This window comes from Halomonas sp. A29 (genome assembly GCF_046723295.1).
Lineage (GTDB): Bacteria > Pseudomonadota > Gammaproteobacteria > Pseudomonadales > Halomonadaceae > Halomonas.
This window is the reverse complement of record NZ_JAXQPR010000005.1, coordinates 285,471-342,381: the sequence shown is the minus strand read 5'-3', so window position 1 is coordinate 342,381 and position 56,911 is coordinate 285,471. Positions and strand designations below refer to the sequence as shown.

General features: G+C 65.1%; 46 protein-coding genes and 5 tRNA genes (1 of these 51 running past the window's edge). 32 read left to right on the top strand and 19 right to left on the bottom strand.

The window, feature by feature from the left end:
* The 5 genes from cobN to cobJ form a co-directional block, all read left to right on the top strand.
* Positions 1 to 2,809 carry the 3' portion of a cobaltochelatase subunit CobN gene (cobN, locus tag SPH52_RS11980; RefSeq protein ID WP_411795246.1) on the top strand. It extends 1,088 nt beyond the left edge of the window, so only the last 2,809 of its 3,897 coding nucleotides appear in the window; its start codon lies off the left edge, out of view; the stop codon is at positions 2,807 to 2,809.
* Entirely contained in the window at positions 2,806 to 3,987 is a 1,182-nt protein-coding gene (locus tag SPH52_RS11975) for a cobalamin biosynthesis protein CobG (RefSeq protein ID WP_411795245.1), read from the top strand. The genes cobN and SPH52_RS11975 overlap by 4 nt, the downstream gene beginning before the upstream one ends.
* Positions 3,988 to 4,134: 147 nt before the next feature.
* Positions 4,135 to 4,764, top strand: coding sequence for a precorrin-8X methylmutase (locus tag SPH52_RS11970; protein ID WP_411795244.1), 630 nt, complete (start codon positions 4,135 to 4,137; stop codon positions 4,762 to 4,764).
* A gap of 11 nt (positions 4,765 to 4,775) precedes the next feature.
* The gene (gene cobI / locus SPH52_RS11965; protein WP_411795243.1) at positions 4,776 to 5,501 is read left to right on the top strand and encodes a precorrin-2 C(20)-methyltransferase; all 726 of its coding nucleotides are present in this window, start codon (positions 4,776 to 4,778) and stop codon (positions 5,499 to 5,501) included.
* The gene (gene cobJ, locus SPH52_RS11960) at positions 5,498 to 6,319 is read left to right on the top strand and encodes a precorrin-3B C(17)-methyltransferase (RefSeq protein WP_411795242.1); all 822 of its coding nucleotides are present in this window, start codon (positions 5,498 to 5,500) and stop codon (positions 6,317 to 6,319) included. The genes cobI and cobJ overlap by 4 nt, the downstream gene beginning before the upstream one ends.
* Here cobJ and SPH52_RS11955 read toward each other — a convergent pair.
* Positions 6,283 to 7,041, bottom strand: a complete 759-nt coding sequence (locus SPH52_RS11955; protein ID WP_411795241.1) for a cobalt-precorrin-6A reductase — start codon at positions 7,039 to 7,041, stop codon at positions 6,283 to 6,285. The two genes, cobJ and SPH52_RS11955, sit on opposite strands and share 37 nt — an antisense overlap.
* A 13-nt stretch (positions 7,042 to 7,054) precedes the next feature.
* Here SPH52_RS11955 and cbiE point away from each other — a divergent pair, with 13 nt between their 5' ends.
* Genes cbiE through SPH52_RS11920 form a run of 7 tightly spaced genes read left to right on the top strand, consistent with a single transcriptional unit; the run spans position 7,055 to position 13,044 of the window.
* Positions 7,055 to 8,272: a precorrin-6y C5,15-methyltransferase (decarboxylating) subunit CbiE gene (cbiE, locus tag SPH52_RS11950; RefSeq protein WP_411795240.1), complete on the top strand. Its 1,218-nt coding sequence runs from the start codon at positions 7,055 to 7,057 to the stop codon at positions 8,270 to 8,272.
* Positions 8,269 to 8,655, top strand: coding sequence for a cobalamin biosynthesis protein (locus SPH52_RS11945; protein WP_411795239.1), 387 nt, complete (start codon positions 8,269 to 8,271; stop codon positions 8,653 to 8,655). The genes cbiE and SPH52_RS11945 overlap by 4 nt, the downstream gene beginning before the upstream one ends.
* Entirely contained in the window at positions 8,652 to 9,470 is an 819-nt protein-coding gene (gene cobM / locus SPH52_RS11940) for a precorrin-4 C(11)-methyltransferase (protein WP_411795238.1), read from the top strand. The genes SPH52_RS11945 and cobM overlap by 4 nt, the downstream gene beginning before the upstream one ends.
* Positions 9,467 to 10,270 (top strand): precorrin-6A synthase (deacetylating), encoded by an 804-nt coding sequence (cobF, locus tag SPH52_RS11935; RefSeq protein ID WP_411795237.1) that lies wholly within the window; start codon positions 9,467 to 9,469, stop codon positions 10,268 to 10,270. Before cobM ends, cobF begins: the two co-directional genes overlap by 4 nt.
* A gap of 1 nt (position 10,271) precedes the next feature.
* Positions 10,272 to 10,877 carry a cob(I)yrinic acid a,c-diamide adenosyltransferase gene (gene cobO, locus SPH52_RS11930; RefSeq protein WP_411795236.1) on the top strand — a complete coding sequence of 202 codons (606 nt, stop codon included), beginning with the start codon at positions 10,272 to 10,274 and terminating at the stop codon, positions 10,875 to 10,877.
* Complete coding sequence (bluB, locus tag SPH52_RS11925) at positions 10,874 to 11,581, top strand: 5,6-dimethylbenzimidazole synthase (protein ID WP_411795235.1); 708 nt, start codon at positions 10,874 to 10,876, stop codon at positions 11,579 to 11,581. The genes cobO and bluB overlap by 4 nt, the downstream gene beginning before the upstream one ends.
* On the top strand, positions 11,578 to 13,044 hold the full coding sequence (locus SPH52_RS11920) for a cobyric acid synthase (protein ID WP_411795234.1): 1,467 nt from the start codon (positions 11,578 to 11,580) through the stop codon (positions 13,042 to 13,044). Before bluB ends, SPH52_RS11920 begins: the two co-directional genes overlap by 4 nt.
* A 66-nt stretch (positions 13,045 to 13,110) precedes the next feature.
* Here the strand turns inward: SPH52_RS11920 and nadE are convergent, their stop codons facing one another.
* On the bottom strand, positions 13,111 to 14,451 hold the full coding sequence (gene nadE / locus SPH52_RS11915; RefSeq protein ID WP_411795233.1) for an ammonia-dependent NAD(+) synthetase: 1,341 nt from the start codon (positions 14,449 to 14,451) through the stop codon (positions 13,111 to 13,113).
* A 162-nt stretch (positions 14,452 to 14,613) separates the two neighbouring features.
* Here nadE and glsA point away from each other — a divergent pair, with 162 nt between their 5' ends.
* Positions 14,614 to 15,546, top strand: coding sequence for a glutaminase A (gene glsA, locus SPH52_RS11910; RefSeq protein ID WP_411795232.1), 933 nt, complete (start codon positions 14,614 to 14,616; stop codon positions 15,544 to 15,546).
* Positions 15,547 to 15,564: 18 nt separating this feature from the next.
* Here glsA and SPH52_RS11905 read toward each other — a convergent pair whose 3' ends face one another.
* Positions 15,565 to 16,335, bottom strand: a complete 771-nt coding sequence (locus tag SPH52_RS11905; protein ID WP_411795231.1) for a glycerophosphoryl diester phosphodiesterase — start codon at positions 16,333 to 16,335, stop codon at positions 15,565 to 15,567.
* Between the two features lie 133 nt (positions 16,336 to 16,468).
* Between SPH52_RS11905 and SPH52_RS11900 the strand changes: the two genes are divergently transcribed.
* Positions 16,469 to 17,029 carry a hypothetical protein gene (locus tag SPH52_RS11900; protein WP_411795230.1) on the top strand — a complete coding sequence of 187 codons (561 nt, stop codon included), beginning with the start codon at positions 16,469 to 16,471 and terminating at the stop codon, positions 17,027 to 17,029.
* An 87-nt stretch (positions 17,030 to 17,116) separates the two neighbouring features.
* Entirely contained in the window at positions 17,117 to 18,094 is a 978-nt protein-coding gene (locus tag SPH52_RS11895; RefSeq protein ID WP_411795229.1) for an NADPH:quinone reductase, read from the top strand.
* 72 nt (positions 18,095 to 18,166) lie between these two features.
* On the opposite strand, the gene SPH52_RS11890 is transcribed toward SPH52_RS11895, so the two are convergent.
* A complete protein-coding gene (locus SPH52_RS11890; RefSeq protein WP_411795228.1) occupies positions 18,167 to 21,130 on the bottom strand; it encodes a LysM peptidoglycan-binding domain-containing protein in 2,964 nt (987 codons plus the stop codon).
* Between the two features lie 107 nt (positions 21,131 to 21,237).
* Positions 21,238 to 22,143 (bottom strand): MurR/RpiR family transcriptional regulator, encoded by a 906-nt coding sequence (locus SPH52_RS11885; protein WP_411795227.1) that lies wholly within the window; start codon positions 22,141 to 22,143, stop codon positions 21,238 to 21,240.
* Between the two features lie 146 nt (positions 22,144 to 22,289).
* Between SPH52_RS11885 and SPH52_RS11880 the strand changes: the two genes are divergently transcribed.
* The 3 genes from SPH52_RS11880 to SPH52_RS11870 all read left to right on the top strand — a co-directional run bounded on the left by SPH52_RS11880 (position 22,290) and on the right by SPH52_RS11870 (position 26,321).
* Complete coding sequence (locus SPH52_RS11880) at positions 22,290 to 23,618, top strand: aspartate aminotransferase family protein (protein WP_411795226.1); 1,329 nt, start codon at positions 22,290 to 22,292, stop codon at positions 23,616 to 23,618.
* A 9-nt stretch (positions 23,619 to 23,627) separates the two neighbouring features.
* On the top strand, positions 23,628 to 24,191 hold the full coding sequence (locus SPH52_RS11875) for a carboxymuconolactone decarboxylase family protein (protein WP_411795225.1): 564 nt from the start codon (positions 23,628 to 23,630) through the stop codon (positions 24,189 to 24,191).
* Between the two features lie 234 nt (positions 24,192 to 24,425).
* Positions 24,426 to 26,321: an SLC13 family permease gene (locus SPH52_RS11870; protein ID WP_411795224.1), complete on the top strand. Its 1,896-nt coding sequence runs from the start codon at positions 24,426 to 24,428 to the stop codon at positions 26,319 to 26,321.
* Between the two features lie 74 nt (positions 26,322 to 26,395).
* On the opposite strand, the gene SPH52_RS11865 is transcribed toward SPH52_RS11870, so the two are convergent.
* The 4 genes from SPH52_RS11865 to betI form a co-directional block, all read right to left on the bottom strand.
* Positions 26,396 to 28,840, bottom strand: coding sequence for an acyl-CoA dehydrogenase (locus tag SPH52_RS11865; RefSeq protein WP_411795223.1), 2,445 nt, complete (start codon positions 28,838 to 28,840; stop codon positions 26,396 to 26,398).
* 149 nt (positions 28,841 to 28,989) lie between these two features.
* Positions 28,990 to 30,681: a choline dehydrogenase gene (gene betA, locus SPH52_RS11860; RefSeq protein ID WP_411795222.1), complete on the bottom strand. Its 1,692-nt coding sequence runs from the start codon at positions 30,679 to 30,681 to the stop codon at positions 28,990 to 28,992.
* Positions 30,682 to 30,925: 244 nt separating this feature from the next.
* Positions 30,926 to 32,395, bottom strand: coding sequence for a betaine-aldehyde dehydrogenase (gene betB / locus SPH52_RS11855; RefSeq protein WP_411795221.1), 1,470 nt, complete (start codon positions 32,393 to 32,395; stop codon positions 30,926 to 30,928).
* Entirely contained in the window at positions 32,392 to 33,012 is a 621-nt protein-coding gene (gene betI / locus SPH52_RS11850) for a transcriptional regulator BetI (RefSeq protein WP_411795220.1), read from the bottom strand. Before betI ends, betB begins: the two co-directional genes overlap by 4 nt.
* Before the next feature lie 173 nt (positions 33,013 to 33,185).
* Between betI and SPH52_RS11845 the strand changes: the two genes are divergently transcribed.
* The 6 genes from SPH52_RS11845 to SPH52_RS11820 all read left to right on the top strand — a co-directional run bounded on the left by SPH52_RS11845 (position 33,186) and on the right by SPH52_RS11820 (position 36,719).
* A tRNA-Met gene (locus tag SPH52_RS11845) sits at positions 33,186 to 33,262 on the top strand.
* 145 nt (positions 33,263 to 33,407) lie between these two features.
* A tRNA-Asn gene (locus SPH52_RS11840) sits at positions 33,408 to 33,483 on the top strand.
* A gap of 30 nt (positions 33,484 to 33,513) precedes the next feature.
* Positions 33,514 to 33,589 (top strand) — tRNA-Asn (locus tag SPH52_RS11835).
* Between the two features lie 111 nt (positions 33,590 to 33,700).
* Positions 33,701 to 33,776: transfer RNA gene (locus SPH52_RS11830), tRNA-Asn, on the top strand.
* 120 nt (positions 33,777 to 33,896) lie between these two features.
* A complete protein-coding gene (locus SPH52_RS11825; protein WP_411795219.1) occupies positions 33,897 to 34,397 on the top strand; it encodes a molybdopterin-dependent oxidoreductase in 501 nt (166 codons plus the stop codon).
* Positions 34,398 to 34,415: 18 nt separating this feature from the next.
* The gene (locus tag SPH52_RS11820) at positions 34,416 to 36,719 is read left to right on the top strand and encodes an ATP-binding protein (RefSeq protein ID WP_411795218.1); all 2,304 of its coding nucleotides are present in this window, start codon (positions 34,416 to 34,418) and stop codon (positions 36,717 to 36,719) included.
* Between the two features lie 137 nt (positions 36,720 to 36,856).
* Here SPH52_RS11820 and SPH52_RS11815 read toward each other — a convergent pair whose 3' ends face one another.
* Complete coding sequence (locus SPH52_RS11815) at positions 36,857 to 38,926, bottom strand: carboxy terminal-processing peptidase (protein ID WP_411795217.1); 2,070 nt, start codon at positions 38,924 to 38,926, stop codon at positions 36,857 to 36,859.
* A gap of 125 nt (positions 38,927 to 39,051) precedes the next feature.
* On the opposite strand from SPH52_RS11815, the gene SPH52_RS11810 reads away from it, so the two are divergent.
* Positions 39,052 to 40,350 (top strand): M18 family aminopeptidase, encoded by a 1,299-nt coding sequence (locus SPH52_RS11810; protein WP_411795216.1) that lies wholly within the window; start codon positions 39,052 to 39,054, stop codon positions 40,348 to 40,350.
* A 53-nt stretch (positions 40,351 to 40,403) separates the two neighbouring features.
* Here the strand turns inward: SPH52_RS11810 and SPH52_RS11805 are convergent.
* From SPH52_RS11805 to SPH52_RS11765, 9 genes are all read right to left on the bottom strand, one after another.
* A tRNA-Met gene (locus SPH52_RS11805) sits at positions 40,404 to 40,480 on the bottom strand.
* 40 nt (positions 40,481 to 40,520) lie between these two features.
* The gene (locus SPH52_RS11800) at positions 40,521 to 41,744 is read right to left on the bottom strand and encodes a GGDEF domain-containing protein (RefSeq protein WP_411795215.1); all 1,224 of its coding nucleotides are present in this window, start codon (positions 41,742 to 41,744) and stop codon (positions 40,521 to 40,523) included.
* A gap of 213 nt (positions 41,745 to 41,957) precedes the next feature.
* Positions 41,958 to 43,049, bottom strand: coding sequence for a redox-regulated ATPase YchF (ychF, locus tag SPH52_RS11795; RefSeq protein WP_411795214.1), 1,092 nt, complete (start codon positions 43,047 to 43,049; stop codon positions 41,958 to 41,960).
* Between the two features lie 72 nt (positions 43,050 to 43,121).
* Positions 43,122 to 43,703, bottom strand: a complete 582-nt coding sequence (gene pth, locus SPH52_RS11790) for an aminoacyl-tRNA hydrolase (RefSeq protein ID WP_411795213.1) — start codon at positions 43,701 to 43,703, stop codon at positions 43,122 to 43,124.
* An 89-nt stretch (positions 43,704 to 43,792) separates the two neighbouring features.
* Positions 43,793 to 44,431: a 50S ribosomal protein L25/general stress protein Ctc gene (locus SPH52_RS11785; protein WP_411795212.1), complete on the bottom strand. Its 639-nt coding sequence runs from the start codon at positions 44,429 to 44,431 to the stop codon at positions 43,793 to 43,795.
* A 112-nt stretch (positions 44,432 to 44,543) separates the two neighbouring features.
* Positions 44,544 to 45,485, bottom strand: coding sequence for a ribose-phosphate pyrophosphokinase (locus SPH52_RS11780; protein WP_176342835.1), 942 nt, complete (start codon positions 45,483 to 45,485; stop codon positions 44,544 to 44,546).
* A 102-nt stretch (positions 45,486 to 45,587) separates the two neighbouring features.
* Complete coding sequence (ispE, locus tag SPH52_RS11775; RefSeq protein WP_411795211.1) at positions 45,588 to 46,448, bottom strand: 4-(cytidine 5'-diphospho)-2-C-methyl-D-erythritol kinase; 861 nt, start codon at positions 46,446 to 46,448, stop codon at positions 45,588 to 45,590.
* Between the two features lie 7 nt (positions 46,449 to 46,455).
* Complete coding sequence (gene lolB, locus SPH52_RS11770) at positions 46,456 to 47,076, bottom strand: lipoprotein insertase outer membrane protein LolB (RefSeq protein ID WP_411795210.1); 621 nt, start codon at positions 47,074 to 47,076, stop codon at positions 46,456 to 46,458.
* A 26-nt stretch (positions 47,077 to 47,102) separates the two neighbouring features.
* Positions 47,103 to 48,857, bottom strand: coding sequence for a tetratricopeptide repeat protein (locus SPH52_RS11765; RefSeq protein WP_411795209.1), 1,755 nt, complete (start codon positions 48,855 to 48,857; stop codon positions 47,103 to 47,105).
* Between the two features lie 233 nt (positions 48,858 to 49,090).
* On the opposite strand from SPH52_RS11765, the gene hemA reads away from it, so the two are divergent.
* The 7 genes from hemA (at position 49,091) to SPH52_RS11730 (ending at position 56,753) form a co-directional block, all read left to right on the top strand.
* A complete protein-coding gene (hemA, locus tag SPH52_RS11760; protein WP_411795208.1) occupies positions 49,091 to 50,356 on the top strand; it encodes a glutamyl-tRNA reductase in 1,266 nt (421 codons plus the stop codon).
* An 11-nt stretch (positions 50,357 to 50,367) separates the two neighbouring features.
* Positions 50,368 to 51,456: a peptide chain release factor 1 gene (gene prfA / locus SPH52_RS11755; protein WP_411795207.1), complete on the top strand. Its 1,089-nt coding sequence runs from the start codon at positions 50,368 to 50,370 to the stop codon at positions 51,454 to 51,456.
* The gene (gene prmC, locus SPH52_RS11750; protein ID WP_411795206.1) at positions 51,456 to 52,301 is read left to right on the top strand and encodes a peptide chain release factor N(5)-glutamine methyltransferase; all 846 of its coding nucleotides are present in this window, start codon (positions 51,456 to 51,458) and stop codon (positions 52,299 to 52,301) included. Before prfA ends, prmC begins: the two co-directional genes overlap by 1 nt.
* Before the next feature lie 180 nt (positions 52,302 to 52,481).
* A complete protein-coding gene (locus SPH52_RS11745; RefSeq protein ID WP_411795205.1) occupies positions 52,482 to 52,982 on the top strand; it encodes an Lrp/AsnC ligand binding domain-containing protein in 501 nt (166 codons plus the stop codon).
* A 5-nt stretch (positions 52,983 to 52,987) separates the two neighbouring features.
* On the top strand, positions 52,988 to 53,737 hold the full coding sequence (locus SPH52_RS11740) for a HesA/MoeB/ThiF family protein (RefSeq protein WP_411795342.1): 750 nt from the start codon (positions 52,988 to 52,990) through the stop codon (positions 53,735 to 53,737).
* Between the two features lie 344 nt (positions 53,738 to 54,081).
* The gene (locus tag SPH52_RS11735) at positions 54,082 to 55,368 is read left to right on the top strand and encodes an NAD(P)/FAD-dependent oxidoreductase (protein ID WP_411795204.1); all 1,287 of its coding nucleotides are present in this window, start codon (positions 54,082 to 54,084) and stop codon (positions 55,366 to 55,368) included.
* A gap of 38 nt (positions 55,369 to 55,406) precedes the next feature.
* On the top strand, positions 55,407 to 56,753 hold the full coding sequence (locus SPH52_RS11730; protein WP_411795203.1) for a glutamine synthetase family protein: 1,347 nt from the start codon (positions 55,407 to 55,409) through the stop codon (positions 56,751 to 56,753).
* The last annotated feature ends 158 nt before the right edge of the window (positions 56,754 to 56,911 follow it).

Below are 56,911 nucleotides of genomic sequence, written 5' to 3'. Positions count from 1 at the left end.
CGAGGCGCACTACAACGAGCGCTGCCAGCTGTCTGTTATCCGTCATGTGCTGCATCCCGAGCGTGCCGCCTTCGTGGCCCAACTGGCGCGGCGCTTCTGTCGTTTACGTCAGGCGCCCAATGCCGACAAGCGCCTGGCGCTGGTGCTGGCCAACTACCCCAACCGCGATGGGCGCATCGGCAACGGCGTCGGCCTGGATACGCCGGCCTCGACGCTACGCATCCTGCGGGCACTGGCCGAGGCGGGCTATCCGGTGAGCGATGTCCCGGACGACGGGGATGGCCTGATTCGGCTGCTGCAGGGCGGCGTCACCAATGACCGCGATGTGCTGGACCAGCGCGCCTGTTGGCAGAGCATCGGGCTCGACGACTACCTGGCGTGGTTCCAGACCCTGCCGGAAACGCTGCAGGAAGCAGTATGCACACGCTGGGGCGCGCCGTCGGAGGACCCCAAGTGCCGCCAGGGCCGGCTGATGATCGCCGGGGTTCGCCTCGGCGAGACCTTCGTCGGGATCCAGCCGGAGCGTGCTTTCACTCAAGGCCCCTGGCGCATCGACGACCCGGTCAAGAGCTACCACGACACCGAGCTGGTGCCGCCCCACAGCTACCTGGCGTTCTATCTCTGGCTACGCGAGCACTACCGGGTGGATGCGGTGGTGCACGTGGGCAAGCACGGCAACCTGGAGTGGCTGCCGGGCAAGAGCACTGCGCTCTGTGCCGAGTGCTGGCCGGACATCGCCCTGGGGCCATTGCCGCACTTCTATCCGTTTATCGTCAACGACCCGGGCGAGGGCGCCCAGGCCAAGCGCCGCAGCCAGGCGGTGATCATCGACCACCTGATGCCGCCGCTGGCCCGCGCCGAACTCTACGGCGCCATGGCGGAGCTTGAAGCCCTGACCGACGAGTATTATCAAGCGCTGGGCATGGATCCGCGGCGCGAGTCGCTGCTGCGCGAGCGGATCATCGAGCACCTGCGCCGCACCGGTATCGACCAGGAGCTGGCCCAGATCGGGAACAATAGCGCTGAGGGTACGGATGACGAGCGCCTGCTCAACGAGCTGGACACCTACCTGTGCGATATCAAGGAGGCCCAGATCCGCCATGGCCTGCACGTGTTGGGCAGCGTGCCGCCGCGGGACAAGCAGGCGGGAACCCTGGCGGCCATCCTGCGCTTGCCGCGGGGCGAGACGCCGGCCCAGCGCGGCCTGCTGCACAACCTGGCAAACGACCTGGGGCTGGCCGCAGACTTCGATCCGCTGATGGCCGGGGCCGAGCCCTGGCACGGCCTGCGGCCGCCGGCCCTGGCCGAGCAGGACAGCTCCGCCTGGCGCACCGCCGCCGATACCCGCGAGCGCCTGGAGCTGCTCGCCCACCGGCTGATCGACGCCTACGTGCTGGAACCGGGCTGCCTGGCCACCCTGGCCCGGGATTACCCGGCCACCGCCGAGCAGTGCCGCTATGCACGCGAGCGGCTGTGGGCCGCCATGCAGCGCGGCGCCGAGATGGAGATCCAGTCGCTGCTGGATGGCCTCGAGGGCTATTTCGTGCCGCCCGGGCCGAGTGGCGCCCCCAGCCGCGGGCGGCTGGACGTGCTGCCCACCGGGCGTAACTTCTACAGCGTCGATAACCGGGCGATACCCTCACCCGCGGCCTGGTCGCTGGGCGAGAAGTCGGCCCAGGCCTTCGTCGAGCGCTACCTGCAGGATCACGGCGACTACCCACGTCAGCTGGGGCTGTCGATCTGGGGCACCGCCACCATGCGCACCGGCGGCGACGATATCGCCCAGGCCTTCGCCCTGATGGGGGTGCGGCCTATCTGGTCGCTGGGCTCCCAGCGGGTGATCGACGTCGAGGTGATTCCCGCCATGCTGCTGGGCCGCCCCCGGGTGGACGTCACCCTGCGGGTCTCCGGCTTCTTTCGCGACGCCTTTGCCAACGTCATCCGCCTGTTCGACCGCGCGGTGCGGGCGGTGGCCGAATACGCCGAGCCCGGCGATGCCAACACCATTCGCACTGCGGTGCTGGCGCGCTGCCGGGAGCTCGAGGGCCAGGGGCTCGACCCGGATGCCGCCGCCCAGGAGGCCGCGTATCGTATCTTCGGCAGCAGGCCCGGCGAGTATGGCGCCGGCTTGAACCGCATGATCGACAGTCGCGCCTGGGACAGTGCCGACGACCTGGCCGAGGCCTATCTCGATGCCGGGGCCTACGCCTACGGCCAGTTCCCGGAGTCGGGGACCGCGGCGCGGCGGGCCTTCGAGGAACGGCTCAAGGGCCTGGACGCGGTAATGCACAACCAGGACAACCGCGAGCACGATATCCTCGATTCCAACGGCTACTACGAATTCCAGGGCGGCATGGCCAACGCCAGCCGGGCCCTCGGCGGGCAGGCGCCGACTATCTACCACGCCGATCACGCCAACCCGGCGCAGCCGCGCATGCGCACCCTCAAGGAGGAGCTGGCGCGGGTGATCCGCTCCCGGGTGCTCAATCCCAAGTGGATCGAGGCCATGCGCGAGCACGGCTACAAGGGCGCCTCCGAGATGGCCGCCACCGTCGACTACCTGTTCGCCTACGACGCCACCACCGACCTGGTCGCCGACTACCAGTACGCCCATGTCAGCGAGGCGCTGGTGCTGGATCCGCGCAACCAGCAGTTCCTGCGCGAACACAACCTGGCGGCGCTGGAGGAGATGGCGGAGCGGCTGCTGGAGGCCGTTCAGCGGGGCCTGTGGCAAGAGCCCGGTGAGCAGGGCCCGGCCCTGCAGGATCTGCTGCTCGAGATCGACGAGACTCGGGAGCTCGCGCCATGACGACCGGCCAGCGGGGTAAGCTGATTGCACCACGCATCAAGGGCTGGTGCCCTGGGGCGTGGCGACCCATGGCCAGCGGCGATGGGCTGCTGGTACGCGTGCGCCCTCCGCTGGGGCGACTCAGCCGCCACCAGATGCTGGCGCTGTGCGAGGCGGCCGAGACCTTCGGCAGCGGCCTGATCGAGCTCACCAGCCGCGCCAACCTGCAGCTACGCGGCGTATCCGAGGCCAGTTGGCCCGGCCTGATGGATTTCCTCGTCGAGCATGGGCTTGTCGACCCGGACCCCCACGTCGAACGCCGGCCGCCGCTAATGCTGGCCCCTGACTGGCAGACGGGCGATGCCACCTTTGAGGCGGCCCGGCTGCTGCTGGACCGCCTTGACGAATTACCGGCACTGCCGGCCAAGTGGGGCCTGGCCATCGATGCCGGTGCGGCGCCGCGTCTGAATGAGGCTTCCGCGGACCTGCGCATCGAGCGCGCGGCAGCGGGCAGCTTACTCGTCCGTACCGATGGGCGGGCGCTGGGCACCCCGGTGGATTCCCCCGCCGCCGCCGTCGAGCTGCTGCTGCGGCTGGCGCACTGGTTCGCCGAAAGCGGTGGGCGAGAAGCCGGGCGAATGCGCTGCCATACGGCGCCGCTGCCGGGCTGGGCGCCGGCAGTCATGCCCCCCGCCAAGCCTGGCCCCCGGCTGGCCTTGGGCCCCTATCTCGAAGGAAAGGGTGCGTGGGGCAGGGTGGTTGGCCTGCCGTTCGGGCGGGCACCGGCCGCGGCGCTGCGTGCCGCTGTCGATTCGGCAACGGTCATCGCCGTGCGGGTCACGCCCTGGCGGCGCCTGCTGATTGAGGGCGAGGCGCCGACATCCGTTCCCGGGCTGCTGGATGATGAACGGGACCCGCGCTTAGGCGTGGATGTGTGCCCGGGCGCTCCCTTCTGCGAACAGGCGAGTGTCGAGACCTTGGCGCTGGCGGAGCGGCTGAGTGGCCGGATCGAGGGCAGCGTGCATGTGTCCGGCTGTGGCAAGGGCTGTGCCCGCCAGGAACCGGCCGATTTATGCCTGAGCGGGCGGGACGGGCGCTTCGACCTGATCGTCGGCGGCCGTGCCGATGGGAGGCCGATTGCCACCGGCCTCGATGAGTCCGAGGCGCTGGAAATGGTTTCAAGACGGTGGGTTAGATGAGCGCCGGGGACAAGGCGGAGCGAGGGTCTTTTGCCAGGGAAGGCAAAAGTAGCGCCCAGGGATGGGTTTACAGCGCCCTCGTGAAGGCTTGTTGCCGGCAAAGCTCCCGGTTGAGAAAAACGCTGATGGTGTATCTGGAGAAAACGAATGCCCCACGTCTATGAAACGGATGGTCCGGCCATCTACCGGGAATCCTTTTCCATCATCCGGCGCGAGGCCGAATTGGCGCGCTTCGCGCCGGAGGAGGAGCCGGTGGCCGTGCGCATGATCCATGCCGCGGGCTTGGTGGAGCTCGCCGCACATATCCACTTTCGCGGCGACGCGGTGAACCGGGCCCGGGCGGCGCTGGAGCGGGGCGCGCCGATCCTGTGCGACGCGCGCATGGTCTCCGAGGGCATCACCCGCAAGCGCCTGCCGGCAGACAACGCCATCCTCTGCACCCTGCACGACGAGCGGGTGCTCGACCTGGCCCGGGAGCTGGGCAATACACGTTCAGCGGCGGCCGTGGAGCTGTGGCGGCCTCACCTGGAGGGAGCGGTGGTGGCAATCGGCAATGCGCCGACCGCCCTGTTCCACCTGTTGAACATGCTGGAAGACCCGGCCTGCCCCCGCCCGGCGGCCATCATCGGCTGCCCGGTGGGTTTCGTGGGCGCCGCCGAATCCAAGCAGGCCCTGTGGGAGAGCGCCGCGGCGCCCTGCGTCGTCGTCGAGGGGCGACTCGGCGGCAGTGCGGTCACGGTGGCCGCCATCAATGCCATGGCGGATCGCAGCGAATGAGTCTAGCCATCATGAAGCCAGGAACCATCCACGGGGTAGGCCTCGGGCCTGGCAGCCAGGACCTGATGAGCGTCAGGGCGGATCGGTTGATCCGCGGGGCGTCGCATGTCGCCTATTTTCGCAAGAGGGGCCGCACCGGCCATGCCCGTAGCATCGTGGAAGGCTTGATTGCGTCTGATGCCATCGAGCTGCCGATGGAGTACCCGGTCACCACCGAGATCCCCTTCGACGACCCCCGCTACAACGAGCTGCTGGCGGCCTTCTACGAACGCCACGTCGCCCAGCTGACCGAGATCGCTGAGGCCGGCCAGGATGTGGTGGTGCTGTGCGAGGGCGACCCGTTCTTCTACGGCTCCTTCATGCACCTCTATACCCGCCTGCAAGGGCGGGTGCCGGTGGCGGTGGTGCCGGGTATCACCGGCATGTCCGCCGCCTGGACCGCCACCGGGCGGCCGGTGACCTGGGGCGACGACATCCTGACCGTGCTGATGGGCACCCTGCCGGAGGCGATGCTGGTGGAGCGCATCGCCCAGACCGATGCCCTGGTGGTGATGAAGATCGGTCGCAACCTGGCCAAGCTGCAGCGCGCGCTGGCCGAGGCCGGCCGGGAGCAGGAGGCCTGGCTGGTCGAGTACGCCGCCATGCCGCAGCAGCGGATACGGCCGTTCCGCGAGGTCGGCGACAGCGTGCCCTACTTCTCCATCGTGGTGATCCATGGCAACGGGAGGCGGCCATGAGAGATCCTGAGTGGGGGGAGGAAGGGTGGCTGAAGGTGGTCGGTCTCGGTCCGGGCGATGCTGCGCTGATCACCCCGGAAGTCTCCGCCGCTCTGAGTGAGGCCACCGACGTGGTGGGCTACGTGCCCTATGTCGAGCGGGTGGCGCCGCGGCCGGGGCTGACGCGCCACGGCTCGGACAATCGTGAGGAGATCCGCCGCGCGGAGCAGGCGCTGCAGTTGGCCGCCAATGGCCATCGGGTGGTGGTGGTCTCGTCGGGCGACCCCGGCGTATTCGCCATGGCCGCGGCCCTCTTCGAGGCGCTGGAGGCGGGGGAGCCGGCGTGGCGTTCGCTGGATATCCAGGTGCTGCCGGGTATCTCCGCCATGCTGGCCGCCAGCGCGCGAGTGGGGGCGCCGCTGGGGCACGATTTCTGCTGTATCAACCTCTCCGACAACCTCAAGCCTTGGGCGGTGATCGAGAAGCGCCTGCGGCTGGCCGCCGAGGCCGACTTCGCCATGGCCTTCTACAACCCCCGCTCCCGGGCACGGCCGGAGGGGTTCGCCCGCGTCTTGGAAATACTACGAGAGGCTTGCGGGCGGGAGCGTTTGATCGTGTTCGCCCGGGCCGTCTCCACGCCGGAAGAGCAGCTGACGGTCACCACGCTGGGCGAGGCCACGGCGGAGATGGCCGATATGCGCACCCTGGTGATGGTGGGCTCCAGCCAGACGCGTCTCATCCAGCGCCATGCCGGAGGCGCCGAAAGTGACGAGAGCGCCGAGCGTCAGAGCACGCCCTGGGTTTATACGCCGCGCTCGGTTTCAGGGGCGGGCGCATGAGCGAGCCAGGCCAGCACTGCCTTGACGGAGTGCACCTCATGACGGGAAGGCAGCGCCGGCCGCTCGATCATCACCACCGGCAGCCCCAACTGGCGGGCCGCAGTGAGCTTGGCCACCGCGCCGTCGCCGCCGGAGTTCTTGCACACCAGGCGCTGGATGCCATGCTCCCGCAGCAGGGCCAGGTCGCCTTCCAGGGTAAAGGGGCCGCGGTCGATAACCACACTGTGATGCGGCAAGGGCAGCGACGCATCGGGCCGGTCGACAAGGCGCAGCAGATAGTGGTGCTGGGGCTGGGCCGCGAAGGCGGCGAGGTGCTGGCGCCCGATGGCCAGCAGGACTCGCTCGTGCGGGCCGGAAAGCGCCACCATCGCGGCCTCGATGCCGGCCACCCGCTGCCAGCGGTCGCCGGCCTGGGGCGCCCAGGGCGGCCGGGTCAGGGCGAGGCAAGGGATGCCGCTCTGTTTCGCCGCTGCGATGGCGTTGCGGCTCATTTGCTCGGCGAAGGGGTGGGTGGCATCGACCAGATGAGTGATGCGGTTATCTGCCAGAAAGGCGGCCAGGCCCTCCACGCCACCAAAGCCGCCAACCCGAGTCGGCAGCGGCTGCGCCTTGGGTATCGCCACCCGGCCGGCATAGCTGAACAGGGCGGGAATCCTACGCTCGGCCAGCGCGTTGGCCAGGGCACTGGCTTCGGTGGTGCCTCCCAGAATCAGGACGTTCATTGGGGCTTTCATAATGGCTGAGGAACACGCTCCCTGGCTGACTCTGCTCGGCTGGGGCGAGAGTGGCACAGCGGGCCTGACGGCGGCAAGCCGGCAAGCGCTGGACACCGCCGAAGTGGTGTTCGGCGCCCGACGCCATCTGCGCCTGCTGCCGCCCCTGGTCGCCGAGGTGCGCGAATGGCCAGTGCCCTTTGCCGATGGCATCCCCCAACTGCTGGCCGAGCGCGGCCGCCGGGTGGTGATGCTGGTCTCCGGCGACCCCTTCTGGTTCGGGGCCGGTACGACCCTGACGCGCCACCTTGCCCCCGGCGAATGGACGTCACTGCCGGCATCTTCCACCTTCAGCCTGGCGGTATCGCGACTGGGCTGGCCGCTGGAGGGCTGCGCCTGCCTAGGCCTGCATGCCCAACCCCTGACACGCATCCGGCCCGACCTGCAACGCGGTAGGCGCCTGCTGGTGCTGGTGCGTGACGGCGAAGCGGTGGCCGAGCTGGTGGAGCTGCTGCAGCGCTTCGGCTTCGCGGAGTCCCGGCTGCACATTCTGGAAGCGCTGGGCGGCGACCGCGAGCGCGTCCGTAGCGTGCAAGCTGGCGATGCCATGCCAGGCGATATCGCTCACCCGGTCGCCGTAGGATTGGAGATGGCCGGAGACGGGCCGGCTCTGCCGCTGACCCCTGGCTTGCCGGATGCGCTGTTCGAACACGATGGCCAGATCACCAAGCAGGCCGTGCGCGCCCTGACCCTGGCCGCCCTGGCCCCGAGGGCGGGGGAGCGGCTATGGGATATCGGCACGGGCTCGGGGTCGGTGGCCATCGAGTGGCTGCTGGCCCACCCGGATAACCACGCTGTGGCCTTCGAGCGTGACGCTGAGCGTGCGGCGCGGGCACGTCGCAATGCCCATGATCTCGGCGTCGACTGGCTCGAGGTAGTGGAGGGCAGCGCCCTCGACGTACTCAATGATCAAGCGCTGAGCGAACAGCCCCCCGATGCGGTCTTTATCGGCGGCGGGCTATCGCAACCCTTGCTGGAGGCGCTGTGGCAGCGGCTGCCGGCCGGCGCTCGCCTGGTGGCCAATGCGGTGACCCTGGAGTCCGAGGCCCTGCTGGCGCAATGGCAGCAGGTGGCCGGCGGTGAGTTGCTGCGCCTGGAGCTCGCGGCCGCCGCGCCCCTCGGCACGCGGCGGGGCTGGAAGGCCAGCTACCCCGTCGTGCAGTGGCGGGTAAGCCGATGATAGTGGTGAATGATTCGATAATGGTGGCGGGTTTAGGTTTTCGCCGCGAGGCGCGGCTGGCCTCGCTGATCGATGCGTTGGAGCAGCTCGAAGCGCAACATGGCAGCGTCGACCGGCTGGCCGCCACGCGCACGCTGTTGCCGCTGGTGCAGGAGTTGGGACGCGCCCGAGGCATTCCAGTGATCGGCGTGGAAGACGAGGCGCTGCCGTCGGCCGTTACCCTTTCGCGCTCCCGACATAGCTTGCGGGCGCGAGGAACGGGGAGCGTCGCCGAAGCCGTTGCCCTGTTGGCGGCGGGGTCCGGCGCGGAGTTGCTCGGGCCCCGGCTGATTTCGGCGGACCGACTGGCTACCGCGGCGGTGGCGAAAAGAGATATTCCATGACGATACACTTTATCGGCGCCGGCCCCGGCGCTCCGGACCTGCTGACGCTGCGGGGCCGGGACCTCATCGCCTCCTCTCCCGTGTGCCTCTATGCGGGTTCGCTGGTACCCGAGCAGCTGCTCGAGCACTGCCCGGCGGGCGCCCGTATCGTCAACACCGCGCCGCTATCGCTCGATGAGATCATCGCCGAAATGCGTAGCGCCCATGCCGCGGGCCTGAATGTGGCCCGGCTGCACTCCGGGGACCTCTCGGTGTGGTCCGCCATGGGCGAGCAGCTGCGCCGGCTGCGTGAGCTGGCGATTCCCTACACCATTACCCCAGGCGTGCCGTCCTTCGCCGCGGCGGCTGCCACCCTGGGGCAGGAGCTGACGCTGCCGGGGGAGGCGCAATCCCTCGTGCTGACTCGCACGCCGGGGCGGGCCAGCGCCATGCCGGACGGCGAGACCCTGGCCAACTTCGCCAGGACCGGCGCCACCCTGGCCATTCACCTTTCCATCCACAATCTGGCCCAGGTGGTGGAAGACCTGATGCCGTTCTACGGCGCCGATTGCCCGGTGGCCATCGTCTGGCGGGCCAGCTGGCCCGATGAGCGGGTGGTCCGGGGGCGCTTGTCGACGGTGGTCTCCCAGGTCGACGACGCCATGCAGCGCACGGCACTGATCCTGGTGGGGCCGGTGCTGGGCAGCGAGGACTTCCAGGAGAGTAGCCTCTATGCAGTCGGCTATGACCGTCGCTTTCGGCCCCAGTCGGCGGACTCGCCCTTTGCCGACACCGCACCCGGCGACAAGAGGGCCGATAAGAGGAATGAGCCATGATCCACCTCTCGCTGATCGGTATCGGCACGGGCAATCCCGAGCATGTCACCCTGGCCGCGGTGCGGGCGCTCAACGAGGCGGACCTGATCCTGCTGCCGCGCAAGGGGGAGGGCAAGTCTGACCTGGTCGACCTGCGCCGACTGCTGTGCCGAAATCTGCTGGAGGCGTCGTCACGCGCCCGAATCGTGGAGTTCGACCTGCCTCGCCGCGACTCCCGCGCCGATTACCTGGGCGCGGTGGACGACTGGCACGGAGCAATCGCTGAGGTTTGGGCGGCGCTGATGGCGACCCATCTACCCCAGGGTGGGCGAGTCGGCATGCTGATCTGGGGCGATCCCTCGCTGTATGACAGCAGCCTGCGAATCGCCGAGCGCCTGGGCGCCAAGGGGCAAGAGGTCGAGATACGTGTGGTGCCGGGCATTACCAGCCTGCAGGTCCTCACCGCCGAGCACCGCATCCCCCTCAACGTGCTGGCCGAACCGGTGCAGATCACCACTGGGCGGCGGCTGCGCGAGCGCGGCTGGCTCAGCGATGCCGAGAGCGTCGCGGTAATGCTCGACAGCGGCGGGGCCTTCGAGTCGCTGCCACCCGAAGGCCTTTACATCTGGTGGGGCGCCTACCTCGGCATGGAGAAACAGAGCCTGATCCACGGCTGGCTGGTGGACGTGGCCGCAGCGATCGTCGAGCACCGTGCCGCCCTGCGCGAGCGGCATGGCTGGATCATGGATGTCTACTTGTTGGCCCGCAAGCCGCTGACGCCGAGCCAATCGAACAGCCCTACCGATACCAAAGGAGTGTGAAATGAAGCACGTCGATCCGCAGCGTCATGCCGAGCGCATGGCCCACAAGCAGGCGATCATGAACGAGCGCATCGCCCGTGCCGACAAGGAACAGGGGGTGCTGCTGGTGCTCACCGGGCCCGGCAAGGGCAAGAGCAGCTCCGGCTTCGGCATGCTGGCGAGGGCCCTGGGCCACGGCATGAAGGTAGGCGTGGTGCAGTTCATCAAGGGCAAGTTCCAGACCGGCGAGGAGGCGTTCTTTCGCCGGCAACCTGGAGTGGAATACCACGTGATGGGCGAGGGCTACACTTGGGACACCCAGGACCGCGAGCGCGATGTCCAGGCCGCCGAGGCCGCCTGGGCCGAGGCCAGCCGGATGCTGGCCGACGCCAGCTTCGACCTGGTGCTGCTCGACGAGCTCAATATTGCCCTGCGCCATGAATATCTGAATCTAGACCGTGTACTCGACGACCTCCAGGCTCGCCCCGCGATGCAGCACGTGGTGGTCACCGGCCGCCACGCCCCGGAGGCGCTAGTCGAGCTGGCCGACACCGTCACCGAGATGCGCGTGGTCAAGCACGCCTTCAAGGAGCAGGGGATAAAGGCGCAGAAGGGTATTGAATTGTGATTCCAGATCACGCTTTCCCGGAGGCGCAACGGGCCGGCCTCTATCGCGCCATCTTTGAGCGTCGGGATGTGCGTGCCCAGTTCCTGCCGGACCCAATTCCGCACGAGGTGCTGGTACGCCTGCTGGAGGCTGCCCATCACGCGCCGTCGGTGGGCTTCATGCAGCCCTGGGACTTCCTGCTGATCGACAGCCTCGAGGTGCGGCGTGGGGTGCATGGCATCTTCGAGCGGGAGAACGCCAGAGCGGCCGAAAACCACGACGGTGAACGCGGGCAGTTGTATCGACGCCTCAAGCTTGAGGGCATCCTGGAGAGCCCCCTCAACCTGTGCATCACCTGCGACAGGGCACGAGGCGGCGAGCATGTGCTGGGGCGCAACAGCATCGTCGACACGGATCTGTTCAGCACCTGCCTGGCGATCCAGAACCTGTGGCTGGCGGCCCGCGCCGAGGGCATCGGGGTGGGTTGGGTCAGTATCCTCGACCAGGGAGAACTGGCGGAGGTGCTGGGCTTGCCGGAAAGGGTCTATCCCCTGGCGTACCTGTGCCTGGGCTATGTCAGCGAGTTCCTGGAGCAACCCGAGCTGGCACGTAAAGGTTGGCGTCAGCGCCTTCCCCTGGCGGAGCTGGTGCATGGCAATGGCTGGGGACACGCCCTGGTGGATGAAGCGCTACAAGAGGCACTGGGCGAGGTGGACCGGCCATGACCACCCTGATGATCCAGGGCACCACCTCGGATGCCGGCAAGAGCACGGTGGTGGCTGGGCTGTGCCGGGTATTGGCGCGGCGGGGCGTGTCGGTGGCGCCATTCAAGCCGCAGAACATGGCGCTGAACAGTGCGGTGACGGTGGACGGCGGCGAGATCGGTCGCTCTACGGCGCTGCAGGCGCTGGCGGCAGGTGTCGAGCCCCACAGCGACATGAACCCGGTGCTGCTCAAGCCGGAGAGCGACCGCGGCGCTCAGGTGATCTTGCGTGGCCGGGTGCACGGCCACATGGACGCGCTGGATTACCACGCCTACAAGCGCACCGCGCGGGAGAGCGTGCTGGCGGCCTGGCAGTCGCTGTCGTCGCGCTTCGATGTGATCATTGCCGAGGGGGCGGGCAGTCCTGCCGAGATCAACCTGCGCCAGAACGACATCGCCAACATGGGATTCGCCGAGATGGTGGATTGCCCGGTCGTGCTGGTGGGCGATATCGACCGCGGCGGCGTCTTCGCCCAGTTGGTCGGCACCCTGGAGTTGCTCAGCGAGAGCGAGCGCTCACGTACCCGTGGCTTCATCGTCAACCGCTTCCGCGGCGATATCGCCCTGCTCGAGCCGGGCCTCGAATGGCTGGTAGAGCGTACCGGTAAGCCGGTATATGGCACGCTGCCCTATCTGCAGGGATTATTGCTCGACGCCGAGGACAGCATCGGCCGCAGCGGCCGGGTGGGGCAGGGGGATACCCTCAAGGTGTTAGTGCCGGCGCTGCCGCGCATCAGCAATCACAACGACTTCGACCCGCTGCGCCTGCATCCACAGGTCGAGCTCAGCTTTATCGGGCCGAATCGGATTGGACCAGGCCAGTCGATTCCTCACGCCGACCTGATCATCCTGCCCGGCAGCAAGAGCACCCGCAGCGACCTCGCCTGGCTGCGTGCTCAGGGCTGGGAAGCGGTGATAAAGCGCCATTTGCGCTACGGCGGCAAGGTGCTGGGCATCTGCGGTGGCTTCCAGATGCTGGGGCGGGCGGTGCACGACCCGGATGGCCTCGAGGGACCTGCCGGCTCGACGCCGGGGCTCGGCCTGCTCGATGTCGAGACCCACATGATAGCGGGCAAGCAGCTGCGCAACGTGAGTGGGCGCTTGCTACCCGAAGGCGTGCCGATCAGCGGCTACGAGATTCATAACGGTGTGAGCGAGGGGGCTGCCCTGGAGCGCCCCTTGTGCGAGCTGGAGGGGAGGCCTGACGGCAGTGTTAGCCCCGATGGCCAGGTCATGGGCACCTACCTGCATGGCCTGTTCGACCGCCCCGAGGCGTGTGCGGCACTGTTGGCCAGCTGTGGACTCGACGTACAGGGTGCTGCGGTGGATTACCAGGCCCATCGGCAGCAGGAACTCGATCGGCTGGCCGACTGCCTGGAAGCGCACCTGGACATGCCGGCCATCGAACGGCTACTAGGGCTGTGAGCTGCTTGGCATACGGGCCGACACCTGAGTGTCGGCCCGTTTTTCTTTTGGGAATGAGGTAGATATTCAGTCTGGAGCAATTGGCAACTGGCGCTTGTGCTCGGTGCGACGGTAGGTGGTGAGGATGGTACCGAAAGCACGCTCGGACACGTCCCGGTTCTCCAGGAAGTCGTCGATCTCCTCGTAAGTGACACCAAGGGCCACCTCGTCGAGCTTCTGTGGTGCGAGCGATTCGAGATCGGCGGTGGGTGCCTTGTTCACCAGCTCTTCCGGGGCACCGAGATGTTGGCCAAGCAGGCGCACCTGGCGCTTGGTCAGGCCGGTCAGGGGTGCGACGTCACAGGCCCCATCGCCGTACTTGGTAAAAAAGCCCATCAACGCCTCGGCGGCCTGGTCGGTGCCGATGACCAGGCCACTGCGAGTACCGGCCACGGCGTACTGGGCCACCATGCGCTGGCGCGCCTTGACATTGCCCAGTACGAAGTCGCGCTGGCCGGCGTCTTCGAAGGTCAGGCCGCCGCTTTCCAGCGATTGCAGCAGCGCATCGCTGGCGCCCTGTATGTTCACATCGAGCACTTCGTCAGGCTGGATGAAGGCCAGCGCCTTGTCGGCATCGTCGGCGTCCTGCTGCACGCCGTAGGGCAGGCGCATGGCGATGAAGATGGCCTGCTCACCCTGTTTGCGCCGCTGCTCCACGGCCAGCTGGGCCAGGCGGCCGGCGACCGTGGAGTCGACGCCGCCGCTGATCCCCAGCACCAGCGTCGTCTGTCCGCTTTCCTGCATGACGTTGCAGAGAAAGTCGCGACGCCGTTCGATTTCATGCCGGGCTTCGATATCGGCCTTGGCCTGAAGCTGCACGCCGATGGCGCGCTGCATGGCCTGGCGTGAGCGTGTTTCTTCCGCCGCCTCCGTTGTGCTCTCGAGACACAATCGATGGTAATGGGGCAGGCGTTCCAGTGCGTAGTGGGCCGCGGCTAGGCGCACTTCATTGCGTTCGCCGTCGAAGCGGCGAGTTTCGCAGTAGTGATGATGGTCGCCGTTGTGGCGGAATGCCCAGGCGAAGCACACGGTGCCGATGGGCGTATCGTCGTCACCGGGGTTGGGGCCGGCAATGCCGGTATTGGCCAGAGCCACGTCGGCGTCGTTGTTGTTCAAGGCGCCAGCGGCCATCTCGGTGGCCACGGCTTCGCTGGTCAGTCCGTAGCGCTCTATGGTGTCGAAACTGACGCCGAGGTAACGGTTCTTGGACTGGGGCGAGTAGACGCCAAGACCACAGTCGATGCTCTGGCCGCTTCCCGGCACCCGCGCCAGTTCGGAAACGATGAGCCCGGCAGTACACGACTCGGCGGTGGCGAGCTTGAGTTCGTTGTCGATCAGATAGTCCGTAATGCGATCCAGCAGTTCCATTGCTTCATCTCCTGTGGGCCGACTAGCCTTGGTAACGAGTCCTCTCTAACCCTAGGCCATCAAGCAGCGCACTGGCGAGTGGGTAGAGATGTGCTGGGTATACCCCGAGGTCGCCCTAGGATAAGCCAAGACTAGAGTAAGCCAGGAAAGGCGAGGTCAATCATGGAAGGCATCGACAAGATGATGAGCGAGTACTTAAGCGAGACCTTGGCACGGGATCGAGAGTATCGCCATGAAAATGAAAGGCCCTCCTTTACCGAGGAGGGCGAAGCTGACCGGGAACGGGTCGGCATTGCCGTGATGGGTGCCGAGGGAAGCCTCGCTCAGGCCGGTTGTGTCGAGCAGAGGTTTCCGCTGGAGAGCGTTTCCAAGGCACTCACGCTCGCTCTGGCGCTGGAGGATGTCGGCGCCGAGGTGTTGTTCGAGCGCGTAGGCATGGAGCCTTCTGGTGATCCGTACCACTCCATGGCCACCCTGGAGGAGGGCGAGGTAGGCGTTCCTTCAAACCCAATGATCAATGCCGGCGCCATCGTCACTACCGCCATGATCAAAGGGCGTGACGGTGAGGAGCGTTTTGCCCGGCTGCGTGACTTCTTTCGCCGCCTGGCGGGCAATCCGTCGCTTGACTATGACCCAGCCATGTTCGAGGCAGAGGACCAGGACCTCAACCGTGCGCTGTTCTATTTCATGCGCAGTCACGACGTACTCGAAGGCTCCGAAGAGGACTTGCTCGTTCCTTACCTGAAACAAACGTCCATCGAGGTGAATTGCCTCGACCTGGCACGCATGGCCGCAGTGCTGGCCAATCGCGGCAAGGACCCCGAGAGTGGCGAGAGGCTTATCGGAGAGGAGACGGTAAGCCTCGTGCTGACGTTGATGTTCACCACCGGCATGTACGACCAGTCTGGGCGTTACGCCATCGAGGTGGGTGTACCATCGAAGAGCGGCGTATCCGGCGCGATCCTGGCCGTGGTTCCCGACCGCATGGGGCTCGGCGTGATTGGCCCGGCGCTGAACGAGCACGGCAATAGCGTTGCCGGGCTGCGTATATTGAAGCAGCTGTCGCAACAGTGGCGCCTCGGTATGTTTACCTGAATTGTGGCTGACTGCCGCTTACTGCTGGGCGGGTGGCGGAGCAATGCCGGTAAACAGGGCCGGGTCGTCGCTGATCGCACTGTCCACTCCCCAGGACCAGCGGTTGGCGAAGGCTGCCGGGTCGTTGGGGGTATAGCACAGCAGGCGATAGCCGGCGGCCTTGATCTCACGGGCACGGCGCGCAGTGAGCCGCGTCCAGTCGGTATGGATGCTGTAGGCATCCAGCGCCTCACAGCGGGTTCGCCACTTTTCCGGCACGCTCTCGGTCAGTATGCCGATGGGCAGCAAGGAAGCATCGGCCAGAGTGCGCGCGTGTCGCAGAGCGGGCTGGTCGAAGGAGGAGAGGATCAACCGTTCCGGTGGCAGGGCCTCGAGCAGGCGAGGGACCACCACTTCTGCCAGTTCGGTGCCGCTGCGCTTGCTGGTCACCTTGAGTTCCATGTTGACGCCCATGTCCAGCTTCACCAACAAGTCCAGCATTTCGCTCAGCGTGGCCATGCGCTCGCCGCGAAAACCGTCGCCGAACCAGGCGCCGACATCGAGCTTGCGCACCGTGGCGAGATCCAGCGTGGCGAGCCTGCCATGCCCATCGGAACAGCGCTTGAGCGTGGCATCGTGCCAGATCACCGGCGTGCCGTCGCCGAGCAACTGGACGTCGAGTTCCACCCACTGATAACCCGCCTCGTGCGCGGCTCTCACGGCCGTCAACGTATTTTCCGGGGCGTGGGCGGAGAGCCCGCGATGAGCGATCAGTCTGGGCAGTGCAATGGCTGGATGCGGTGAGGTCATGCGTGATCTCCAATCGAGTCTTGGCCAAATCTACCGGATGTCGATGACAAGATAGCGATCCGCTCGGGACGCGCATGGTATCGGGCGCGACTATGCTAGTCTTGCGCCTTTGAATAAAGCAATGAGGCAAGGCATGAAGGTGATGACCCCCGAGCGGGACGAGCAGCGTGATGCCTGGCTTGCCCGCCTGTGCGCCGACATCTATGGAAGGGAAGCGGGTCTATCGCCGTTGGTCACGTTTACCGGCACACGGCAGGTGCTGTTTTCCCAAGAGGCCGCGCGGCTCTGGGCGCTGGTGGACGACCAGGGCAGGCCCGGTGCGCTGGCGCTGCTGGCACTCGATTCGTCGGGCTCTGGCATGGTGCTGCGGCTGCATGCCTCGCCCGGTGGCGATCGCGAGAGCCTGCGCCGCTTGATTCGCGAGCTGGCCCAGAAGGCGCCGCTGAGGGTCGATGCAGTGGACCAGGACGAAGAAGCGTTCTTTCGCCGCTGCGGTATCGAGCGCTGGTTCGCGGCCCCCGGCGGGCAGCGCGTAGGTCTCTCGCCGCATCATCCGGCGCGTGGCGTGAACGAGCTGGAACCGCCGCTGGGCTTCGATGACGAGGCGGTGCTACGGCGCTTCAAGCACGATCCGCGCTTCTTCGAGCAGGAGAAGGCCCTTTTCGTCGACCGGCTGGCGGCGTTCCCCGGCTGAGCGCCGCTGGTGGTGCCACCCTTGACCGCATACGCGAACAGCGGTTGGATGGTGCACATCTATCGTTAGTGAACAAAGGAAAATGACATGGCCAAGCGCATCCAGTTTGCTCGTACCGGCGGCTCCGAGGTGCTTGAGTTCGTCGACGTGACGCCAGTCGATCCTGCTGCCGGCGAGGTTCGGGTCAGGAATGAGGCCGTCGGGCTCAACTTCATCGACATCTATTTCCGCACCGGCCTCTATCCCGCCCCTGGGCTACCGTCGGGGCTCGGCACCGAGGGGGCCGGCGTGGTCGACGCCGTCGGCGAAGGCGTGAAGCATCTGAAGGAGGGCGACCGGGTCGCCTATGCCCAGGGGCCGCTCGGCGCCTACGCCGAATATCATGTGCTGCCAGCGGACAAGGTCGTAGTGCTGCCTGACGGCATCGAGGCGGAAACCGCTGCGGCCAGCATGCTCAAAGGGCTGACTGTTCAGTACCTGCTGCGCCAGACCTGCCCGCTCGAGGGCGGCGAGACGATCCTGTGGCATGCCGCCGCCGGCGGGGTGGGCTCCATCGCCTGCCAGTGGGCCAAGGCGCTGGGCGTGAAGCTGATCGGCACCGTTAGCTCGGAGGAGAAGGCGACGCTGGCCAAGGCCAACGGCGCCTGGGAGACCATCGACTACACCCGCGAGAACGTGGTCGAGCGGGTGCGCGAGCTGACCAACGGCGAGATGTGCGACGTGGTCTACGACTCGGTGGGCAAGGACACCTGGATCACCTCGCTGGACTGCCTCAAGCCGCGTTCGCTGATGGTCAGCTTCGGCAACGCCTCGGGACCGGTCGATGGGGTCAATCTCGGCATCCTCAACCAGAAGGGCTCGCTATTCGTGACCCGTCCCAGCCTCAACGGCTATGCCGACACCCGCGAACGGCTGGAGATGATGTGCCGCGATCTGTTCGACCTGCTGGGCAGCGGCAAGGTCACGGTCGACATCGGTCAGCGCTTCGCCCTGGCCGACGCCGGCAAGGCTCAGGATGCCCTGGCCAGCCGCAAGACCACCGGCTCGACCATACTGTTGCCCTGAGAGCAGCACCGGCATGACACGACGCCCGCCTCATCGAGGCGGGCGTCGTCGTTGCCGTTCCGCTGTGCAAGACTAGGCGTACTCCAGGGGTGATTCGATATCGAGCTGCGGCAGGATGGCATCGAGTTCGAATTGCGAACGGGGCGTCAGGGAGCCGCTGCGAGATTCCCCAAGAGAGGGCGAGGCCAGCTCGAAGCCGTCTGCGTGTTCCTCGAACTGCAGAATATCTCCATCGAACTCGTCGAGCGTGTTGTGCAGGTTGTCGCGCAGCGCAGCGAGCATGGCCGTTCCGTTCTCGCCTTCGGCGATGGCATTGATCCACTCCACGGTCTGCTCGGGCGAGAGCCCGTGGAGTTCGCCATAGCGGATCAGCAGGGGCACTGCGCTGTGCCCCTCACCGCTCTGGTCGATCAATATCTGGGCTGCCTCCTCGCTGAAGCCGGCATGGGCGAGAAAGTCCGCCGTGGTCTGGGTTTCGAAACGGCTGTTGTGCTGTGCGTTCAGATAGGCGTCGCGGCCGAACTGGACTAGGGTGGCCAGGGTGGCAATGCCGAAGCCGACCGGACCTGCCAGCGACGAGCTGCCGAATACCGCATAGCCGACTCCGCCAGCCACTGCCGCGTTGAGCCCGGCACCGACGACATCGCCCTCGTTCAGGCGAACCAGCGCATCGACACCGGCCAGGCTGGCACCGAACAGGTGCACGAACTTGCCGCCCAGCTTGAGGCCTGGCGTGACCCGGGAGCCCTCGCCGCTGGTGAGCAGGGCATCGACCAATTGGGCGCCATCCACACCGACCCGCGCCGTCTCGATGGAAACCTGCAGGGCGCTGCGCAGCGAGGGATCGTCGCCGTAGGCGTCGATGGCGTTGGCCAGCCCCGAGCCGACGATGGAGAGGGCAGAGGCGCGGAAGGCGCGATTGTAGGGCGAATCGCGGAAGATCTCGTTGGTCTTGTCCAGGGTGTTGTTGAGGTTGCGCGCCACGTCGATGCCGTAGCGCTGCGGATCGAAATCGTCGGTGAACTCAGGTATCAGGGGTTCGAAGGCATCGGCGAGCTCGTCGAGTTCGTCGGCCGTGGTGCCGAGCAGTTCGGCGAGCCCCGGGTTGTTGCGCAGTGTCTCGTCAAGCCGAGTCCGGGCCTCATCCAGCGACTGGGCGTCACTGGGGTCGATGTCGCCGGCCGGCAGGATCACGTTCTCGCGCAGATAGGCGCCGGCCAGGCTCACCGCGAGGGGGTGGTCGCCAGTGATGCCCAGCTCGTTGAAGGTTTCGATCAGGGCGTCTCCCGACTCCCCCTTCACCAGTTCGGGTCTCTCCTGGAGGGCCGTCGAGACGGCCAACTGGGCGTTGGGATCGTCGAGTAGGGCGTCGATACGTGCCTGATGATCTGCCCGCACACCGTCGGGCAGCGCCTGCAGTTGCTCGATCTGTTCCAGCAGCCCGGCACCGCTGTCGGCCAGTTGTTCCTGCAACGCCTGGAATTCCGCTTCCCAGTCGGGATTCGAGGCGATGTAGTCGTCGATGGCCGCTTCGAGCTGTTCCTCAGTCATCGCCGCGCCGCCGTTGAGGATGAGGAAGCTCAATTCGTCGAGATGTTCGTGATAGTCATCGGCCTGCTCGGCGATGGTACGGTCGCGGAACTGATCTACCGCGCTGAAGACCTCGTCACGAAAGCCCTCCACGCCTTCCAGCGAGGCGATCGCCAAGGCCAGGCTGGGAATGGCCTCGCCAGAGGAGACCGCCTCGTTCATCTCGTTGCGCACCGTGTTCATGTCGACCGGGAGCTGCTCGGCGAGCCGGTTCACCGCGCGGTCGCCCGCTTCCGTCCCGGCGATGCGGTCAAGGATCTCCATCAGCATTGCGGTGCCGTTCGGCCCGGCCATCGCCCCGCCGTAAGCCTGCAGGTCGCCCTGGTTGGCCGCTTCGATCTCATCGACCAGGGCATCCACCACCTCGCTGGCAAGTTCGGCCCCCAGCCCCTCGGTCAGGGCGTCGAGGCGTTCGATCATTTCGAGCGTGCGCAGTTGCGGGGTATCGGTACCTTCCAGCTCTCCGTCAAGCGGCTCGGCTGCCCAGGCGGCGGCGTCATCGATGATCGTCTGGGCGTCACTGGAGCGGTCGAGTGCGTTCTGCACGCGGTCGGGGGCATCGGCCCGACCCGCTTCATAGGTGCGTAGCGCATCGGCCGGATCGTCCTCGGCGCGGGCGTCGGCGATGATCCCGGCTCCGGCTTCGGCGGCAATCTCCCGGGTGTCGCTGGAGCGATCCAGGGCCGCCCGTACCGCCGAAGAAGCGTCCTCATACCGCTCTTCGAGCACGTCGAGTGCCTCTTGCGGATCGCTGTGCTCGCGGGCTTCGGCAATGATCTCGCGGGCTGCCGCTTCCGCTTCCGGCTCGGTATGGCTACTCGGCTGAAGCGCCAGGCCGCTGTTCTGTGCGGCCTGCTCGATCGCCATCTGGGCGGGGCCGGCATCCACCCAGTCGTGATCGTAGATGCGCTGCAGGGCGGCCTGCCGCTCATCGGCCGGCAGTGCCGCCAGGTAGCGCTCGATGTCCTGGGAGATGGCATCGATCTCAGCGTCGTAATCGATTGCTGCCGGGTCGTCGGCATATTCGAGGTCGTTGCCTCGCTCGCGCAGGCCACCGATGAAATCGTCTTCGCCGATGGGAATGCCTTGGGTGTTGCGTGGCGACTGGGCTGCTTCCTCGGGGGAGGTGTGCGGAACGAACACGATGTCGCCGGGGTCGATCTTCGCCGGGTCGGAGATGTCGTCGCGCTCGTTCAGGGCGAGGAATTCGTCGAAGTCGAGATGGAGCTCTTCGGCGATCTCCCACAGGCTGTCACCCTCCTCGACGACGAAGACCCGCTCCGCCGTATCGTCGATTTCGCCTGGTCCACCTGCCGATGCGCGGGCACTGAGAGCCTCTTCGACGGCTTGTTCGAAGCGCCGCCGTTCCGCCTCGGTCATGGCCTTGGACGTCACGCCGTCGGCCTGGTAACGGCGCAACGATTCGATATCGATCCGGTATGACATGCTCCGCTCCTCCCTCCGTGAAGGCTTCACCATAAGGAGGAGAGAAGGCCTGGTGTCTTAAGCTTTGTTGAATTTTTTGTGGCACTTCTCATGGGAGACCGGCGAGATCACAGGGAGGCGCCGAGCTCGGCGATTATCGTCTCGCGGTGCTTGAGCGCCGCCAGCCCAGACTCGCCCAAAATACTGGCCACCTCACTCAGCAGGCCTTGGACAAGCAGCATGAAGGCACACATGCTATTGCTGTAGAACAGGCTGTGGTTGGGTACCGGAAAGCTGTGACGCGCGACCCGGGCCAGGGGAGAGCTCTCCGAATCTGTCAGGGCAATGACCTCGACTCCATGGCGGGCCGCGACCTCGGCCGTGGCCAGCACGCTCGGGGTGTAGGGGAAGCAGCTTGCCACCACCAGCACGTCGCCGGGGTCGAGCTGGGCCAGGGCATCGGCGACGCCTTGTCGCCCCGAGTCCAGGGGAGCAACGTCGGGGCGCAGCATCCCCAGGCCATAGGCCATGAACAGCACCAGGGAATGGAACTGGCGCATGCCGTGGACGCGCACCCGATGGGCCGTCGCCAGCAGTGTCACCGTCTGTTCGAAGGCAGCTGGATCGATCCGCTGCAGCAGGCTCGCCATGTTGGCACTCTCTTGTCGAGCCAGCCGGCTCATCCGGGCCAGATCCCCCGTGTCGCCGCTTGCTTCGAGTAGGCGGGAGGCCTGGTCGCTGTAGAAGCTCTGGCCTTCGGTGACTTCACGGCGGAAGACATCCTGCAACTGGCCGAATCCCCCATAGCCCAAGCGCTGGGCCAGGCGTGAGAGCGTCGAGGCATTGACGCCCAACTGGTCCGCCAACTCGGTGATGGTGGAGACCGCGGCCTGTTGCGGTGCCTCGATAAGCAGCGCAAGTGTGTGCCGGGAGCGCTTGCCCAGCCGGATGCCCGCCTCGCCGGCCTCGATGGCCTTGAGCCGTTGCTTGAGGCCGTTCAGCGTCTGCGGGGGTGTGGTGGGGGTGTCCGTCATTGCATCGATTCACTTCTCTCGGGGCGTCGGGGGAGCATTGTAGCCTTTGACCTCCTGGAGACGCTGGGTTGGAATTTTTTGCAAATATTAATTGCAAATTATAATAGAGCACTTATATTTTGCTTATTGTCACTTCGGAGGATTCCATGAGCCACGTCTTCCATCGCAGCCTGACGCAGGATTACCCCACGGCCGTCAAGGGCGAAGGCCCTTACCTGATCGACGATCAGGGGCGGCGTTACCTGGATGCCTGCGGTGGAGCCGCGGTCTCCTGCCTGGGGCATAGCGATGTCGCCGTCATCGAGGCCATTCGCGAGCAGGTGGGCAAGGTGGCCTACGCCCACACCGCTTTCTTCACCACCGAGCCGATGGAAACCCTGGCCGACTTCCTGATCGAGCGCGCACCCGCAGGGCTCGAGTCGGTCTACTTCGTCTCGGGCGGTTCCGAGGCGATGGAGGCGGCCCTGAAGCTGGCGCGCCAGTACTTCATCGAGATCGGCCAGCCGCAGCGTAGGCACTTGATTGCGCGCCGCCAGAGCTACCACGGCAATACGCTTGGGGCGCTCGCCACCGGGGGCAACGCCTGGCGGCGCCAGCAGTTCGAGCCGCTGCTGATCGACGTGAGCCATGTCAGCCCCTGCTATGCCTATCGTGGCCTGAAGGAGGATGAGACCCCCGAGGCCTATGCGGTGCGCCTGGCCGATGAGCTCGAGGGCGAGATCCTGCGACTCGGGCCGGAGAACGTGATGGCCTTCGTGGCCGAGCCGGTGGTGGGTGCCACCATGGGCGCGGTACCCGCGGTGCCGGGGTATTTCAAGCGGGTTCGCGAGGTGTGCGATCGCCATGGTGTGCTGCTGATCCTCGATGAAGTGATGTGTGGCATGGGGCGCACCGGCACCCTGTTCGCCGCCGAACAGGAGGGCATCACCGCCGACCTGATCACCATCGCCAAGGGGCTCGGGGCCGGCTATCAGCCGATCGGCGCCACCCTGGTCAGTGGGCATATCCGCGATGCCATCGCCAGTGGCTCGGGCTTCTTCCAGCACGGGCATACCTATATCGGCCATGCGACGGCTTGTGCTGCGGCGCTGGCGGTACAGACGACCATTCAGGAGCGCGACCTGCTGCCGAGGGTGCGTGAGTTGGGAGAGGGACTGCAGCGGCGCCTTACCGAGAGCTTCGGCGAGCATCCCCACATCGGCGATATACGTGGCCGGGGGCTCTTCCAGGGCTTGGAGCTGGTGGCGGATCGCACCACCAAGGCGGCATTCGATCCCGAGCGCAAGGTGCATGCACGCCTCAAGCAGGCCGCTATGCAGGCGGGGCTGATGTGCTACCCGATGGGCGGTACCATCGACGGTCGTCAGGGCGATCACATTCTGCTGGCGCCGCCCTTCATCCTCGCGGAAAGCCATCTGGATGAGATCGTCGACAAGCTCGATATCGCCCTGCGCAGTGTGCTGGGTAGCCGATAGGAGATACGCATGACCATCGAATCCCGCCTGACCCCACTCGACGAGGCGCGCCTGGACGCAGAGCAGCGCCGCGTACTGGAGGAGATCCTCAGCGGCCCACGCGGCAACCTGGACGGCCCCTTCCTGGCTTGGGTCCATAGCCCGGGCCTGGCCGATCACGCCCAGCGGCTGGGCGCCTTCTGCCGCTACGGCACGCGGCTGGAGCTGCGCCTGACCGAACTGGCGATCCTGGTCACCGCTGCCTGGTGGCGGTCCCAGGCCGAGTGGCAGATCCACGAGCCCATCGCCCGCGAGGCCGGGGTCAGCGACGCGGTGATCGAGGCGCTGCGCACGGATCAGGAGCCGGTCTTCGAACGGGATGATGAGCGCCTGATCTATCGCCTGGGCAGCACGCTCTATGCCACCCGGCGCGTCGACGCGGCGCTCTATGCCGAAGCCGTCGAGGCCTTCGGCGAACCCGCGGTGGTCGAGCTGGTGGGGGTGTTCGGCTACTACGCCCTGGTGGCCATGACGCTCAACGTCTTCGCGGTGCGCCGCGACACGGATGCTCCCCTGCCGTTCAGCGAGCCGTAAGGCCGGCGCGTCGTGTTTCAAGGCATTACCACTACGAACCGGAGCATCTCGAGGCGGTCAATGCCATGCTCGAAAGGATGGCGAAGTAAGCGTTCGGCAGAAATTCATCAGTACTACTGAACCCGGCCACGACCGGGTTTTTTCATGGTGTGGCCGAAGTTGCAGAAAAGGCTGGATTTTTTTGCGTGCGACTGTTGTGCTGAGGCCAAAGAGCCACAACAGGGAGCGGTTGGAATGGCCGATCATACGCTGGTATTCATCGTGCTGGGCCTGACGCTGGCCGCCTTCGTCTGGGGGCGCTTCCGCTATGATCTGGTGGCGCTGACGGCCCTGCTTGGGTCGGTTCTATTGGGCCTGGTGCCGGGTGACGAAGCGTTTCTGGGCTTTGGCCATCCTGCGGTGATCACTGTTGCCGCGGTACTGGTGCTGAGCCGTGGCTTCGAGCGTTCCGGGGTCGTGGACGTGATCGCCGAGCAGGTACTCAAGGTAGGCGACCGTTTCTTCCTGCAACTGGTGGCGCTGAGCGTTACCGTCGTAGTTCTCTCCGGCTTCATGAACAATGTCGGTGCCCTGGCGCTGCTGTTACCCGTGGCCATGCGTCTGGCGCGAGAGCACGACACCTCTCCCTCCCTGCTGTTGATGCCGCTGGCCTTTGGCTCACTGCTGGGTGGACTCACCACCCTGATCGGCACGCCGCCCAATATCATTATCGCCAGCTATCGTCGCTCGGTTTCTGGCGAGGCTTTCGGGTTGTTCTCCTTTTCACCGGTGGGTGTGGCGGTGGCCTTGGCCGGGCTGGCCTTCATTTTGCTGATCGGCTGGCGGCTGGTTCCCCAGCGCGCCGGCAAGGCATCCACCGAGGCGATGTTCGATACCGCCAACTACCTGGTCGAGCTCAAGGTCGGCGAGGACTCCAAGGCCAACGGGCTGACCCTGCGTGAGTTGCAGCGGGAGCTGGAAGAGACCATCCCGGTGCTGGCGGTAGTACGCGACGACAAGCGCCGCGCCGGCCACGCCTTCTTCGGCGTACTCAGGGAGGGCGATATTCTCATGCTGGAGGCGGGCCCCGAGGAAATGAAGCTGCTGGAGGACAAGGCTGGGCTGTCTCTCGGCGTTGAGCCGGAGGACCAGGCAGAAGCAGCCGATGATATTAGCGGGGAGCGTGTCGATCCTGTCCAGCATCAGCCGAGCGATGACAGCAACGACCAGCGGACGGAGAGGAAAGAGAAGAAAGATAAGGAGAAAAAGGAAAAGAAAAAGCGGGTCGATACCGAGGGGCTCGAACTGGTCGAGGCGGTGGTGCGAACCGACTCCATGATGGTTAATCGTACCGTGAGTCAGTTACGCCTGCACAACCAGTTCGGGTTGCACCTGGTGGCAGTAGCTCGGGACGGGGGCCGACTCAAGCAGCGCCTGCGTGATATCCGCTTTCGTGCTGGCGACGTCCTGCTGCTACAGGGTGGCGAGAGTGAGCTCTCCGAGAGCCTGGCGACGCTGGGGTGCCTGCCGCTGGCGAGCCGCAACCTGGCGCTGGGTCAGCCGCGCATGCTGCTGGTCTCGCTGGGCATCTTTGCGCTATCCATCCTGGCCATTCTGCTGGGAGCCCTGCCCGCGGCGGTAGCGCTAGCGGGTGCGGCCGTGGTCTCGCTGTTGGTGGGTGTGCTGCCGCTGCGTGACGGCTACCAGGCCATCGACGGCCCGGTGATCGTGCTGCTTGCCGCCATGATTCCGGTGGGGCAGGCGTTGGAGAGCAGTGGCGGCGCGGCGCTGATCGCAGAGGCGATGCTGGTATGGGGGGGGCAATGGCCCGCAGTGGTTACCCTGATAGTGCTCTTCGTAATCACCATGATGCTATCGGATATCATCAACAACGCAGCAGCGGCGGTGCTGATGGCGCCGATCGCCGTAAGCCTGGCCAACGGTTTCGATGCCTCCATCGATCCATTCCTGATGACGGTGGCCATTAGCGCCTCCTGCGCCTTCCTGACCCCCATCGGACACCAATCCAATACCCTGGTGATGGGGCCCGGTGGCTACCGGTTCGGTGACTACTGGAAGATGGGGCTGCCCTTGGAGCTGGTGGTACTGGCGGTAGCGATACCGATGATTCTAATTGTGTGGCCTCTATAAGAGAGGAAAAGAGAGGGAAACAAGAGCCCCGGCGCGAGGCCGGGGCGGTAGGGTTGCTGCAGTTGGGAGAGGTGTCAGGCTGCGTTGTGACGCAGAATGTTGGCCTTGTCGGTGGCGAATTCGTCGTACTCGAAGTCGTCGACGCTGAGCAGTTCCAGCACCTCGGCTTCGAAACGGCGCATGAACTCGGCATCCTCCTCGCTGACCAGCCCCTTCTCCCGCGCCGCCTCCAGGCGTGCCTCGGGGTGCAGCGCCTGGCGCGGCAGCTCGCCCTTGGCATAGGCCTTGTTGACCGTGCGGTAGAGCGCCTCGGCGCGGTCGTAGTCGACCAGTAGGGCGTTGTAGTGTGCCAGTGGATTGGCCTTGAGGCCGTCGTCGTTCTGCCAGGTCGCCTCGAGCAGTTTGGCGCGCAATGCGGTGTCGCGCGACACCGCCTGGGCGATCTCCCGGGTCAGATGGTCGGCAGGGCGCTTCCAGCGCCGGCCCAACGGCATCACCACCGCGCGCAGCACGCCGGCCAGTGCCCGGTTGGGCAGGTTGTCGAACAGCTCGTCGAAAGCCTGTTCGGCGCGCTGCAGCAGGTGGGTACAGCTGTAGTGGAGCAGGGCGGCTTCGCCCTCGACCTTGTCGCCCTCCTGCCAGTGCTTGAGCACCATCGAAGCGAGGTAGAGGTTGGAGAGCACGTCGCCCAGGCGCGCCGAGATCATCTCGCGCTGCTTGAGGGCGGCGCCGAGACTGGCCATGGCGGCATCGGCGCACAGGCTGAAGCCGGCCGACAGGCGCGCCATATCGCGGGCGTAGGGCGCGGCGACGGCATCGAAGGGTACGCTGGGCTTACCGATGCCGAGCCCCATGGTGAAGGCGCGGGCAGCGTTGCCGAAGACCAGCGCGGCGTGGCCGAAGAAGGCGCGATCGAAGGCCGGCAGGTCGTTGCTGTCCGAGGCGGCCAGTTCCTCCAGCACGAAGGGGTGGCAGCGGATGGCGCCCTGGCCGAAGATCATCAGGTTGCGGGTCATGATGTTGGCACCCTCGACCGTGATCGACACGGGGTTTGCGCTATAACCGATACCCAGGTAGTTGCGCGGCCCCAGGGTCACCGCCTTGCCGCCATGGATGTCCATGGCATCGGAGAGGACGATGCGCTGGAACTCGGTGAGCTGACTCTTGAGTATCGCCGAGGGTACCGCCGGCTTCTCGCCGCGGTCGATGGTGTTGGCGGTCTGGTAGACCGCGGCCTGGGCGATATAGCCCAGCGCGGCCATGCGGGCGAGCGGCTCCTGCACGCCTTCCATCTCCACCACCGGCACGTTGAACTGGCGGCGGATACGGGCGAAGCCGCCGGTCCATCCCAGCGCGTAGTGCGAGGTACCGCTGGCACCCGAGGGCAGGGTGATGCAGCGGCCAATGGAGAGGCACTCCACCAGCATGCGCCAGCCCTGGCCGATCATCTCGGTGCCGCCGATGATGGTGTCCAGCGGCACGAACACGTCCTTGCCCTTGATCGGGCCGTTGAGGAAGGGGCTACCGATGGGGTGATGGCGGCGGCCGATTTCCATTCCCGCAGTGTTGCGTGGCACCAGCGCCAGGGTAATGCCGCGATCCTCCTCCTCACCCAAGAGGTGGTCGGGGTCGAACAGGCGGAAGGCCAGCCCCACCACGGTGGCGATTGGTGCCAGGGTGATCCAGCGCTTCTCGAAGTTGAGGCGCAAGCCCAGCACCTCCTCGCCGTTGATCATCTTCTTGCACACGATGCCGGTGTCGGGCAGTGAGGTGGCGTCGGAGCCGGCGCGCGGGCCGGTGAGGCCGAAGCAGGGGATGTCGCGGCCGTCAGCCAGGCGCGGCAGGTAGTGATCCTTCTGCGCCTGGGTGCCGTACTTGAGCAGCAGCTCGCCCGGCCCCAGGGAGTTGGGTACGCCTACCGTGACCATCAGCGTCTCGCTGATCGAGAGCTTCTGCAGCACCAGCGACTGCGCCTTGGCCGAGAAGCCGAGACCACCGTACTCCTTGGGGATGATCATGCCGAAGAAGCCTTCCTTCTTCAGGTACTGCCACAGTTCCTCGGGCAGGTCGGCGCGCTCCTTGGCAATCTCCCAGGCGTTGCACATACCGGCGGCCACGCTGCACTGGTGCTCGATGAAGGCGCGCTCCTCCTCGCTCAGGCCATCATCGTGGTAGGCCATTAGCTTGTCCCACTGCGGGCGACCCGAGAAGAGTTCTCCATCCCAGGCCACGGTACCGGCTTCCAGCGCGGTGCGCTCGGTGTCGGACACCTTGGGCGAGACGCGCTTGAACATGGCGAACAGGCGCGGCGTGAGCCATTGGATACGCAGTGCCGGCAGGCCGGCCACGGCAACCGCCGCCGCACCGAGCAGCAGCAGTACGCCAAGCACGGGGGAGACCAGCAGACTCACCAGGCCTAGGCCGCCAAGCATTATCAGGATTGGCACGGCGCCAGCCTCGCGCCGCATTAACGCCAGCAGGCCAGCGACGGTGAGGATGAGGAGTATGAGGGTGAGCATTTCTTCAGCGCTCCCTTGGTTCATGTTTAGAACAGTTGTTTGAATGTGTCAGCCTAGCCCATCTCGCGACGAGTGGCCAGCCCAGCGACAGGTACGAACGAAGGCGCCCCGCTCGATGGCGGGGCGCAAGAGAGTAGCTGCGGCGAGGCTCAGGTCAGGCGGCGTTGGGGCTCGCGTCTGGCAGGGCTGTCGCTGGCGATGTAGTAGGGAGCATCGGAAGGGGGCAGCGGCTCTCGCCCACGGATACGGTCGGCGATCTTCTCGGCCAGCATGATGGTCGGCGCGTTGAGGTTACCGGTGGGTATCACCGGGAACAGTGAGGCGTCCACCACGCGCAGCCCTTCGAGCCCATGCACGCGGCCCTGGCCGTCAACCACCGCGTCGTCGCCCTCGCCCATGCGGCAACTGCCACAGGGGTGGTAGGCAGTCTCGGCATGCTCGCGTACGAAGGTGTCCAGCTCCTCGTCGCTCTGCACGTCCGGCCCCGGCGAGATCTCGCGGCCGCGGTAGGGATCCATGGCGGGCTGGGCGATGATCTCGCGGGTCAGGCGGATGCCATCGCGAAACTCCTGCCAGTCCTTCTCCTTGGACATGTAGTTGAACAGGATGCTGGGGGCCGCCTGCGGATCGCGCGAGGTCAGGCGGATGCGCCCGCGGCTCTCGGAGCGCATCGAGCCCACATGGGCCTGGAAGCCGTGCGCCTGCACCGCGCTCTTGCCATTGTAGCTGATCGCGATGGGCAGGAAGTGATACTGCAGGTTGGGCCAGGGCTCCTCGTCGTGTGTGCGGATGAAGGCGCACGACTCGAACTGGTTGCTGGCGCCGATGCCGCTGCCACGCAGCAGCCATTCGGCGCCGATCTTCGGCTGGTTGAACCACTTCAGCGCCGGGTAGAGCGTGATCGGCTGCTTGCACTCGTACTGGATGTACATCTCCAGGTGATCCTGCAGGTTCTCGCCGACACCGGGCAGTTCATGCACCACGGGGACGTCGAACTCGCGCAGGTGTTCGGGGTTGCCCACGCCCGAGCGCAGCAGGATCTGAGGGGAGGAAATGGCACCGGCGCACAGCAGTACCTCGCGGCGGGCGCGGACCTGGTGGGTTTGGCCATGGCGCAGGTAGCGCACGCCCACGGCGCGCTTGCCCTCGAACTCGATCACGTCGGTGGTGGCGTGGGTCTCGATGGTGAGGTTGTCGCGCTGCTTGGCCTGGTCGAGGTAACCCCGGGCGGTGGAAGCTCGGCGCCCCTTGGGCGTGACGAAACGGTCCATGGGACCGAAACCCTCCTGCTGGTAGCCGTTGACGTCCTCGGTCTCGGGGTAGCCGGCCTGCACGCCGGCATCGATGAAGGCGCGATAAAGCTCGTTGTTGCCTTCCTTGGGCGTGGTGACGCTGACCGGCCCGTCACCGCCGTGGTAGGCATTGGCACCGCTGTCGCGGCACTCTGACTTCCGGAAGTAGGGCAGGCAGTCGGCGTAGCGCCAGTCCGAGAGGCCGGCCATGGCGGCCCAGTTGTCGTAATCCAGGGCGTTGCCGCGGATGTAGCACATGCCGTTGATCAGCGACGAGCCGCCGAGCCCCTTGCCGCGACCGCACTCCATGCGGCGGCCGTTCATGTGCGGTTCCGGGTCGGTCTCGAAGGCCCAGTTGTAGCGCTTTCCCTGCAGTGGGTAGGCCAGGGCGGCGGGCATCTGGGTGCGGAAGTCGAAGCGGTAGTCTGGGCCGCCGGCTTCGAGCAGCAGCACGCTGACCGCCGGGTCCTCGGTGAGGCGGGTGGCCAGCACGTTGCCGGCCGAGCCGGCACCGATGATGACGTAGTCGAATTCACGAATCTGGGACATAACATCTCTCACTGATAACGCGACGGAAGCGGGCCTGCTCCTGTGCGCAAGGAGTGTCGGCCCAAGGCAGGAGCGGCTGGCGGTAGCGAGGGGCGCCGGGGACAAGCCGAAGAGGAGGTCCTACGCCATGGATGGCGTAGGTAGCGCCCAGGAATGGGTTCACAGCGCCTCCTCGACGGTCCGGCGATCCGGGGCTTGTCGACGGATCAGCCCCGAGCGATCCCGTATATTTTTTTCCTGCCTTCTAGAACACCGACTCGAAGGGGCCCATCTCCACCTGCACCGACTTGGTCTGGGTATAGTGGGCCAGGGTCTCGATGCCGTTCTCGCGGCCCACGCCGGACTGCTTGTAGCCGCCCACCGGCATCTCGGCCGGCGACTCGCCCCAGGTGTTGATCCAGCAGATGCCGGCCTCGAGGCGGTGGATGGTGCGGTGCGCGCGGGCGAGGTTTTCGGTGAATACGCCGGCCGCCAGCCCGTAGTGGGTGTCGTTGGCACGCCGGATCAGCTCCTCCTCGTCGTCGAAGGCGAGGATCGACATCACCGGGCCGAAGATCTCCTCGCGTACGATGCGCATGTCGTCGCTGCAATCGGTAAAAACCGTGGCGGGAGCCCAGGCGCCGCTGGCGAAATCGCCCTCGACAAGGGGTTTTCCGCCGGCCAGCACGCGCGCCCCGTCCTGCTTGCCGTAGTCGATGTAGGCCAGCACCTTGGCCTGGTGCTCGAAGCTGACCAGCGGGCCGAAGTTGACGCTGGGATCGAGCGGGTCGCCCGCGCGAATGCGCGACACGCGTGCGACGATCTTCTCCTCGAAGGCCTGCTTGACCGAACGCTCGACGAAGACCCGCGTGCCGTTGGTACAGATCTGCCCGCTGGAGTAGAAGTTGGCCATCATCGCGGCATCGGCGGCGCGGTCCAGGTCGGCGTCGGCGAACACGATCAGCGGCGACTTGCCGCCCAGCTCCATGGTGACGTCCTTGAGGGTCGAACCGCCCGCTGCCGCCATCACCTTCTTGCCGGTGCCTACCTCGCCGGTGAACGACACCTTGGCGATACCCGGATGCCCGGTCAGCATCTGGCCGACCCGGGCGTCGCCGTGCACGACGTTGAACACGCCGTCGGGGAGTCCGGCCTCGGTGAAGATCTCGGCCAGCTTCATGGCGGTCAGCGGCGTTACTTCACTGGGCTTGAACACCATCGCGTTGCCTGCGGCCAAGGCGGGAGCCGCTTTCCAGCAGGCGATCTGGATCGGATAGTTCCAGGCGCCGATGGCGCCGATCACTCCCAGTGGCTCGCGACGGGTGTAGACGAAGGAGGATTCGCGCAGGGGAATCTGGGCGCCTTCGATGGCCGGGGCGAGGCCGGCATAGTATTCGAGTACATCGGCACCGGTGGCTATGTCCACTGCGGCGGTCTCGCTGATCGGTTTGCCGGTATTGCGCGTCTCGAGTTCGGCAATTTCGTCGTTGCGCTCCCTCAGCAGCGCCACGGCATGGTTGAGGATGCGGCCGCGCTGCATGCCGGTCATGGCGGCCCAGCGGCGCTGGCCCTCACGCGCAGTGGCTACGGCGCGGTCGACGTCGGCCTGGCTGGCTTGCCCCACCTTGGCCAGCAGGCTGCCATCATGGGGATTGACGACGTCAAACGATTCGCCGGAGGTTGCCGGCTCCCGGCGGCCGTCGATGTAGAGGGTCTCGGTGTCGGAAGCTGTCATGCTGTCTCCTTTGAGGACGCAGGGGAGGTGTCGTAACCGGCCAGTAGCTGGTCGAGATAGCCGTGGGCGATGCGACGAGCGCATTCGGTGTCCAGCCCCTTGGGACTGAGGGTGCCACGCAGCCACAGACCGTCGATCATGGCGGCCAGTCCGCGAGCGGCATCGCGGGCCGCTGCGTGCGGCATCAGGCGGCGAAACTGGCAGCACAGGTTGGAGTAGAGGCGCTGATCGTTGACTTGCTGCAGGCGCTGCAACTGGGGTTTGTGCATACTGCTGGCCCAGAAGGCGAGCCAGGTCTTGGCTGCCGGGCCGGAGATCTGGCTGCGATCGAAGTTGCCATCGATGATGGCGCCGAGATGATCGCGGGGGGAACCGTTGGTCAGGTTGCAGCGCCGTGCCGCCACGGCCTGGCCCAGATCGGTGAGAATCTGGCGCATGGTGGCCTCGAGCAGGCCATCCTTGCCGCCGAAATAGTGGCTGATGATACCGGCCGATACGCCGGCATGCCGGGCAATCCGCAGCACAGTGGCATCGGCCAGGCCAACTTCGTCGATGGCGGCCATGGTGGCCTTGATGAGCTGGTTACGCCTGATCGGTTCCATACCTGTCTTGGGCACCCGCTGACTCCTCTTCATGCAACTGATGCGACGCCTATGGTACTTTCTGGAATCATGGCATTTTTTTATTGAACGTTCAATCAATAAAAAGCCATGCCGCTTTTGGCTTGCTTGCCTGTCTCGCTTCGTGCATAATCCTGCCGCGTTGAGGGGCACTGTTCCCCGAGCGAAAAGGCTACGTAGCTCAGCCGGTTAGAGCACATCACTCATAATGATGGGGTCCCCTGTTCGAATCAGGGCGTAGCCACCAGATTCTCCACATGACGCCCGTGCGACTGCTGTTGCACGGGCGTCATGCGTCTGGGTGTGGTGCCTGGAGGCGTCGTCGGATCGCTAGAATCCGTCCTTGACCTTATGTGAGCGATCCGTATACTACGCACCGTGTTCAGGGCCATTCCCGGATAGCTCAGTCGGTAGAGCAAGTGACTGTTAATCACTGGGTCGCAGGTTCGAGTCCTGCTCCGGGAGCCAAGAACACAAGCTGATCCTGACGTTCGTCATTCCTCGATAGCTCAGTCGGTAGAGCAAGTGACTGTTAATCACTGGGTCGCAGGTTCGAGTCCTGCTCGAGGAGCCATCAGCGAGTTGATGAACAGCCATCAGCGAGTTGATGAAAAACCATCAGCGAGTTGATGAAAAACCATCAGCCAACCCTCAATAGGAAGTGTCCCGCTTCCGATCGCATCGTTCCCGGATAGCTCAGTCGGTAGAGCAAGTGACTGTTAATCACTGGGTCGCAGGTTCGAGTCCTGCTCCGGGAGCCAAGCTTTGCGTTCGCTTTACCCATGGCCTTGGGCCGCCTCGATCGGCGCGTTGATTCCCTGTAAGCAGCGCGGGGCCGCCTTGCCGTATACTCGCTTCGTACATCCTCGGGGGGAGGGCAAATGCGCAGCGTTCTGATCGGCGGCTTGTTGTTGGGTTTGCTGGCCGCTCCTGGCCATGCCTTCGAAGCGCCTGAAGGGCAGGTAATACTGACCGTCAGTGGTAACATCAGCGTGACCAACGCTGGCGATGAAGCATTGTTCGATCGCGAGATGCTGGAACAGCTCCCGCAGCATACGACGCATACCCATACTCCCTGGCATGATGGTCAAGTCGCTTTCACCGGGCCTTTGGGGCGTGATCTGCTGGAGGCAGTGGGGGCGCAGGGCAGCATGCTGCGCGTGACCGCTCTCAACGACTACAGTGCCAGCGTTCCGGTTGCCGACTTCATCGAATACGATGTGATCCTGGCCATGACCCTCGATGGCACCCCCATGCAGGTTCGCGATCAGGGTCCATTGTTCATCATCTACCCCTTCGATGAGAATCCCGAGCTGCTCACCGAGAGTGTGATGACGCGTTCGGTCTGGCAGGTGGTGCATATCGATGTTTTCGCCGAGTAACGAATGGTGTTCTCCCGCATGACGGGCAGCCCGTCCTTGCGCTATCGAATCGCCGCCTTTGCGGCTGTCTTGCTGTTCTGCTCGGCCTTGCTGACCGCAAAGATCATCCATGATCGCCAGCAACAGCTCGAGCACAGGATGCTCGAGGATCTCACCTGGTCGTCCTACCAGTTCGATCGCGAAGTGCGAGAGTTGCGCATGGCGCTCAAGGGTGGAGCGTTCGTTGATCGTGATGCCGTGCTGTTGCGCTACGAGATACTGCTCAGTCGGGCCGGACTCCTGGGGCGAGGGGAGTTGAAGCAGGCCTTGACGCAGACTCCGTTGGGTCATCCGCTCGAGGATTCGACTGCGATGGTAACCGCTCTCGACCCGCTCATGGCGAGACTGGAGAGCGACGATGGGTCGTTCGATCATGCCAGCCGGCAGGCGCTGGAGAAGGAGCTGCTCAAGCTTCAGGATCGGACGTCGAGACTCCTGCTCGACATCAATGCCCATGTCGGAATGATGCGAACCCAGGAGCGCGATCACCTGTGGTTGCTCTACAAGGTATTGCTGGTCCTGATCGTGTTGCTGATGGTGGCAGGCTCAATTCTGGTGGTATCGCTGATTCACGAGGGTCGAGCTAATCGCAAGAGGCGCGATCTGCTCGAAGTTCAGGCGCGTGATCTCGACGCCGCGGTCCAGCGTGCCGAGCATGCCAGCCAGGCCAAATCCGAATTCATGGCAGTGATGAGCCATGAGATTCGCACACCGCTCGGCGGCGTGGTGGGTGTCGCCGAGCTGCTGGCCTTCGAGCCACTGACCGCCCGGGGGACCCAGCTGCTGGAGACCTTGAATGATAGCCTCGTCGGCCTGCAGGCAGTGATCAACGATGTCATCGACTACACGAAATATGAATCCGGCTCGCTGGATCTCCACCCGCAACCGTTTCTCCTGCGGGAGTTCATTGCCCAACTGAGCCGCCACTACCGCATGCTGGGCGAGAGCCGGAGCCTTGCCTTCGAGGTGGAGGTGGGCGCCGAGGTGCCGGCCTGCCTCGAGGGCGACACGACGCGCATGGGCCAGGTGCTCATGAATCTGCTCAATAATGCCTTCAAGTTCACCAGTGCAGGGAGGGTGCGGCTGGAGGCGCGTTGGACGGATGACCAGGCGTTGTTCCTGAGCGTCTCGGATACGGGATGCGGTATTTCCGAGCAGAGCCAACCTCATATCTTCAAACCCTTTGCTCAGGCCGATAGTACGATCGCCCGGCGCTATGGCGGTTCGGGGCTGGGGCTCGCCATCTGCGAACGGTTGGTGACTGCCATGCAGGGGCGCATCGGGTTCGAAAGTTCCGCTGGCGTGGGTAGCCGCTTCTGGATCAGCTTGCCCTTGCGCGTGCTGCCTCCCAATGAGGCCGCACAGGTGTCGCAGCAATTGAGCCTGGCGGGGTCCTCGTTGGGGGTATTGCCTAGGGGGCGTATCCTCGTCGTGGAGGACCAGCCAGCCAACCGTGAGCTGGCCAAGGCTCTACTGGAGCGTCTGGGGCAGATCGTACAGGTGGCGGCCGACGGGCAGGCCGGGCTCGATGCAATGACTCGCTATCGGTTCGATCTCGTGCTGATGGATATGCAGATGCCGATCATGGATGGTTTGGAAACCACGCGGTGCTGGCGTCGCCAGGAGCCGGCTGGGCAGCCTCCCTTACCCATCGTTGCATTGACCGCCAATGCCATGCCTTCCGCCAGGCAGCGCTGCCTGGAAGCGGGCATGAACGATGTACTGTGCAAGCCCTACACGCGCCATGATCTACAGCGCGTGCTCGTCCAGTGGCTCGTGCCCATGGCTGGTGCCCGTGCCGTTGAGGAGGTCGATTCGACGTCGGCGGAGGGGGGCCGGCGTGTTTCCGCCGCACTGGATGTGGAGCTCGATCGCGATATGCTTCTTTCCTTGGAAGAGGTGTTGGGGGAGGGCGCTTTGCGCAGCTTGGTGCAGCGATTCATCGAGCGGCTTCGGGCCGACCTGGAGACGCTGCAGCGTAGTCTGTACGAGCGAGACCGCAAGGGGCTGCGAGAATATGCCCATTCATTGAAGGGGAGCGCTTCTGCCTTGGGTTGTCGGGGGTTGGCGCACGCCGCTGCCGAGCTGGAACGCTTGGCGGATGGTGCAGTTCATGACGTCCTGGAGGAAGAGGTGGCTCGGCTGATGCGCATTGGCAGCATGACGCATACGGCGCTTGCGCAGTTGGGTTACCTGGAAGCTCCTAGCCCTTCGACAGAAGAGACCGTTGCTGGCCGAGCTTTCGGTCCTCTGCTATCAGGTGGCCACAAAAGTCAGGAGTAACTCTGACTCCCCTGTATCGGCCCGAGCCTACTGATGCGGAGAAGGTGCGGAGCCCTTGATGCAACCGGCCACCCGTCGTGCTTTCGACTGGGTGGCCGTAAGGGGAGGGGGTGGCGTTGGCACCCCCGTGATATCGATCAGAAGCGGCCGGCCAGGCGGCGATGGGTGAGTTCGGCATAGTCGGCAAGGATGGCGGCGGCCTCGATCACTTGCACCCGATCTACCGACTCGTCCTCTCTGCCTTCCTCGTCTTCCTCACCGCGGGCATCGATCAGCTCTTCCAGCAGTTCCAGGCCCAAGGCTGTGCGGCGGCGATTCTCGAGGGCCAACTGCTCGGCGTCGCGGGCTTCCACTTCGCGCTGGCGCTGCTCCCGATCGAGGCTGACGCTGGTGTGCTCCTCTCGCATGCGGCGTGCCAGCTCCACACGCTCCTTCAGGTAAACGAAGTTAGGGTGGGAGTCGGCCCGTTCGCGATGCCGGGAGCGCAGCGTCTCGAGATACTCCCAGGGCTCACCGTAATGGCGGTATTGCACGGCCTGGACGGTGTCCCATTCCAGCGCATTGTCCAGGCTGCTCTCGCCGATTCGTTCCGGATCGACCATGTCGGGGAACAGAATATCGGGCTCGACGCCACGATGCTGCGTACTCTCGCCCGAGATGCGGTAGAACTTGGCCCGGGTCAGCTTGATCTGACCATGGCTCAGGTCGTTCAGGGTCTGCACGGTGCCCTTGCCGAAGGTGGCGCTACCCAGCACCAGACCGCGACCGTAGTCCTGAATGGCACCGGCGAAGATCTCGGAGGCCGAGGCCGACAGGCGGTTGACCAGTACGGCCAACGGGCCGTCGTAAAGGGTGCCGGCCTCGGTATCGCCATACAGGCTGATGCGGCCGCGGGCGTCACGCACCTGCACGGTGGGGCCGCGGTCGATGAACAGGCCGAGCAGCGAGTTGGCTTCCTGCAGGGCACCGCCGCCGTTGTTGCGCAGGTCGAGCATGATGCCATCAACGCCTTCCGCCTTGAGTCGTTCGACTTCGCGCGCTACGTCGCGGGTGGTGCTGCGGAACTCCTCGGCGCCGGACTGCCAGGCATCGAAGTCGACATAGAAGGTCGGGATGTTGATGACGCCGATGCGCTTGATGCCGTCATCGCGCTCGACCTCGACGATCTCGCCCTTGGCTGCCTGCTCCTCGAGATCCACGGTATCGCGGGTGATCTCGACGGTGTGCGAGCGGGTCATGTCCACGGCCTCGGCTGGGACTACCTCCAGGCGCACCACGGTCCCCTTGGGGCCGCGGATCAGGTCGACCACTTCGTCCAGGCGCATGCCGACGACGTTGACAATGTCCTCCTCGTCCTCCTGGCCCACGCCGACGATGCGATCGGCAGGTTCGAGTACGCCGGCACGATCCGCGGGGCCGCCGGGTACCAGGCTGGTGACCTTCACGTATTCGCCGTCGGACTGCAGCATGGCGCCGATGCCTTCGAGCGACAGCCGCATCTGGATGTCGAACGACTCGCCCTGGCGAGGGGAGAGGTATTCGGTATGGGGATCGATACTGCTGGTCACCGCTGCCATGAACAGGCCGAACACGTCCTCGCCGTTGGTCTGGCGCAGACGCGAGAGCTGGCCTTCGTAGCGCTGGCGCAGATTGTTCTCCACCTGCTCCTCGTTCTGGCCGCTGATGTCGAGTGTCAGGGCAGCGTTCTTCAAGCGCTTGCGCCACAGCTCCTCGAGCTCGTCTTCGCTGGTGGCCCAGTCGGCGTCACGGCGGTCGAGGTCGAGGCGCATGTCGGTCTCGTAGGTGAAGTCGAGACCCTCGTCGAGGGTGGCGAGAAGCCATTCGAAGCGGCTTTCGGCACGATCGTGATAGCGCTGGTAGAACTGATAGATGGGTGCCAGGTCACCATCGAAGAGCAGGTCGTCGATGCGATCCTCCAAGTGGCGGAACTCCTCGACGTCGCTTTCGAGCAGGAAGGCGCGCTGGCCGTCGAGGATATCGAGGTAGCGTTCGAAGGCCAGCCGCGACCAAGTGTCATCGAGGGGGGCATCGGCATAGTGGCCATAGCGCAGTGACTCGGCGACTTCCACTGCGGCTTGACGCTGATCGTCGCCGGGTTGGATCTTGGCAAGCGCCAGTTGAGCGCATGACAGCAGCAGCACCAGCGTCAGTATCGCTGTGTGCCGAATAACGACAAACGGGCTCATCAATGAAGCACCCCTGGTTTCGTGTACACTTCCTTCCCTAGACAAGCGTATGGCCTGTGAGTTGCCAAGGCTGACATGGCATTGTACCAGTTCTCGCGTCAACCACGACCCCTGTGAGGAGCCTCATGTCTCGGGAAGCCCGTCTCGAGCGTCTGCTCGACTTTCTGTACCGTTCACCTACACCCTGGCATGCCGTGGCGGCAATGGCCGAGCGGCTCGATGCTGCCGGCTTTCGCCGGCTCGACGAGAGCCAGGCCTGGCAGCTCTCTGCCGGTGAGCGGGTCTATGTCACGCGCAATGGATCGTCCATCGTGGCTGTGCAACTGCCCCACGATGGACTCGAGGCGCTGCGCATGATCGGTGCCCATACCGATAGCCCCGGCCTGCGGCTCAAGCCGCATGCTGCCCAGACGGCTGCCGGCTGGCTTCAGCTTGGTGTCGAACTCTACGGCGGCGTCCTGCTGGCCCCTTGGTACGACCGCGACCTGGGGCTGGCCGGGCGCGTGCACGTGCGACATCCCGACGGTCGCCTCGAAGGCGTGCTGCTGCACGTGGACCGGCCAATTGCCATCATCCCCAGCCTGGCGATCCATCTAGACCGCGAGGTCAACAATGGGCGGGCGATCAATGCCCAGACCCAGATGCCGCCGGTATTCCTGCAGGGCGGAGAGAAGGGCGACCTGCAGCGGCTGCTGCTCGAGTGGCTGGAGGCCCAGCACGGTATCACCGGGGCCGAGATCCTCGACTTCGAGCTGGCGCTACATGACGTACAGCCGCCGGCGTTGGTGGGCGTCGAGCGGGAGCTGGTGGCCAGTGCGCGCCTGGATAACCTACTCTCCTGTTTCATCGGGCTGGAGGCGTTGCTGGAGAGTGACGGCAGCCAAGGCGTGGTGCTGGTTGCCAACGACCACGAGGAGGTCGGTAGCGCCAGCGCCTGCGGCGCCCAGGGGCCATTTCTCGGCGACGTGCTGCGGCGTGTCAACGCCCTGCTGGGGGAGCCGGGCGACGAGGGCTTCATTCGCCTGATTCAGGCCTCGCGCATGATCTCCTGCGACAATGCCCACGCCTTGCATCCCAATTTTACCGACAAGCACGATGCTGCCCATGGGCCGGCGCTCAACGGCGGCCCGGTGATAAAGGTCAACGCCAACCAGCGTTATGCCACCAACAGCGCGACCTCGGCGCTGTTCCGCGATGTCTGCCGTGAGGCCGAAGTGCCGGTGCAGACCTTCGCCACCCGCGCCGACATGGGCTGCGGCAGTACCATCGGACCGATTACCGCCACCGAGCTCGGAGTGCCGACGCTGGATGTCGGTGTGCCGCAGTGGGCCATGCACTCGATTCGCGAAACCGCCGGTGCCAAGGATGTGGAGTACCTGACCCGGGCGCTGGTCACCTTCCTCAACCGGCCGCGGCTGTCCTGAGTCGCCACCACGAAAAACCCGGCGCCAGGAGGCGCCGGGTTTTTTTCGATCTCTGGTGGCTACGCCCTGACTCGAACAGGGGACCCCATCATTATGAGTGATGTGCTCTAACCAACTGAGCTACGTAGCCAATCAACGGAGCCGAAGTTTACGGATTCGCCCCGGTATCGTCAAGTGTCACCACGGGTAAGAGGCTCGGCGGGAAGAGGGCTGAAGCGAGTCGGGTTCGATGACGTAGTGCGGGCCCCCGGGGCGAGCATGATGTTGTCTCGCCCGGCTGCTTTGGCTAAATAGAGGGCATTGTCGGCACGCGACATTGCGGCGTCATAGGTCCCAGCCGTGTCGGCATCCCAGGCCGCTACGCCAATGCTGCACGACAGACGGATCTGCTGGCCGCCATGGTGCAAAGGGGTGTCGCGCAGTGTCTGGACGATGCGCAGGCCCAGTCCTTCAGCCTGCTCTGCGGTGGTATCCGGCATGACTATACAGAACTCGTCGCCCCCGAGGCGGGCCAGCAGATCGGTGTCGCGCAGTGTGGTTCCCACTACACGGACGAAGTGGACCAGGCTCTCGTCGCCGCCCTGGTGTCCTAGCCTGTCGTTGACGTCCTTGAAGTGATCGAGGTCCAGCAGCAGAAGTGAATAGGGTTTGCCCGTTCGTGCGGATTGAGCATTCTCGAATAGCAAGCGCTCTTCGAACTTGCGTCGGTTCCAGGCCCCTGTCAGTGGATCGACATTTGCCAATTCGGAGACTTCAGTGACCAGGCGATCGATGGTCATGACTGCGAAACCGAAATTCCACAGAAGCCCGCTGAAGATGACGCCAAGCATGGTCATTGATGCGATGCCCGTGAAGTCGCCAGGGGAACCGGGGTTCAGCAGTAGCCAGAGGTTGATCAGGACGATAATGGCATGTCCGGTCAGCCCGAGAACGATCCCTGCGCAGGAAATGCCGATACCTGCCGAGCATGGGCGCCGGCGCAAAAGAAGAAAGAGGCTCATGGCCATCGGCAGTGACTGGCCGATGGCATAGAGTAGAGCGAGCCCCTCATCATGGCCGTAAATGGCTATGGTCAGCAGTAAACATAGAGCGCTGGCAGTAGAGGCGATGATCCATCCGCCTGCCTGATCATAGAACCGCCGTACCCCGATCCAGAATAGCCAGAAGCCGAGGATGACCAAGCTGTTTCCCGCTGCTGCAGGAAGTACCGGGAAGCTGGATGTGGCTTGGAAAGGCAGGAGTATGCCGCCCGTGGCGGTCAGCAGGCAGGCGGCGAACCACAGTCGTGCTACGCGAAAGCCCCTGTGCTGCCAGGCGATTGCCGCCCAAATTGCGGCTAATGCGAAGGAGAGGAGAACGATAGTGATATAGAGAGTGAAAAAATCCAGCTTCATATGGGTAGTCCACCAAGGGTACGCTCGGTTGTCGTTCGCTGCCGACCGTCCATGATTCCTCAGATGAGGAGTGTTTGTCCCTGGATGAACTGGAGGTGAATCAAGAGCCGGAATTGTTCCTATCCACCGGGGTGCAGAGAAGCGCGATACTAATGCCAGCGCCACATGGGTACAAAATGGCCGCCATCCTTGGCAACTGCCCGCCGAAGGCTGCTAAACGTTGAAGCGGAAGTGAATTACGTCGCCGTCCTGCACGATGTACTCCTTGCCTTCCAGGCGCCACTTGCCGGCATCCTTGGCTCCCTGTTCGCCGCCGAGTGCGACGAAGTCGTCGTAGCCGATCACTTCGGCGCGGATGAAGCCCTTCTGGAAGTCGGTGTGGATCACGCCGGCAGCCTCGGGGGCGGTGGCGCCGATCCGCACCGTCCAGGCGCGTACTTCCTTGACGCCTGCGGTGAAGTAGGTCTGCAGGCCGAGCAGCTTGTAGCCGGCGCGGATCACGCGGTCGAGCCCCGGCTCCTCCATGCCCATTTCGCTGAGGAACATGGCGCGCTCGTCATCGTCCAGCTCGGCGATCTCGGATTCCAGCTGGTTGCACACCGGCACGACCACGGCACCTTCCTCGGCAGCGATCTCGTTCACCACGTCGAGATAGGGGTTGCCCTCGAAGCCGTCCTCGTTGACGTTGGCGATGTACATGGTCGGCTTGAGCGTCAGGAAGCCGAAGCTCTTGAGCTGGCGCTTTTCGTCATCGTCGAGGCCGAAGCTCCTCAGTGGCTGGCCCTCGGCCAGGTGCGGCTGGATGCGTTCCAGTATCGCCTTGGTGGCGATGGCTTCCTTGTCGCCGCCCTTGGCTACGCGGACCAGACGCTGTATGGCCCGCTCGACGGTGTCGAGATCGGCCAGCGCCAGTTCCATGTTGATGATTTCGATGTCCGCCCGTGGGTCGACCTGGTTGGCCACGTGAATCACGTTGTCATTGTCGAAGCAGCGCACCACGTGAGCGATGGCCTGGGTCTCGCGGATATTGGCCAGGAACTTGTTGCCGAGCCCCTCGCCCTTGGAGGCGCCTGCCACCAGCCCGGCGATGTCAACGAACTCCATGGTGGTGGGAATCACCTTCTGCGGCTTGACGATATTGCTGAGCTTGTCGAGGCGCGGATCGGGCATCGGTACGATGCCGACGTTGGGCTCGATGGTGCAGAAGGGAAAGTTCTCGGCATCGATGCCGGACTTGGTCAGGGCGTTGAAGAGAGTCGATTTGCCGACGTTGGGAAGGCCGACGATACCGCAGTTGAAACCCATGGTGATGTCCTGAATAAGATGGCGAGTGGCGCTCGCGAACGGGCGCTATTCTAGCTCAGCCTTGGAGCTGGATCAGCCTGAGAAACTGTGTAGCCGGCTCATGGCGCGGGCCCATTCGCCCGATGCGGCGAGCGGTAGCGTCACCAGGCACTCATTGAGCGCGGCCCCGATCGCTTCGAGCTCCGCCTTGCCAGGGCGCCCCAGCACGTAGTTCGTCACCTGGCGGGAGTCGCCGGGGTGGCCGATGCCGATGCGCAGGCGATTGAAATCCTTGGCACCCAGCGCGCTGATGATGTCGCGCAGACCGTTGTGGCCACCGTGCCCGCCGCCCTGCTTGTAGCGGGCAGTGCCGGGAGGGATGTCCAGCTCGTCGTGAACCACCAGCAGTTCGTCAGGGGCTATCTTGTAGAACTGGCAAAGGGCCGCGACGGCTCCACCGCTGCGATTCATGAAGGTGGTGGGTTCGAGCAGGTGCAGTTCCTGGCCCTCGAGCAGCACCTTGGCGTAGAGGCCGAGGAACTTCTTCTCCGGGCGCAGTTCGGTGCCGGCCTGGCGAGCCAGTATCTCCACCAGCCAGGCGCCGGCATTGTGGCGCGTGGCGGCATAGTCGTCACCGGGGTTGCCCAGTCCGATGATCGCCTTGATCTGCGGCATGCGGGGTCTCCAAACAAAAACAAGCGCCGCAGCGCTTGATCGGGTCGGAAAGAAGGGCCGCCCGGAAGGCGGCCCCGACAGCAGCGCGCTTACTCGGCGCTGCCTTCGTCTTCTTCGCCTTCTTCGCCTTCAGCAGCTTCGCTGTGGCCCTTCGGCTTGCTGATGCTCAGCACGGCGTTGTCATGATCTGCACCGTGGGTGAGTTCGACCAGGGTGACACCGGCCGGCAGCTTGAGGTCGGAGAGGTGCAGCGTGGTGCCCATCTCGACATCGGTGATGTCGACTTCGAGGAAGTCGGGCAGGTCCTTCGGCAGGCAACTGATCTGGATCTCGTTGGAGAGCACATGCAGCTCACCGCCCTGGTCCTTGATGCCCTTGCACTTCTCTTCGCCCACCACGTGCAGCGGAACGTTGATGGTGATCTCGTGAGTGGCATCCACGCGCATGAAGTCGGCATGGGTGATCAGCGGCTTGTACGGGTGACGCTGCAGGTCACGCACCACGACCTGCTCCTTCTTGCCGTCGATGACCAGGTTGAGCACCGAGGAGAAGAAGGTTTCGTCCTCGATGGCCTTGTAGAACGGGGCCTTGTCGAGAGAGATCGGCTGGGGAGCCTTGTCACCGCCGTAGACGATGGCCGGCACCTGAATGTTCGCACGACGCAGGCGGCGGCTCGCACCTTTCCCCAGGTCGTTACGAGCGCTGGCATTGAGTGTGAAATCGGACATGTTGTTGCCTCTTGCTGAATGTAAGGGAGACGTGCGACCCGCGACCTGATCGCGACGTTCCCGAAAGCCCCCGTGGGGGCACTACTCCGATGCCCTGTTCTTGCTGAGAGTCTCAGTGGAACATGGCGCTGACGGATTCTTCATTGCTGACGCGACGGATCGCCTCGGCGATCAAGCCGGCCACGCTGAGTTGACGGATCTTGCCGCTGCGACGGGCGACGTCGGACAGCGGGATGGTGTCGGTCACGACCACCTCGTCGAGTACCGAGCCGGTGATGTTCTCCACCGCCGGGCCCGACAGGATCGGGTGGGTGGCGTAGGCCACCACGCGGCGGGCGCCATGCTCCTTGAGCGCGTCGCCGGCCTTGCATAGGGTGCCGGCGGTATCGATCATGTCGTCTACCACCACGCAGGTGCGGTTCTCGATCTCGCCGATGATGTGCATCACCTGGGCCTGGTTGGCCTGTGGGCGGCGCTTGTCGATGATGGCGAGGTCGGCGTTGAGCTGCTTGGCGATGGCGCGGGCCCGCACTACGCCGCCAACGTCGGGTGAAACCACCACCAGGTCGTCGTAGTTCTGGCGCTCGATATCATCGAGCAGGATTGGCGAGCCGTAGACGTTGTCCACCGGCACGTCGAAGAAGCCCTGAATCTGGTCGGCGTGCAGGTCCATGGTCATCACCCGGTCGACGCCGGCCTTGACCATCATGTCTGCCACCACCTTGGCCGAGATCGGCACCCGGGCGGAGCGCACCCGGCGGTCCTGGCGCGCATAGCCGAAGTAGGGCACCACAGCGGTTATCCGGGTGGCCGAGGCCCGGCGCAGGGCGTCAACCATCAGGATCAATTCCATCAGGTTGTCGTTGGTCGGTGCGCAGGTGGACTGCAGAATGAAGACGTCCTTGCCGCGAACGTTCTCGTTGATCTCGACCGCGATCTCGCCATCGCTGAACTGCCCGACCGTGGCATTCCCCATGCGAGTATCGAGACTCTCGGCGATTTTCTGGGCGAGTTCGGGATTGGCATTCCCGGCAAAAACCATCAATTTTGACACGCGCATCCACCTATGCAGTGTTGGGGAGCTCTGTTGGCGATGAGTCAGGGTGCCACGGACGCAGCCGCGGCATTTCGGGTCGGGCGCTCGCTGGCATCATGTTCATCGACCTAGAGCAGCATGTAGCGGGGAGAGGTTCAAGCCGCGGGCCGTGAAGGCAGTATAGCGGTCCGGCAGGTCGGCCAATAGACGCCTCGCTGCGGCCTCTGAGTCGAGCCGAGCGAAGAGGCAGGCGCCGGTTCCCGTCAGCATGGCGGGTGCCCGGCTGCCAAGCCAGTCGAGCGCTTCGGCGACTTGCGGATAGAGTAACCTGACCGTTGGCTCGCAGTCGTTGCGCCAGCTGGGCGCTCCCCCCTGCAGTGCGCGCGCCATGGTAATCGGGGGAGTGTTACGTGTCAATTGCGCCGCTCCGAACACCGCGGCGGTGGCGACCTCGATGCCGGGGTGCACGACCACGAACCAGGGGGTGTCGAGTTCCACCGGTGTGAGCCGTTCGCCTACGCCTTCGGCCCAGGCGGCACGACCTCGGACGAACACCGGTACATCGGCGCCCAGGCGCAGGCCGAACTCCGCCAGTCGGTCGAGCGAGAGCTCGAGTTGCCACAGGCGGTCGAGGCCGAGCAGCGTAGTGGCGGCGTCACTGCTGCCGCCGCCCAGGCCGCCCCCCATGGGCAGGCGCTTGGTCAGCTGGATGTCGGCCCCCAGGCGGCAGCCGGTCTCGTCCTGCAACAGCCTGGCCGCCCGCACGATCAGGTTGTCGTTGTCGGCCAGCCCGGCAAGGGGCGGGGTCAGCCGTATCTCGCCATCCTCCCTGCGCCGCAACCGCAGGGTGTCGCCATGATCGAGAAACTGGAACAGCGTTTGCAGCTCATGATAGCCGTCTGCCCGGCGACTGGTGATGTGCAGCATGCGGTTGAGCTTGGCCGGCGCCGGCAGGAGGAGCTCGTTCGTCGATTCGGCCATCAACGGTTCAGTCATCAACGACGGGGCGCCACTCCGTGACGACCAGCGTTACGCGCAGGTCGTCGTACTCCATGATCAGGCGCCGTGGCAGCCACAGCGACTCGACTTCGACCCAGTCGCGATAAACGATTTGCCAGCCATCCTGCTCGAGTTGTTGGGGGAAGCCTCGTTCATCACGATCGAGCTGGTAGCGACTGTGGCCGGCGGGCAGGCCTCGAATCCAGTCGGCCAGCGAGCTGACAGGCAGCGACCAGCCCAGTTGCTGCTGCATCAGGGCCTCGGGGGTCGAAGCCTCGAAGCGTCCTTCGGAGTTGGTCAGCGAGAAGCGCCCCTCGCGACCTTCCAGCAGGTTGCGCCCGCTGCCGAAGGGGCCGCTGATCAGCATGCGGTAATAATGGGGGTGCTGGCTCCAGTCGAGATTGGCGCTGGTCGACTCCTGGGGCGTGCGCAACCCGGCCTTACCGACCAGAATCCAGGTGTCCAGGGCTTCCAGGCGCTCTTGCTGGGCCTCCCATTGGTCGGCCGTGCGTTGGCCGTCCGGCGCCGTGCCCGGGGTGGCACAGCCAGCCAGCAGGGCAAGGGTGAGACTCACGGCAAACCATCGTATCGCGGAAATAGGACGTCTCATGGCATCGTCTCGTTGACTGTGGATGATCAGGGGGCCAGTTCGGGAATGCGTTCGAGAAGCGCATCGATGCGCGGGTGTTCATCGAATTGGCTCATGGCTTGCTCGACCACTCTGCGAGCCTGGTCATGCTTCTCCAGCACCCATAGGACTTCCGCCAGGTTGGCAGCGATCTCCTGGTCGGGCATGCCGGCATAGGCGCGCTCCAGCCATGGCAGGGCGCGTTCAGGATCGCCCAGCCGATAGTAGACCCAGCCCAGGCTGTCCATGATGGCAGGGCTGCCGGGTTCGAGCTCATGGGCGCGTTCGATGAGCTCGCGGGCCTCTTCCAGGCGCCCCTCGACGTTGAGGTCCGCCAGCGTGTAGCCCAGCGCATTGAGGGCTGAGGCGTTCTCCGGGTTGGCTTCGATGATGCGGCCCAGGTCTCGCTCCATGGCCTCGATGTCATCGTTCGCCCAGGCGCGCATGGCGCGCAGATAGAGTAACGGCTCGTCGTTGGGGGTGCGCGCGAGCTCGCGGTTGAGCAGGGTGTCGGCTTCGGCATGCAGCCCGGCTTGGTCGAGCAGTTCCACCTCCAGGGCGACCAGTTCGCTGAAGCGCGATTCATGGCGCAGGCGCTCGATACGCAGGAAGGCGCGGGCATCGAGCAGTCGATCATCCTCGATCAACATCTGGGCGGCACGCAGGCGGGCGCGCAGGAAATCGCTGCCGGGTGCCACTTGTCGGTAGTAGAGCAGGGCATTGTCGACTTCGCCTTCTTCCTCGGCAATGGTACCCATCAGGTAGAAGGCGGTGGGAGGGGGTTCGTCGCTGCCAACCAGCGGCAGCAGCAGGCGCCGGGCCGCATCCAGGTGGCTGTCCTCGAGATAGAGGCGGGCCAGCGAGATCTGCAACTCCTGATTGCCGACGTGCTCGTTGAGCAGGGTCGAGGTGTGCTCCTCGGCGGCGGCGACATTGCCCAGCATCAGCTCGGCCTGGGCCAGCAGCAGCAGGAAGCGCGGGTCGCCGGGCGAGACCTCGAGGCCGCGGCGGGCGGCCTCGCGGGCTTGGCGCGGGTTGTTGGCTTCCAGGGCCAAGTGGGCCCGCGTCAGCCACAGCGCGGGCAGCTCCGAGTGATTGCGGGCGAGCAGGTCCAGGCGTCTTTCAGCTTGCTGGCGCTGGCCCGTGGCTGCCTCGAGAATAGCCGTAGCCAGTACGGCGTCGTAATGGTGAGGGTGAGTTCCGGTCCCGCCATGTTCGAGGTGCTCACGCAGCCGCTCACGCAAGGGAATCGGATCGGTGCCTGACTCCAGGGCGAGTTCGGCGAACAGCGCCAGCTCGCCGTGCAGCCCCTGTTCCACCAGCGTCAGCCGTTTGTCCAGTGCCGTCGCCCAATCGTTGCGCTGCAGGGCCAGGCCAGCGAGCAGGCGCAGCGGCGCCTCCGCGGCAGGGTCGATCTCGTGCCAGGTGTTCACGGCCTGATCGAGCAGCAGGATGTCGTTGCTGAAGCGCGCCGCCAGTGTGCCGCGCTCTGCCAGCTGTGCCGCGTTGTAGCGTTCGGCCATGGCCAGGTAGCCCAACGTGGCGCGGCGATAATCGCCGCGCTGCCCCGCGAATTCGGCCGTCAGCAACGTGGCCAGCCCCTCCGCGTCCAGCCCGCGCTCAATGGGAGGCGCCGAGGCCATGGGGTCTTCTTGAGACGTGGCAAAAGGGGAGGAAGTCAGGCCTTGGCAACCACCCAGCAGAGCGGTCAGGCCAAGCACTGCCAGTCCCTGGCGTGAAGAGCGTATCAGCGTCGAGGGCATGCGTATCTCATCCGGTGTCCCGAGGTGCCAGCATACCGGCTAGCAGCCCATGGGCAAAGGGATCGCTGCGTCGGCGATGCGGAGCGGCGAATGCGCCCTGCCTTGTCGCACGTCAATTGCCGGATCTGCGGGCCTGGCGCTGAGTTGGAAAGGCTGTGATAGAATGCAGCGCCGCAGAGACGTTTTTTTCATTTACGGTGCCGCCGGCCGACATCACCGAAGACGCTTAACGCATGACGCTCCTTGCCCTTGGAATCAACCACAGGACGGCCAATGTCGCGGTGCGCGAGCGGGTCGCCTTCACCCCCGCTCAGTTGGAGTCGGCGTTGACCGAGCTGCGCCAGCTTTCGCAGGTGCACGAAGCGGCGGTGCTCTCGACCTGCAACCGTACGGAGCTCTATTGCGTCACCGAGCCGAGTGGCGAGCGTATCATCCTCGATTGGTTGAGCCACTTCCATGGGCTGGCGCTCGAGGAGCTCACTTCCTGTGCTTATCACTACCTGGACAACGATGCCGCGCGTCACCTGATGCGCGTTGCCGTGGGGCTGGATTCGATGGTGCTGGGCGAGCCCCAGATACTCGGCCAGCTCAAGGAAGCCTACCAGTCGGCGCGCCAGGCGAGTGGCTTGGGTGGTGAGCTGGAGCTGCTGTTCCAGCACACTTTCTCGGTGGCCAAGCAGGTGCGTACCCGTACCGGCATCGGCCAGAATCCGGTCTCGGTGGCTTATGCAGCGGTCAGCCTGGCCAGCCGGATCTTCGACGATTTCGGACGCTCGCGGGCGTTGTTGGTTGGCGCCGGGGAAACCATCGAGCTGGTGGCCCGGCACCTGCGTGAGGCCGGCGTGCGCAACATGATCGTGGCCAACCGCACCCGGGAGCGTGCCGAAGTGCTCGCCGGCGAGTTCAACGCCGAGGCGATCTCGCTCAACGAGATCCCTGACGCCCTGGCCCGTGCCGACATCGTCATTTCCTCCACCGCTGCACCGCTGCCGATAGTCGGCAAGGGCATGGTGGAGCGGGCGCTGAAGAAGCGCCGCCATCGACCGATCTTCATGGTCGACATTGCGGTGCCGCGGGACATCGAGCCCGAAGTCGGCGAGTTGGACGACATCTTCCTTTACACCGTCGACGACCTCAACGAGGTGATCCAGGAAAACCGCCGCCATCGCCAGGCGGCTGCAGACCAGGCGGAGGCGCTGATCGAGCATGGCGTGCATGTCTGGCTGCACGAGCGGCGCATCCGCAGCAGCGGGGAGCTGATTCGCCGCTACCGCGACCAGGCGGCCGAGCTGCGCGAATACTCCGAGCGTCAGGCATTGGCAAAACTGGCGCGAGGAGAGAATCCCGAAGAAGTGGTTCGCCTGTTGGCCCACCAGCTCACCAATCGTCTTCTGCATCGGCCCACTGTGGCCCTGCGCGAGGCATCGGGTGGCGAACGGCGCGATCTGCTCACCGCCGCCGAGGCGCTGCTGCTCGATTCCACATCAACTAAACCCTGACAGGACACGCCATGAAAGCGACCCTGCGCCAGCGTCTCGATGGCTTCGTCGAGCGCTTCGAGGAGCTCGCCGCCTTGCTGGCGGAGCCCGAGGTGATCAGCGATCAGCCTCGTTTCCGCGACTACTCCCGCGAATATTCCGAACTCGAGCACCTGGTCGAGGCCTGGCGCGACTACCGGGCGGTCGAGAGCGATCTCGAAGACGCTGCACAGTTGGCCGAAGACAACGATGCCGAAATGCGCGAGCTGGCCCAGATGGAGCTGCAAGAGGGGCGGGAGCGGCTGGAGGAGCTGGAGGTGCGCCTCAAGCAGCTGTTGGTGCCGCGCGATCCCGACGACGGTCGCAACGTCTTTCTCGAGATTCGTGCTGGTACCGGTGGCGACGAAGCGTCGCTGTTTGCCGGCGACCTGTTCCGCATGTACTCCCGCTACGCCGAGAAGCAAGGCTGGAAGGTCGAGGTGATCAGTGCCAGCCACGGCGAGCAGGGCGGCTACAAGGAGCTCATCTCGCGGGTGAAGGGGGAGGGGGTCTATGCCCGGCTGAAGTTCGAGTCGGGTGCCCACCGCGTACAGCGGGTGCCGGCGACGGAGTCCCAGGGGCGGATCCACACTTCCGCCTGTACCGTGGCGGTCATGCCGGAGGCCGATGAGCTCGCTGACGTCGACATCAATCCCGCCGACCTGCGGGTGGACACCTTCCGTTCCAGCGGCGCCGGCGGTCAGCACGTCAACACTACCGATTCGGCGATCCGCATTACCCACCTGCCCAGCGGGGTGGTGGTGGAATGCCAGGAGGAGCGCAGCCAGCACAAGAATCGGGCCAAGGCGATGTCGCTGCTGGCAGCCCGGCTCAAGCAGAGCGCCGTGGAGAGCCGCCAGCGCGAGCAGGCCGATACGCGCCGCAGCCTGGTCGGCTCGGGTGACCGCAGCGAGCGCATCCGAACCTACAATTTCCCCCAGGGGCGGGTGACCGATCACCGCATCAACCTCACCCTCTACAAGCTTGGTGAGGTCATGACCGGTGAGCTCGACGAGGTTCTCGATCCCCTGATCCACGAGCACCAGGCCGAGCAGTTGGCGGCGTTGCAGCAGGAAGCCTGATGCGTCTCGATGCGCTGCTGGTGTGGGCTGCCGAGCGTTTGGCCCAGTCGGGTTCTGCCAGCCCGCGCCTCGATGCCGAAGTGCTGCTCTGCCATGTGCTGGGTGTCGATCGCACCTGGCTCTATACCTGGGGAGACAGGTCGGCAGAGACCTTCCGGCGGGCCCGCTTCGAGGCCCTGATCGCCGCCCGGTCGGCGGGCCGCCCCGTGGCCTTCCTCACGGGTGAGCGTGAGTTCTGGGGGCTTGCCCTCGCCACTTCGCCACATACCCTGATTCCACGCCCCGATACCGAAACCCTGGTGGAGGTGCTGCTCGGGCTCGCCACCGAGCCGGCGGGCCGGCTGCTCGATCTTGGGACGGGTACCGGTGCCATTGCGCTGGCCTTTGCCAGCGAGCGCCCCGCCTGGCAAGCGCTCGGCGTCGACCGGATGCCCGAAGCGGTAGCGCTGGCCGAAACGAATGCCCGGCGGTTGGGCATCGCCAACGCTCGCTTTCAGCTCAGCGACTGGTTTGCTGACCTGGTAGAGGAGCGTTTCACCCTGATCGCGGCCAACCCGCCCTATATCGATGCGCAGGACCCGCACTTGACGCAGGGCGACGTGCGCTTCGAACCAAGGAGCGCGCTGGTCGCGGCTGACGCCGGCCTGGCCGACCTGCGCCACATCGCCGAACGGGGCATGGCCCACCTGCTGCCGGGAGGCTGGCTTGCCCTGGAGCATGGCCACGATCAGGCGGCCGCCGTTCGCGGCCTGCTCGAGGCGGGTGGCTTTAGCGCGGTGGCTACCCGACGAGACCTGGGTGGACAGGAGCGGGTCACCTTCGGGCAGCGGCCATACCAGCGTTGAGGGAAGCATATTGGAGGGGGCATGGAGGCTGTGGTACATCTGTTCAGGAAATAATTCCAAATGTCGGCATGTTTGTGCGACCGAACACCAGCACCGGGCCTGATTTCCGCGCTTTTTCAGGTCGATCTGCTGTCATGGCGACGCTTCACTCACTCTGACTCGGCTTCCCACGACACGACAATGAAAACCAAGACCCGCTCGCTCGACCGTATCGATCTCAAGATCCTGCGATGCCTGCAGGACAACGCCCGCATCTCCTACGTCGACCTGGCTGCTCAGGTCGGGCTCTCCACCACGCCGTGCCTGGAGCGCGTCAAGCGCCTCGAGAAGTCCGGCGTCATACGCGGCTACAAGGCCATCCTCGACCCCCGCTCGCTCAAGGCCAACCTGCTGGTGTTCGTCGAGATCAGCCTCGAGACCCAATCGCCGGCAGTCTTCGACGAATTTCGTCGCGCCGTTTCCCGCCTGCCGCAGATCCAGGAGTGTCACCTGGTCTCGGGCCAGTTCGACTACATCCTCAAGTGCCGGATCCCCGAGATGTCCGCATACCGACAGCTGCTCGGTGACGTGGTGCTGACCCTACCCGGGGTCAAGGAGTCGAAGAGCTACGTGGTGATGGAGGAGGTCAAGGAGGAGTTTTCTCTCTACGTGCCCGACATCGAGGAGCTCGAAGACAAGTAATGGCAATGAACGACGAGGCGCTGCTGCGCTACAGCCGACAGATCATGCTGGAGGCCATCGACATCGACGGGCAGGAGCGCCTGCTGGCCTCGCATGCGCTGGTGGTGGGCGCCGGTGGGCTGGGTTCGCCGGTGGCGCTCTATCTGGCCGCCGCCGGGGTAGGGCACTTGACCCTGGCCGATGCCGACGAGGTGGAACTCTCCAACCTGCAGCGCCAGATCGCCCACGGCATGGCCGACCTGGGACGCAACAAGGCGCGCTCCGCCCGCGATTCCGCCACGGAGCTCAATCCGGGCTGCGAGATTCGCGTGGTCGAGGAGCACCTCTCGGGCGACGCGCTCGACGCCTTGGTGGAGAAGGTCGACCTGGTACTCGATTGTACCGACCGCTTCTCCAGCCGCTATGCCATCAATGCGGCCTGCCAGCGCGCCGGGGTGCCGCTGGTATCGGGAGCGGCGATTCGATTCTCGGGGCAACTGACCGTGTTCGACCCGCGCGATGTGGCATCACCTTGCTACGCCTGTCTCTATCCCCCGGGAGAGGGCGGTGACGAGGAGCTGCGCTGTGCCGAGAGCGGTGTGGTAGCGCCCCTGGTGGGGTTGATAGGCTGCTTCCAGGCACTGGAGGCGGTCAAGCTTCTCAGCGGTGCCGGTACCCCTCATCGTGGGCTTTCCACCTTCGATGCCCTGACAGGGCAGTGGCGTCACTATCAGGTGCCGCGTGACCCTGCTTGTTCGGTCTGCGCCTCGCGCTGAGGGGGCAGGTATCTCTTGCCCTTGCGATACCGGCTGCATGCCTTCATTTTGCACAAGAAGCGTCGGCTCGTTTGCCGTAGCCAGCCGGGTTGATACCGCTCTTGCCATTTTTGGTGGTCATTAATTGACATGTTTGAGCTGTCGGTTACGGCGCCAAGCCATGTTGAGAGCTCTATGGCAGAGGTGGTTAAAGGCGTGGCTATGCCTTTCATGTCGCTTGTCGAGGGTTTCTTTGGCGTGCTGGAACGGATAAGGTCGTTATTGAATACTTGACATGCACTGGCGGTTTGATGCCAGACTGATCGAATTCGATAAGACGGTTCATCGCTTCAGGAATACGCTGTATGGCCCAGATCGACAGTCCCGCATCCTACTACCGCGATTCGATCGCGGTACGCCTCGAGCGGACTTGTCCGCCGCTGGATGGGCAGCGACGGGTCGATGTCTGTGTGATCGGGGGCGGTATCACCGGCTGCTCCGCAGCGCTGCATCTGGCCGAGCGGGGTTACTCGGTGGTGCTGCTCGAAGCCCATGAGATCGGGTTCGGCGCTTCCGGCCGCAGCGGCGGCCAGATCCTGCCCGGGTTGGGCACCGACATCGCTACCGTGGAGCAGGCACTGGGGCGCGAGCGCGCCCGAGATGTCTGGGAGCTGAGCCGCGAGGCGGTGCGTCTGACCGCCGAACTCATCGAGCGCCATGGGATTCCCTGCGACCTCACTTGGGGATACCTGCACGCAGCGGTGAAGTCGCGCCACGTGCGTGAGCTGCGCCATTTCCAGGAGCGCCTGGCCCGCGATTACGGCTACGAGGCGCTCGTCTGGCTCGAAGGCGCTGCGCTGCGCGAGCGGGTGGCGACTGCTGCATACCCGGGGGCGCTCCATGAGAGTGAAGGCGGCCACCTGCACCCGCTCAATTATACTTTGGGGCTGGCGCGAGCGGCCCAGCTGGCCGGCGTGGAGATTCACGAGCACAGCCCGGCCTTGACGATCAGGCGCGGCCAGCCCGCCACCGTGGTAACCGAACGCGGCGAGGTCGCGGCCGATTTCGTGGTGGTAGGCGCCAATGCGTATTTGGGGGGACTGTTGCCGGAGCTGGAGGGTCGCGTCATGCGTGCGGCCAACTACATCGTCGCCACCGAGCCGCTGGGCGAAGAGCGGGCGGTCCAGGTGCTGCCAAGAAACGATGCCCTGTCCGATGCCAACTTCGTACTCGACTACTACCGCCTTTCAGCCGACAAGCGGCTGATCTATGGCGGTGAAGTCAGCTACGATGGCCGAGAGCCGCGCGGGTTGCAGCAGCGCATGGACGCCAAGATTGCACGCCTGTTCCCGGTGCTCGAAGGCGTGGGCATCGACTACCGCTGGGGCGGCGACGTGGCGATCACGCTCAACCGTGCGCCGGACTTCGGCCGCCTTGGCCACAATGTCTACTATGCCCAAGGGTATTCGGGGCATGGCATGGCGCTGGCCGGGCTGGCAGGAAAGCTGGTCGGCGAGGCCATCGCCGGGCAGAGCGAGCGCTTCGACATCTTTGCCGCCATGCCCCATCGCCGCTTCCCTGGGGGTGAGCGCCTGCGCACGCCACTGTTGGTGCTGGCGACCACTTTCTACAAGCTGCGCGACCGACTATAACGAACATGGCGCCCGGGACGGGCCGCAATGAGGTTCCCATGAAAGACCTGGAAAGCTGGCTGAAGGAGCGACGCATCACCGAGGTGGAGTGCCTGGTCAGCGATATCACCGGCATCGCCCGTGGCAAGATCACGCCCGTGTCGAAGTTCATGGCCGAGAAGGGCATGCGTCTCCCCGAAAGCGTGCTGCTGCAGACCGTGACCGGCGACTACGTCGAGGACGAACTCTATTATTCGCTGCTCGATCCCGCCGATATCGACATGCTCTGCCGGCCCGATATCTCCGCGGTCTATCCGGTGCCCTGGGCGCTGGAACCCACCGCCCAGGTGATCCACGACTGCTATGACAAGATGGGCAATCCCATCGAGCTCTCCTCTCGCAACCAGTTGAAACGAGTGCTGGCGCTCTATGCCGAGCAGGGCTGGAAGCCGGTGGTGGCGCCGGAGATGGAGTTCTACCTGACCAAGCGCTGTGAGGACCCCGACCTGCCGCTGCTGCCGCCCATCGGCCGGAGTGGGCGTCAGGAAACGGGTCGACAGTCGTTCTCCATCGATGCGGCCAACGAGTTCGACCCCCTCTTCGAAGACATGTACGACTGGTGTGAGGTCCAGGGGCTCGACATCGATACCCTGATCCATGAAGAGGGCACCGCCCAGATGGAAATCAACTTCCGTCACGGTGACCCGCTGATGCTGGCCGACCAGGTGTTCCTGTTCAAGCGCACCCTGCGCGAGGCGGCACTCAAGCACGACGTGGTGGCCACCTTCATGGCCAAGCCGATCACCAACGAGCCCGGCAGCGCCATGCACATTCACCAGAGCGTGCTGGATGCGACCACCGGCAAGAGCGTGTTCGCCAACGAGGATGGCTCCATGAGCCAGCTGTTCCTGCATCATATCGGCGGCATGCAGCGGTTCATTCCCGAGGCGCTGCCGCTGATGGCGCCCAACGTCAACTCATTCCGCCGTTTTCTGCCCGACACCTCGGCGCCGGTCAACGTGGAGTGGGGCGTGGAGAATCGCACCTGTGGGCTCAGGGTTCCCGATTCGTCGCCACAGAACCGGCGCATCGAGAACCGCCTGCCCGGCGCGGATGCCAATGCCTACCTGGCCATTGCGGCGAGCCTGCTATGTGGCTACCTGGGTATGGTGCAGCAGCTCAACCCCTCCGCGCCGGTGCAGGGGCGGGCATTCGAGCGGCGCAACCTGCGCCTGCCGTTCACCCTCGAGCAGGCCTTGGAGCGGATGGAGAGCTGCAGCGAGCTGGAGCGCTACATGGGCCATCGATTCGTTACCGGCTACGTCGCGGTCAAGCGGGTGGAGAACGAGAATTTCAAGAAGGTCATCAGTTCGTGGGAGAGGGAGTTCCTGCTGCTGAGCGTCTAGTTTCCTGCGCCTGGAGCCCACAAGAAGGAGGCCCAGGCGCAGGGCACTGGTGGCTCTTTGGGCGGCGAGCGTTGCCGTCAGGCCTGGTGCACATTGCGCCGGGCCATGTGGAAGGCAGGGGAAGACGTCCGGTCGGTATCGTGGCCGGGCTTACGACA

Excerpts from the sequence above, each read along its gene's own strand:
- SPH52_RS11955 (WP_411795241.1), bottom strand. The coding sequence starts at position 7,041 with ATGAACGTCCTGATTCTGGGAGGCACCACCGAAGCCAGTGCCCTGGCC.
- SPH52_RS11870 (WP_411795224.1), top strand. The coding sequence starts at position 24,426 with ATGGCCGATCATACGCTGGTATTCATCGTGCTGGGCCTGACGCTGGCC.
- ispE (WP_411795211.1), bottom strand. The coding sequence starts at position 46,448 with ATGGCCGAATCGACGAACGAGCTCCTCCTGCCGGCGCCGGCCAAGCTC.
- SPH52_RS11880 (WP_411795226.1), top strand. The coding sequence starts at position 22,290 with ATGAGCCACGTCTTCCATCGCAGCCTGACGCAGGATTACCCCACGGCC.
- SPH52_RS11975 (WP_411795245.1), top strand. The coding sequence starts at position 2,806 with ATGACGACCGGCCAGCGGGGTAAGCTGATTGCACCACGCATCAAGGGC.
- pth (WP_411795213.1), bottom strand. The coding sequence starts at position 43,703 with ATGCCGCAGATCAAGGCGATCATCGGACTGGGCAACCCCGGTGACGAC.
- SPH52_RS11905 (WP_411795231.1), bottom strand. The coding sequence starts at position 16,335 with ATGACCTCACCGCATCCAGCCATTGCACTGCCCAGACTGATCGCTCAT.
- betB (WP_411795221.1), bottom strand. The coding sequence starts at position 32,395 with ATGACAGCTTCCGACACCGAGACCCTCTACATCGACGGCCGCCGGGAG.
- cbiE (WP_411795240.1), top strand. The coding sequence starts at position 7,055 with ATGGCTGAGGAACACGCTCCCTGGCTGACTCTGCTCGGCTGGGGCGAG.
- SPH52_RS11820 (WP_411795218.1), top strand. The coding sequence starts at position 34,416 with ATGACGGGCAGCCCGTCCTTGCGCTATCGAATCGCCGCCTTTGCGGCT.
- SPH52_RS11890 (WP_411795228.1), bottom strand. The coding sequence starts at position 21,130 with ATGTCATACCGGATCGATATCGAATCGTTGCGCCGTTACCAGGCCGAC.
- SPH52_RS11885 (WP_411795227.1), bottom strand. The coding sequence starts at position 22,143 with ATGACGGACACCCCCACCACACCCCCGCAGACGCTGAACGGCCTCAAG.
- cobM (WP_411795238.1), top strand. The coding sequence starts at position 8,652 with ATGACGATACACTTTATCGGCGCCGGCCCCGGCGCTCCGGACCTGCTG.
- SPH52_RS11810 (WP_411795216.1), top strand. The coding sequence starts at position 39,052 with ATGTCTCGGGAAGCCCGTCTCGAGCGTCTGCTCGACTTTCTGTACCGT.
- SPH52_RS11740 (WP_411795342.1), top strand. The coding sequence starts at position 52,988 with ATGAACGACGAGGCGCTGCTGCGCTACAGCCGACAGATCATGCTGGAG.
- SPH52_RS11875 (WP_411795225.1), top strand. The coding sequence starts at position 23,628 with ATGACCATCGAATCCCGCCTGACCCCACTCGACGAGGCGCGCCTGGAC.
- betA (WP_411795222.1), bottom strand. The coding sequence starts at position 30,681 with ATGTCCCAGATTCGTGAATTCGACTACGTCATCATCGGTGCCGGCTCG.
- SPH52_RS11895 (WP_411795229.1), top strand. The coding sequence starts at position 17,117 with ATGGCCAAGCGCATCCAGTTTGCTCGTACCGGCGGCTCCGAGGTGCTT.
- prmC (WP_411795206.1), top strand. The coding sequence starts at position 51,456 with ATGCGTCTCGATGCGCTGCTGGTGTGGGCTGCCGAGCGTTTGGCCCAG.
- hemA (WP_411795208.1), top strand. The coding sequence starts at position 49,091 with ATGACGCTCCTTGCCCTTGGAATCAACCACAGGACGGCCAATGTCGCG.
- SPH52_RS11730 (WP_411795203.1), top strand. The coding sequence starts at position 55,407 with ATGAAAGACCTGGAAAGCTGGCTGAAGGAGCGACGCATCACCGAGGTG.
- glsA (WP_411795232.1), top strand. The coding sequence starts at position 14,614 with ATGGAAGGCATCGACAAGATGATGAGCGAGTACTTAAGCGAGACCTTG.
- cobF (WP_411795237.1), top strand. The coding sequence starts at position 9,467 with ATGATCCACCTCTCGCTGATCGGTATCGGCACGGGCAATCCCGAGCAT.
- prfA (WP_411795207.1), top strand. The coding sequence starts at position 50,368 with ATGAAAGCGACCCTGCGCCAGCGTCTCGATGGCTTCGTCGAGCGCTTC.
- SPH52_RS11920 (WP_411795234.1), top strand. The coding sequence starts at position 11,578 with ATGACCACCCTGATGATCCAGGGCACCACCTCGGATGCCGGCAAGAGC.
- SPH52_RS11865 (WP_411795223.1), bottom strand. The coding sequence starts at position 28,840 with ATGCTCACCCTCATACTCCTCATCCTCACCGTCGCTGGCCTGCTGGCG.
- SPH52_RS11970 (WP_411795244.1), top strand. The coding sequence starts at position 4,135 with ATGCCCCACGTCTATGAAACGGATGGTCCGGCCATCTACCGGGAATCC.
- SPH52_RS11815 (WP_411795217.1), bottom strand. The coding sequence starts at position 38,926 with ATGAGCCCGTTTGTCGTTATTCGGCACACAGCGATACTGACGCTGGTG.
- cobO (WP_411795236.1), top strand. The coding sequence starts at position 10,272 with ATGAAGCACGTCGATCCGCAGCGTCATGCCGAGCGCATGGCCCACAAG.
- SPH52_RS11785 (WP_411795212.1), bottom strand. The coding sequence starts at position 44,431 with ATGTCCGATTTCACACTCAATGCCAGCGCTCGTAACGACCTGGGGAAA.
- SPH52_RS11800 (WP_411795215.1), bottom strand. The coding sequence starts at position 41,744 with ATGAAGCTGGATTTTTTCACTCTCTATATCACTATCGTTCTCCTCTCC.
- lolB (WP_411795210.1), bottom strand. The coding sequence starts at position 47,076 with ATGAGACGTCCTATTTCCGCGATACGATGGTTTGCCGTGAGTCTCACC.
- cobI (WP_411795243.1), top strand. The coding sequence starts at position 4,776 with ATGAAGCCAGGAACCATCCACGGGGTAGGCCTCGGGCCTGGCAGCCAG.
- SPH52_RS11900 (WP_411795230.1), top strand. The coding sequence starts at position 16,469 with ATGAAGGTGATGACCCCCGAGCGGGACGAGCAGCGTGATGCCTGGCTT.
- ychF (WP_411795214.1), bottom strand. The coding sequence starts at position 43,049 with ATGGGTTTCAACTGCGGTATCGTCGGCCTTCCCAACGTCGGCAAATCG.
- SPH52_RS11745 (WP_411795205.1), top strand. The coding sequence starts at position 52,482 with ATGAAAACCAAGACCCGCTCGCTCGACCGTATCGATCTCAAGATCCTG.
- SPH52_RS11765 (WP_411795209.1), bottom strand. The coding sequence starts at position 48,857 with ATGCCCTCGACGCTGATACGCTCTTCACGCCAGGGACTGGCAGTGCTT.
- nadE (WP_411795233.1), bottom strand. The coding sequence starts at position 14,451 with ATGGAACTGCTGGATCGCATTACGGACTATCTGATCGACAACGAACTC.
- SPH52_RS11945 (WP_411795239.1), top strand. The coding sequence starts at position 8,269 with ATGATAGTGGTGAATGATTCGATAATGGTGGCGGGTTTAGGTTTTCGC.
- SPH52_RS11735 (WP_411795204.1), top strand. The coding sequence starts at position 54,082 with ATGGCCCAGATCGACAGTCCCGCATCCTACTACCGCGATTCGATCGCG.
- SPH52_RS11825 (WP_411795219.1), top strand. The coding sequence starts at position 33,897 with ATGCGCAGCGTTCTGATCGGCGGCTTGTTGTTGGGTTTGCTGGCCGCT.
- cobJ (WP_411795242.1), top strand. The coding sequence starts at position 5,498 with ATGAGAGATCCTGAGTGGGGGGAGGAAGGGTGGCTGAAGGTGGTCGGT.